Source organism: Bacillus marinisedimentorum (assembly GCF_001644195.2).
Lineage (GTDB): Bacteria > Bacillota > Bacilli > Bacillales > Bacillaceae_O > Bacillus_BL > Bacillus_BL marinisedimentorum.
In genome coordinates, this window is sequence record NZ_LWBL02000023.1 from 1 (window position 1) to 56,471 (window position 56,471).

General features: G+C 44.7%; 64 protein-coding genes (1 of these 64 running past the window's edge). 14 read left to right on the plus strand and 50 right to left on the minus strand.

The window, feature by feature from the left end; translation table 11 throughout:
• Positions 1–25 precede the first annotated feature (25 nt).
• The 17 genes from A4U59_RS06545 to A4U59_RS06625 form a co-directional block, all read right to left on the minus strand.
• On the minus strand, positions 26–400 hold the full coding sequence (locus tag A4U59_RS06545) for a rhodanese-like domain-containing protein (protein WP_070120374.1): 375 nt from the start codon (positions 398–400) through the stop codon (positions 26–28).
• A gap of 23 nt (positions 401–423) precedes the next feature.
• Positions 424–996, minus strand: coding sequence for a class I SAM-dependent methyltransferase (locus A4U59_RS06550; RefSeq protein ID WP_070120375.1), 573 nt, complete (start codon positions 994–996; stop codon positions 424–426).
• Positions 954–1,364 (minus strand): rhodanese-like domain-containing protein, encoded by a 411-nt coding sequence (locus A4U59_RS06555; RefSeq protein WP_070120376.1) that lies wholly within the window; start codon positions 1,362–1,364, stop codon positions 954–956. The genes A4U59_RS06550 and A4U59_RS06555 overlap by 43 nt, the downstream gene beginning before the upstream one ends.
• 179 nt (positions 1,365–1,543) lie before the next feature.
• Positions 1,544–1,771, minus strand: a complete 228-nt coding sequence (locus tag A4U59_RS06560; protein WP_070120456.1) for a sulfurtransferase TusA family protein — start codon at positions 1,769–1,771, stop codon at positions 1,544–1,546.
• Between the two features lie 167 nt (positions 1,772–1,938).
• Positions 1,939–2,334, minus strand: coding sequence for a DsrE/DsrF/DrsH-like family protein (locus A4U59_RS06565; protein WP_070120377.1), 396 nt, complete (start codon positions 2,332–2,334; stop codon positions 1,939–1,941).
• A gap of 59 nt (positions 2,335–2,393) precedes the next feature.
• Positions 2,394–2,963, minus strand: a complete 570-nt coding sequence (locus tag A4U59_RS06570; RefSeq protein WP_070120378.1) for a sulfurtransferase TusA family protein — start codon at positions 2,961–2,963, stop codon at positions 2,394–2,396.
• A gap of 117 nt (positions 2,964–3,080) precedes the next feature.
• Positions 3,081–3,647 (minus strand): NAD(P)/FAD-dependent oxidoreductase, encoded by a 567-nt coding sequence (locus A4U59_RS06575; protein ID WP_070120379.1) that lies wholly within the window; start codon positions 3,645–3,647, stop codon positions 3,081–3,083.
• A gap of 97 nt (positions 3,648–3,744) precedes the next feature.
• The gene (locus tag A4U59_RS06580; RefSeq protein WP_070120380.1) at positions 3,745–3,972 is read right to left on the minus strand and encodes a sulfurtransferase TusA family protein; all 228 of its coding nucleotides are present in this window, start codon (positions 3,970–3,972) and stop codon (positions 3,745–3,747) included.
• Positions 3,973–4,009: 37 nt separating this feature from the next.
• On the minus strand, positions 4,010–5,146 hold the full coding sequence (locus tag A4U59_RS06585) for an MBL fold metallo-hydrolase (protein ID WP_070120381.1): 1,137 nt from the start codon (positions 5,144–5,146) through the stop codon (positions 4,010–4,012).
• Positions 5,147–5,239: 93 nt separating this feature from the next.
• Complete coding sequence (locus A4U59_RS06590) at positions 5,240–5,545, minus strand: rhodanese-like domain-containing protein (protein WP_070120382.1); 306 nt, start codon at positions 5,543–5,545, stop codon at positions 5,240–5,242.
• Between the two features lie 391 nt (positions 5,546–5,936).
• Positions 5,937–6,116: an aspartyl-phosphate phosphatase Spo0E family protein gene (locus A4U59_RS06595; RefSeq protein ID WP_070120383.1), complete on the minus strand. Its 180-nt coding sequence runs from the start codon at positions 6,114–6,116 to the stop codon at positions 5,937–5,939.
• A 70-nt stretch (positions 6,117–6,186) separates the two neighbouring features.
• Positions 6,187–7,299, minus strand: coding sequence for an o-succinylbenzoate synthase (gene menC, locus A4U59_RS06600; protein ID WP_070120384.1), 1,113 nt, complete (start codon positions 7,297–7,299; stop codon positions 6,187–6,189).
• Positions 7,296–8,771, minus strand: coding sequence for an o-succinylbenzoate--CoA ligase (locus tag A4U59_RS06605; RefSeq protein ID WP_070120385.1), 1,476 nt, complete (start codon positions 8,769–8,771; stop codon positions 7,296–7,298). Before A4U59_RS06605 ends, menC begins: the two co-directional genes overlap by 4 nt.
• Positions 8,772–8,894: 123 nt before the next feature.
• A complete protein-coding gene (menB, locus tag A4U59_RS06610) occupies positions 8,895–9,716 on the minus strand; it encodes a 1,4-dihydroxy-2-naphthoyl-CoA synthase (RefSeq protein ID WP_070120386.1) in 822 nt (273 codons plus the stop codon).
• 17 nt (positions 9,717–9,733) lie between these two features.
• Positions 9,734–10,570: a 2-succinyl-6-hydroxy-2,4-cyclohexadiene-1-carboxylate synthase gene (gene menH, locus A4U59_RS06615; RefSeq protein ID WP_245680511.1), complete on the minus strand. Its 837-nt coding sequence runs from the start codon at positions 10,568–10,570 to the stop codon at positions 9,734–9,736.
• Entirely contained in the window at positions 10,563–12,308 is a 1,746-nt protein-coding gene (gene menD / locus A4U59_RS06620) for a 2-succinyl-5-enolpyruvyl-6-hydroxy-3-cyclohexene-1-carboxylic-acid synthase (protein ID WP_070120387.1), read from the minus strand. Before menD ends, menH begins: the two co-directional genes overlap by 8 nt.
• Positions 12,292–13,713: an isochorismate synthase gene (locus tag A4U59_RS06625; protein ID WP_070120458.1), complete on the minus strand. Its 1,422-nt coding sequence runs from the start codon at positions 13,711–13,713 to the stop codon at positions 12,292–12,294. The genes menD and A4U59_RS06625 overlap by 17 nt, the downstream gene beginning before the upstream one ends.
• Positions 13,714–14,095: 382 nt before the next feature.
• Here A4U59_RS06625 and A4U59_RS06630 point away from each other — a divergent pair, with 382 nt between their 5' ends.
• The 4 genes from A4U59_RS06630 to A4U59_RS22560 all read left to right on the plus strand — a co-directional run bounded on the left by A4U59_RS06630 (position 14,096) and on the right by A4U59_RS22560 (position 18,411).
• On the plus strand, positions 14,096–15,031 hold the full coding sequence (locus tag A4U59_RS06630; protein ID WP_070120388.1) for a 1,4-dihydroxy-2-naphthoate polyprenyltransferase: 936 nt from the start codon (positions 14,096–14,098) through the stop codon (positions 15,029–15,031).
• Between the two features lie 171 nt (positions 15,032–15,202).
• Positions 15,203–15,580, plus strand: a complete 378-nt coding sequence (locus A4U59_RS06635) for a hotdog fold thioesterase (RefSeq protein ID WP_070120389.1) — start codon at positions 15,203–15,205, stop codon at positions 15,578–15,580.
• Positions 15,581–15,715: 135 nt separating this feature from the next.
• A complete protein-coding gene (locus A4U59_RS06640) occupies positions 15,716–16,444 on the plus strand; it encodes a TraR/DksA C4-type zinc finger protein (protein WP_070120390.1) in 729 nt (242 codons plus the stop codon).
• A 1,367-nt stretch (positions 16,445–17,811) separates the two neighbouring features.
• Positions 17,812–18,411, plus strand: a complete 600-nt coding sequence (locus A4U59_RS22560; RefSeq protein WP_425388884.1) for a methyl-accepting chemotaxis protein — start codon at positions 17,812–17,814, stop codon at positions 18,409–18,411.
• 77 nt (positions 18,412–18,488) lie between these two features.
• On the opposite strand, the gene A4U59_RS06650 is transcribed toward A4U59_RS22560, so the two are convergent.
• The 4 genes from A4U59_RS06650 to A4U59_RS06665 form a co-directional block, all read right to left on the minus strand.
• On the minus strand, positions 18,489–19,193 hold the full coding sequence (locus tag A4U59_RS06650) for a pirin family protein (protein WP_070120392.1): 705 nt from the start codon (positions 19,191–19,193) through the stop codon (positions 18,489–18,491).
• A gap of 51 nt (positions 19,194–19,244) precedes the next feature.
• Positions 19,245–19,697 (minus strand): MarR family winged helix-turn-helix transcriptional regulator, encoded by a 453-nt coding sequence (locus A4U59_RS06655; RefSeq protein WP_425388880.1) that lies wholly within the window; start codon positions 19,695–19,697, stop codon positions 19,245–19,247.
• A 146-nt stretch (positions 19,698–19,843) separates the two neighbouring features.
• Entirely contained in the window at positions 19,844–20,500 is a 657-nt protein-coding gene (locus A4U59_RS06660; protein ID WP_070120394.1) for an FMN-dependent NADH-azoreductase, read from the minus strand.
• Positions 20,501–20,732: 232 nt separating this feature from the next.
• Positions 20,733–21,230, minus strand: coding sequence for a TraR/DksA family transcriptional regulator (locus tag A4U59_RS06665; protein WP_070120395.1), 498 nt, complete (start codon positions 21,228–21,230; stop codon positions 20,733–20,735).
• Positions 21,231–21,368: 138 nt separating this feature from the next.
• Here A4U59_RS06665 and A4U59_RS06670 point away from each other — a divergent pair, with 138 nt between their 5' ends.
• On the plus strand, positions 21,369–21,830 hold the full coding sequence (locus A4U59_RS06670; RefSeq protein ID WP_070120396.1) for a TspO/MBR family protein: 462 nt from the start codon (positions 21,369–21,371) through the stop codon (positions 21,828–21,830).
• Between the two features lie 427 nt (positions 21,831–22,257).
• Here A4U59_RS06670 and A4U59_RS06675 read toward each other — a convergent pair whose 3' ends face one another.
• Positions 22,258–22,884 (minus strand): peroxiredoxin family protein, encoded by a 627-nt coding sequence (locus A4U59_RS06675; protein ID WP_083270699.1) that lies wholly within the window; start codon positions 22,882–22,884, stop codon positions 22,258–22,260.
• A 223-nt stretch (positions 22,885–23,107) separates the two neighbouring features.
• Here A4U59_RS06675 and A4U59_RS06680 point away from each other — a divergent pair, with 223 nt between their 5' ends.
• Positions 23,108–23,425, plus strand: a complete 318-nt coding sequence (locus tag A4U59_RS06680; protein ID WP_211274909.1) for a hypothetical protein — start codon at positions 23,108–23,110, stop codon at positions 23,423–23,425.
• A 94-nt stretch (positions 23,426–23,519) separates the two neighbouring features.
• Here the strand turns inward: A4U59_RS06680 and A4U59_RS06685 are convergent, their stop codons facing one another.
• Positions 23,520–23,984 carry an OsmC family protein gene (locus tag A4U59_RS06685; RefSeq protein WP_070120397.1) on the minus strand — a complete coding sequence of 155 codons (465 nt, stop codon included), beginning with the start codon at positions 23,982–23,984 and terminating at the stop codon, positions 23,520–23,522.
• Between the two features lie 202 nt (positions 23,985–24,186).
• On the opposite strand from A4U59_RS06685, the gene A4U59_RS06690 reads away from it, so the two are divergent.
• Positions 24,187–24,990, plus strand: a complete 804-nt coding sequence (locus A4U59_RS06690) for a TIGR00266 family protein (protein WP_070120398.1) — start codon at positions 24,187–24,189, stop codon at positions 24,988–24,990.
• A gap of 203 nt (positions 24,991–25,193) precedes the next feature.
• On the opposite strand, the gene A4U59_RS06695 is transcribed toward A4U59_RS06690, so the two are convergent.
• The 3 genes from A4U59_RS06695 to A4U59_RS06705 form a co-directional block, all read right to left on the minus strand.
• Positions 25,194–25,628, minus strand: a complete 435-nt coding sequence (locus A4U59_RS06695; RefSeq protein ID WP_070120399.1) for a universal stress protein — start codon at positions 25,626–25,628, stop codon at positions 25,194–25,196.
• 249 nt (positions 25,629–25,877) lie between these two features.
• Positions 25,878–26,219, minus strand: a complete 342-nt coding sequence (locus tag A4U59_RS06700) for a hypothetical protein (protein ID WP_070120400.1) — start codon at positions 26,217–26,219, stop codon at positions 25,878–25,880.
• Positions 26,220–26,310: 91 nt separating this feature from the next.
• Positions 26,311–27,375, minus strand: a complete 1,065-nt coding sequence (locus tag A4U59_RS06705; RefSeq protein WP_070120401.1) for an AI-2E family transporter — start codon at positions 27,373–27,375, stop codon at positions 26,311–26,313.
• A 187-nt stretch (positions 27,376–27,562) separates the two neighbouring features.
• Between A4U59_RS06705 and A4U59_RS06710 the strand changes: the two genes are divergently transcribed.
• On the plus strand, positions 27,563–27,931 hold the full coding sequence (locus tag A4U59_RS06710) for a response regulator (RefSeq protein WP_083270700.1): 369 nt from the start codon (positions 27,563–27,565) through the stop codon (positions 27,929–27,931).
• Positions 27,924–28,286, plus strand: coding sequence for a cyclic di-GMP-binding domain-containing protein, MshE-related (locus A4U59_RS06715; protein ID WP_070120403.1), 363 nt, complete (start codon positions 27,924–27,926; stop codon positions 28,284–28,286). The genes A4U59_RS06710 and A4U59_RS06715 overlap by 8 nt, the downstream gene beginning before the upstream one ends.
• On the opposite strand, the gene A4U59_RS06720 is transcribed toward A4U59_RS06715, so the two are convergent.
• The 16 genes from A4U59_RS06720 to hutU form a co-directional block, all read right to left on the minus strand.
• Entirely contained in the window at positions 28,283–28,966 is a 684-nt protein-coding gene (locus tag A4U59_RS06720) for a Tad domain-containing protein (RefSeq protein WP_070120404.1), read from the minus strand. The two genes, A4U59_RS06715 and A4U59_RS06720, sit on opposite strands and share 4 nt — an antisense overlap.
• A complete protein-coding gene (locus tag A4U59_RS06725; protein WP_169823919.1) occupies positions 28,963–29,355 on the minus strand; it encodes a TadE/TadG family type IV pilus assembly protein in 393 nt (130 codons plus the stop codon). Before A4U59_RS06725 ends, A4U59_RS06720 begins: the two co-directional genes overlap by 4 nt.
• Positions 29,342–30,082 carry a hypothetical protein gene (locus A4U59_RS06730; RefSeq protein WP_070120406.1) on the minus strand — a complete coding sequence of 247 codons (741 nt, stop codon included), beginning with the start codon at positions 30,080–30,082 and terminating at the stop codon, positions 29,342–29,344. Before A4U59_RS06730 ends, A4U59_RS06725 begins: the two co-directional genes overlap by 14 nt.
• 97 nt (positions 30,083–30,179) lie before the next feature.
• Positions 30,180–31,031, minus strand: coding sequence for a hypothetical protein (locus tag A4U59_RS06735; protein ID WP_070120407.1), 852 nt, complete (start codon positions 31,029–31,031; stop codon positions 30,180–30,182).
• A 157-nt stretch (positions 31,032–31,188) separates the two neighbouring features.
• On the minus strand, positions 31,189–32,286 hold the full coding sequence (locus tag A4U59_RS06740) for a hypothetical protein (protein ID WP_070120408.1): 1,098 nt from the start codon (positions 32,284–32,286) through the stop codon (positions 31,189–31,191).
• A 24-nt stretch (positions 32,287–32,310) separates the two neighbouring features.
• Positions 32,311–33,720 (minus strand): vWA domain-containing protein, encoded by a 1,410-nt coding sequence (locus A4U59_RS06745; protein WP_070120409.1) that lies wholly within the window; start codon positions 33,718–33,720, stop codon positions 32,311–32,313.
• A 280-nt stretch (positions 33,721–34,000) separates the two neighbouring features.
• Positions 34,001–34,204: a hypothetical protein gene (locus tag A4U59_RS06750; RefSeq protein ID WP_070120410.1), complete on the minus strand. Its 204-nt coding sequence runs from the start codon at positions 34,202–34,204 to the stop codon at positions 34,001–34,003.
• A gap of 130 nt (positions 34,205–34,334) precedes the next feature.
• Positions 34,335–35,270: a type II secretion system F family protein gene (locus tag A4U59_RS06755; protein WP_070120411.1), complete on the minus strand. Its 936-nt coding sequence runs from the start codon at positions 35,268–35,270 to the stop codon at positions 34,335–34,337.
• A 4-nt stretch (positions 35,271–35,274) separates the two neighbouring features.
• Complete coding sequence (locus A4U59_RS06760) at positions 35,275–36,201, minus strand: type II secretion system F family protein (protein ID WP_070120412.1); 927 nt, start codon at positions 36,199–36,201, stop codon at positions 35,275–35,277.
• On the minus strand, positions 36,179–37,552 hold the full coding sequence (locus A4U59_RS06765) for a TadA family conjugal transfer-associated ATPase (RefSeq protein ID WP_425388883.1): 1,374 nt from the start codon (positions 37,550–37,552) through the stop codon (positions 36,179–36,181). The genes A4U59_RS06760 and A4U59_RS06765 overlap by 23 nt, the downstream gene beginning before the upstream one ends.
• Before the next feature lie 51 nt (positions 37,553–37,603).
• Positions 37,604–38,764 carry a CpaE/TadZ family protein gene (locus A4U59_RS06770; RefSeq protein ID WP_070120414.1) on the minus strand — a complete coding sequence of 387 codons (1,161 nt, stop codon included), beginning with the start codon at positions 38,762–38,764 and terminating at the stop codon, positions 37,604–37,606.
• A 19-nt stretch (positions 38,765–38,783) separates the two neighbouring features.
• Positions 38,784–39,542: an SAF domain-containing protein gene (locus A4U59_RS06775; RefSeq protein ID WP_070120415.1), complete on the minus strand. Its 759-nt coding sequence runs from the start codon at positions 39,540–39,542 to the stop codon at positions 38,784–38,786.
• Positions 39,543–40,549: 1,007 nt separating this feature from the next.
• Positions 40,550–42,055, minus strand: a complete 1,506-nt coding sequence (hutH, locus tag A4U59_RS06780) for a histidine ammonia-lyase (RefSeq protein ID WP_070120416.1) — start codon at positions 42,053–42,055, stop codon at positions 40,550–40,552.
• 159 nt (positions 42,056–42,214) lie between these two features.
• Positions 42,215–43,207, minus strand: coding sequence for a formimidoylglutamase (gene hutG / locus A4U59_RS06785; protein WP_070120417.1), 993 nt, complete (start codon positions 43,205–43,207; stop codon positions 42,215–42,217).
• Complete coding sequence (hutI, locus tag A4U59_RS06790) at positions 43,204–44,466, minus strand: imidazolonepropionase (RefSeq protein ID WP_070120418.1); 1,263 nt, start codon at positions 44,464–44,466, stop codon at positions 43,204–43,206. The genes hutG and hutI overlap by 4 nt, the downstream gene beginning before the upstream one ends.
• Before the next feature lie 83 nt (positions 44,467–44,549).
• Positions 44,550–46,214, minus strand: a complete 1,665-nt coding sequence (gene hutU, locus A4U59_RS06795) for a urocanate hydratase (protein ID WP_070120419.1) — start codon at positions 46,212–46,214, stop codon at positions 44,550–44,552.
• A 291-nt stretch (positions 46,215–46,505) separates the two neighbouring features.
• On the opposite strand from hutU, the gene A4U59_RS22355 reads away from it, so the two are divergent.
• The gene (locus tag A4U59_RS22355; RefSeq protein ID WP_281183454.1) at positions 46,506–46,640 is read left to right on the plus strand and encodes a hypothetical protein; all 135 of its coding nucleotides are present in this window, start codon (positions 46,506–46,508) and stop codon (positions 46,638–46,640) included.
• Between the two features lie 196 nt (positions 46,641–46,836).
• Here the strand turns inward: A4U59_RS22355 and A4U59_RS21285 are convergent, their stop codons facing one another.
• Entirely contained in the window at positions 46,837–46,983 is a 147-nt protein-coding gene (locus A4U59_RS21285; protein ID WP_157888141.1) for a hypothetical protein, read from the minus strand.
• A gap of 362 nt (positions 46,984–47,345) precedes the next feature.
• Here A4U59_RS21285 and A4U59_RS06800 point away from each other — a divergent pair, with 362 nt between their 5' ends.
• Positions 47,346–48,578, plus strand: a complete 1,233-nt coding sequence (locus A4U59_RS06800; protein WP_070120420.1) for an aminopeptidase — start codon at positions 47,346–47,348, stop codon at positions 48,576–48,578.
• Between the two features lie 70 nt (positions 48,579–48,648).
• Here A4U59_RS06800 and A4U59_RS06805 read toward each other — a convergent pair whose 3' ends face one another.
• Complete coding sequence (locus tag A4U59_RS06805) at positions 48,649–49,770, minus strand: site-specific integrase (protein ID WP_070120421.1); 1,122 nt, start codon at positions 49,768–49,770, stop codon at positions 48,649–48,651.
• A gap of 340 nt (positions 49,771–50,110) precedes the next feature.
• Positions 50,111–50,236: a hypothetical protein gene (locus A4U59_RS22360; RefSeq protein WP_281183455.1), complete on the minus strand. Its 126-nt coding sequence runs from the start codon at positions 50,234–50,236 to the stop codon at positions 50,111–50,113.
• A 126-nt stretch (positions 50,237–50,362) separates the two neighbouring features.
• On the opposite strand from A4U59_RS22360, the gene A4U59_RS06810 reads away from it, so the two are divergent.
• The gene (locus tag A4U59_RS06810) at positions 50,363–51,472 is read left to right on the plus strand and encodes a DUF4236 domain-containing protein (RefSeq protein ID WP_070120422.1); all 1,110 of its coding nucleotides are present in this window, start codon (positions 50,363–50,365) and stop codon (positions 51,470–51,472) included.
• Positions 51,473–52,600 carry a thermonuclease family protein gene (locus tag A4U59_RS06815; protein WP_070120423.1) on the plus strand — a complete coding sequence of 376 codons (1,128 nt, stop codon included), beginning with the start codon at positions 51,473–51,475 and terminating at the stop codon, positions 52,598–52,600.
• Positions 52,601–52,644: 44 nt separating this feature from the next.
• On the opposite strand, the gene A4U59_RS06820 is transcribed toward A4U59_RS06815, so the two are convergent.
• From A4U59_RS06820 to A4U59_RS06830, 3 genes are all read right to left on the minus strand, one after another.
• Positions 52,645–53,961 (minus strand): homing endonuclease associated repeat-containing protein, encoded by a 1,317-nt coding sequence (locus A4U59_RS06820; protein WP_070120424.1) that lies wholly within the window; start codon positions 53,959–53,961, stop codon positions 52,645–52,647.
• The gene (locus A4U59_RS06825; RefSeq protein WP_070120425.1) at positions 53,951–54,226 is read right to left on the minus strand and encodes a hypothetical protein; all 276 of its coding nucleotides are present in this window, start codon (positions 54,224–54,226) and stop codon (positions 53,951–53,953) included. Before A4U59_RS06825 ends, A4U59_RS06820 begins: the two co-directional genes overlap by 11 nt.
• 258 nt (positions 54,227–54,484) lie before the next feature.
• Positions 54,485–55,069, minus strand: a complete 585-nt coding sequence (locus A4U59_RS06830; RefSeq protein ID WP_070120426.1) for a hypothetical protein — start codon at positions 55,067–55,069, stop codon at positions 54,485–54,487.
• A 234-nt stretch (positions 55,070–55,303) separates the two neighbouring features.
• On the opposite strand from A4U59_RS06830, the gene A4U59_RS06835 reads away from it, so the two are divergent.
• The gene (locus A4U59_RS06835) at positions 55,304–55,900 is read left to right on the plus strand and encodes a restriction endonuclease (RefSeq protein WP_070120427.1); all 597 of its coding nucleotides are present in this window, start codon (positions 55,304–55,306) and stop codon (positions 55,898–55,900) included.
• A gap of 39 nt (positions 55,901–55,939) precedes the next feature.
• Here the strand turns inward: A4U59_RS06835 and A4U59_RS06840 are convergent, their stop codons facing one another.
• Positions 55,940–56,260, minus strand: coding sequence for a nucleoside triphosphate pyrophosphohydrolase (locus A4U59_RS06840; protein ID WP_070120428.1), 321 nt, complete (start codon positions 56,258–56,260; stop codon positions 55,940–55,942).
• Positions 56,257–56,471, minus strand: the final stretch of a protein-coding gene (locus A4U59_RS06845; RefSeq protein ID WP_070120429.1) for an HNH endonuclease. The gene runs 781 nt beyond the window's last position; 215 of the gene's 996 nt are visible here — the last part of the coding sequence; the start codon falls outside the window, past its right edge; it ends in the stop codon at positions 56,257–56,259. Before A4U59_RS06845 ends, A4U59_RS06840 begins: the two co-directional genes overlap by 4 nt.

The following is a 56,471-nucleotide window of genomic DNA, read 5'->3' on the forward strand; positions in this document are numbered from 1 at the left end:
AAAAACCCTTTGGGTTTTTCTCTTCTTAAAACTTAACGTCGCCAGTCCACTGGCTCATGCCGCCGTTCATGTTATGAATATTTGTAAATCCGTTTTCTGCCAGGATTTCACTTGCCTGGGCCGAACGGTTGCCGCTCCGGCAAACAACTACATACTTCCCTTCCTTGTCAAGCTCGCCAAGGCGCCCTTCAAGCTCCTGCAGCGGAATAAGCATGGCACCCGGGATGTGACCCTCTGCAAACTCCTGCGATGTCCTGACATCCAGAACCTGTACGTCTTCTTCCTGAATGAGGGCTTGCGCTTTTTCCGGACTCACATCCTGATATGTTGCTCCGCTTCCGCATGCCCCCAATACAGCCAATAACAGTAAAACCAGAATCCCCATTCCAGCTTTTTTCATAGTTCTTCTCTCCCCGAATAAGATTATTGCGGCGTTGCACCTACCACATAATTAGAAGGGTTAGGGAACGTCACTTTTTCAATTACATACCCATTCTCCGTTAAAATGTCTTTAAGCTCTTCCGAAGGAATGCGGTGATGCAGCGGAGGGCCTGCTTCTTCATCAAGGGCCTCCCATTCAACAGCAATCAGTTTTCCGCCGGGTTTTAAAATCCGATTGATTTCAGCAAGCGTACGGTTAAGATCGGGTACTTCATGCAGAACAAAGGAAATGACGACTTTATCAACAGATTGATCCTCAAGCTTGATATGATCCAAATCGCTTTCGATATAATGAATCTTATCAATGCCCTGGCTCTCTGCCCTTTCCTTCAGCATCTCAAGCATCATTGGCTCAATATCAAGGGCATATACATCCGACCCTGTTCTTTCAGCTAGCGGAAGTGTGAAGAACCCGTTGCCTGCACCCAAATCTGCTGTTTTATCACCCGCTCCGACGTGAAAATCATCAAAAATCTGCTGGGGCGGAAGCCTGTCATATCGTTCATTGCTGACTAGTTTATTTGCTTTTTCGGGGTTAAAGCGATGTCCTGCCACTGGCAACAACTCCTCTTTTTATCAGTTTTAGGCATCCCTTTAAAATGAACGCCGGCCACATTGAACTTGCGGAGGCGCAAAAACCGGGTTGCCATATTAGCAAGTATAAATGAATCAGCGATCAGCACAACCCGCTTATTCGGAATGTCACTGCTGTACCTTTTCAAGTAGGCAAGCGGAATATTCAAGCTTCCTTCGACCGGATCTGCTGATGACTCCTGGAAATCCCTCACATCAAGCAATACCATGTTTTCATCCCGGTTGCAGGATTCAAGCCCGTCCAGGCAAGGGGTCCCTTTGACCGGTATATAACGTTTATATAAAGCTGTACCTGCAAAAATGCCGAATACGGTAAGAAGAATCGACAATGATGTTCCCTCCAATAGAATATCCGGAGCCTCTAAAATATACTCCCGGATGTAATCAACGACTCTTATCCTACATGAGACAAAGATGAAATTCAATTACGATTCATGAACAATTCGCGAACACTTTTCAGGTGTTCCGTATATTCGGCATTTTTCCAGATGTCTCTTTATATGGGCTGTTACCCTTTTTTGATCCAGAAAGTCAGTATGCCGTCTTCATCTTTCATCTCAAGCATTTCATGTCCTGACGATTTTGACCAGGCCGTCAAATCATTTGTGGCCCCTTTGTCAGTTGCCTGAATCTCAAGAATATCACCTTGTTGAAGTTTATCCATGGCTTTTTTCGTCTTCACGATTGGCATTGGGCAGGCAAGGCCCTTTGCATCAACTATATTTACTGTTTCCATTGATTTATCTCCCTTTCCTTTTAGGCTCTGTTTATGCAGCAGGTTGATTTTCGCTCCCTCAATATCGTTACAAATCAACCTGAGTTCTACCACAGCCTTCATTTTAAAACTGGAAAGGACCGGAATATCCGGCCCCTTGAAGTAAAAAACTAGAACATATAGGTTAATTAGAATGTAAGTGTTACATCAGCACCCTGTGCAAAGTCGAGGAAAGTTACCGCTCCGCCGACATCAATTCCGTCAACAAAGTGTTCTTTTTCAAGGCTCATGACATCCATTGTCATTTGGCATGCAACAAACTTAACACCCATGTCCTTTGCCATTTCCACAAGATCTGGAATTGGAGGTACGTTTGCATTTTTGAAGCCTTCCTGGAAATGTTCTTTTCCTTCCGGCATCGGAAGCTGCTTATGGCCTTCTTTGTGTATCAAGTTCAGTCCTTCAAACGTGAAGAAGATTTGTACTTCTGCATCTGTTGCTGCTGCTGCTGTTGCGATGTTGAATACCTTGTAAGCGTCGAACATTCCACCGTTTGCTGCGATAATCGCGATTTTTTTACTCATTTGCAAATTCCCCCTATATAATATTAATTTGTTATTGCCGACTTCTTAAATATTGCCGTTTATTCTTCTTCCTCGGAAGGGCCATTCCACTCGCTCATACCCGGAACGACATTTACGACATTTTTAAACCCTTTTTCAGATAGAAGTTTTGATGCCATGTCACTGCGGTTGCCGGTGCGGCACACAACATAAAGGTCTGAATCCTTATCAAGCTCATCAATGCGGTTTTCCAGTTCACCCATCGGAATGGACTTCGCGCCCGGGATATGCTTGAATGCATACTCTGCAGATTCACGTACATCAAGAACCGTAATATCCTCATTATTGAGCTTGCTCTGCAGCCCTTCGTTATCGATCGTATGAGGATATGGCTCCGCTTCCTTAGCTTCTTCATCACTTGCTTTGCGGAGATAGTGCTTCAGCACGTCGCCTTCTTCGCGGGTGCCGATATATTCATGCCCTGTTCCTTTGGCCCAGCCCTGGATATCAGCCAGTGAACCCCTGTCGGTTGCCTGAAGTTCAAGGACCTGGCCAGGACCAATTTCGTTCATGCCTTTTTTCGCCTTTACAATCGGCAGCGGGCAAGACAACCCTTTTGCATCAATTGTAAAATCTGATTTGATCGCCATTTTTTATATCCCCCTTTGTTCCAATTTTAACTTCCCACTATTACCCCTACAGGTATAGTATTAAACTTATGATCCATTGTCAATAGCATACTGTGCGTTTGGGCGTTTCGAACTTATTTATACATCATGCCAGATAAACATTTTTCCTGTTTCCCTGGTCACAATATCGACACCAAGCTGGGCACCCTGTCCGGCTGCAATGACCGATTGGCTTGAGAGTCCTGTCAACAGCCCGGCAATATATAGGTTTTCCCGTGATGTCACGCCATCAAACCCGACGCCTTCCACCTGCTTAATTTTTCCACTTGGGACTTTTTCATTCACGATTAGTGAAAGTCCCAGGTTCTCAAGAAGATCTGTTTTAATGTTGGTTGCAACAATGACATATTTTGCTGACATCGTGCCGGTTTCTGTTTCAACACTGAAGCCGCCTTCCTGGGGCTCAATATTTTTCACCTCGTTCACCTGCACTTCAGCACCGAAGGATTCTGCCTGCTTCCGCATGTTTTCGAGTAATTGTTCGCCGGAGGTTTCTAGTACGCCTGGATAGTTCCGCAGCGTTCCGACCCTTTTGATCTGGGACGTCTCCGTATCGAGTACAACGGTGTCCAACTTCCCGTAAGCTGTATAAACAGCTGCAGACAGTCCGGAAATCCCGCCTCCGATAATCAGTACATCATGCACGGTAACTCCTCCTAAACTGTATCCGCATTTTCAGCCTGCTGCGGTTTCCCGCGGCATAGCGGAAACCGGGGACCCCGTGGATGCCCCGGTTCCTCCGTTACGCCTTTTTGATATAGAAATACAGGACGCCGTCTTTTTCAGTTTGCTCAATCAATTCGTGCCCTTTTGACTTGGACCAGGCAGTCAGGTCATTCACTGCACCTTTATCAGTTGCCTGAACTTCAAGGACTTGACCTGATTCAAGATCATCCATGCCTTTTTTTGTCTTTACAATCGGCATTGGGCATGCCAGGTTTTTTGCGTCAACTACTTTATTCGCTTCCATTATTGTTACCCCCTGATTTTGATTTATTATTAATAAATTATCCGTGAACGGCACAGCGGTTTGGACCAATTTCCATTTCGCGCTGTTTTTCACCGTCAGGATCAATTTTACCCATGTTTGTTTCCCGGATTTCTTTATACGCGTTTGGCTGCGGCGGGAGATTTTCAGTTACCAGCTTGCGGAATTCACCTTCGTCTTCCACTTGCAGCCCTGCATTCTTTTCATAAAGGTCGCCAAGGCGTGCCATTACTTCGCCGTTTTCACCAAGTTCTGTGTGGTGTGCAAAGTGTGCCGGCAGCACCATCAATTCATCTGACAGGTTTTTATAACGGCTGTAAAGGGTGTCACGCAGGTCGCCGACCCAATCTTCCGCCAGACCGGCAAGGTCAGGACGCCCGATGGACTCAACAAACAGAATGTCCCCTGTCAGCAAGTACTTGTCGTCTATGATGAAAGAAGTGCTTCCAATTGTATGGCCGGGTGAGTAAAGCGGTTGGACGCTGATTGTGGATGAACCGACTTTCAACTCACGGCCTTCTTCAAGCGGCTCATAGTCAAATGTAACTTCCTCCGCATCTTTCGGCGGCAGCCAGTAAGTCGCACCCGTTTCTTCACCGAGCTTGCGCCCGCCGGAAATATGATCGGCGTGCAAGTGCGTGTCAAGGACGTTGGTCAGTTTAAGGTCTTTCTCTTTCAGAAATTCAAGGTAGTTGTCGACTGTGCGGGCAGAATCAATAATGACCGCTTCTCCATCTGATGCAACCAGATAGGACAGGCACCCTTTACCTATGCGAACAAATTGATATAACTCACCGTTGCCTTTAAGGTCGGCAACTTTCACCGGATGGAGATATTCGCTCCAGCTTTTCATGCCGCCTTCAAGGTAGCTCACATTTTCAAATCCTTCTTCAACGAGCTGCTCTGCAACGAATTTGGAAGAACCTTCTTTCGCGCAGACAACCAGGATATCTTTATCCTTCGGAAGGTCATCTTTTATCGGATCCAGGCCTTCGAGCAGTTCGAAGTATGCCTTATTGATGACATCGATTCTTTCACCCTCAATTTTCCAGTCGTTGAATTCACTCTCATTCCGGACATCCAGAATGAATAACTCTTCTTTGTTAATTACTTTTTCAGTCAATTCTTTAGCTGTCATCATTTTCAATTCAGCCATGATTTCGACCTCCTAAGCTCTATTTGGAATAATTTCCATAACCTCTCCCTGGATAATCAAGCTTTTATGCTTGCACTCTACATTCGTAAACTGTTACTTTACCTTCCCTGTCCAGTTCATCATGCCGCCAACCATATTGATGCAAGTGAAGCCCTGGCTGTTCAAGTATTCAGTTGCCATGCCGCTCCGGTTGCCTGAACGGCAAACCATGATATATTCCTTGCCTTTTTCCAGCTCATTTGCACGCTCCTGGATTTCACCGAGCGGGATGTGCTTTGCACCCGGAATCATTCCTTCTGCCACTTCTTCATGTTCACGGACGTCAATAACGTTCATTTTTTCGCCCTTTTCGAGTTTTTCTTTCACTTCATCTGGTGTCATAACCGTTTTGACTGACATTTGTAAATTTCCCCTTTCACATTTAATTATTTCAGGTCTTTATTTTAGTCTTCCACATCAACTGTTTTTATTGCAAAACATTGGTATAAAATATTTACTACCATTACCCCTATGGGTATATTACAAAATGAATATAAAAATGTCAACAGATGTTCACATTTTTTTGTCTGTTTTTTGAAAACAGTTCCTCATCTATTTACAATATGCTTCTTAAATGTACCGTGTTTATCCCTTACCGTCCAGAATTATGCTTTTAACTGAGCTTTATGCACTCCTTTTTAAATGCTGCGATGTGAATCAAGTCTGTTTCTTCCTTCTTTATTCTTTTCCGCGAATGGATAAAAAGAAAACGTCTTTCCATAGGAAAAACGCTTCTTTATCACGTAATGGCTCATTTACCGTATGTTTGAAACTCGATGATTTTTTGATCAAGTTCTCTGCTGATAGCCAAAAACTCAGGGCTGCTGAACATACTGTCATTCATATTGCCCATAATTTTATACATTTGCAGGCGTAATCTCTCGATTTCTTTCAAAAGTTCGTCTTTCCCGGTAACAGTTGATTCAATCAACGTGTAAGTCCTCCCTGATGAAATACTTGAGCGGGCCCCTTCGGAAACCGGCCTGTTGTTTCGCAGCCCTTTATACTCCCGCCCGTAATACCTTTCGTTCTAATCGAAGCGTTTTGAGGTGTCGTTCGTCTATTATATATCCGATACCGCTATCTGCAGGCACATCAATCCAACCGTCGCTCACCTTCACTTCGGGTAAAGTGATATCTTTGTGCCAATATCGTGATGAAGCGGAAATATCGCCGGGTACAGTGAAACCCGGCAATGCAGCAAGTGCAATATTGAACGCACGTGATACTCCGGTTTCAAGCATTCCTCCTACCCAAAGGGGTACTTCCTTATCAAGACATAACTGATGAATATCGAGCGCTTCCTGAAGGCCGCCGACCCTTCCGATTTTTACATTTATGATTCGGCAGCTATCCAGCGCAAGCGCCTGTCTAGCGTCTTCAAACGAAGCGATGCTTTCATCGAGGCATACCGGGGTTTGAAGATGCTTTTGCAAAAGGGCATGGCCGGCAAAATCACCCTGACCGAGCGGCTGTTCGATCATCAGCAAATTGTATTTATCAAGATTTTTCAATTGTTCGACATGATCCAGCGTATAGGCGGAATTGGCATCTGCCATTAAGGGAAGATCCGGAAAATGGTTTCGGATTTCGCTTATGACCCGCTCGTCGGACTCAGGATAGATCTTTATTTTGATCCGCTGATATCCATCATTTAAAAAATGCTCTATTTCAGATTTCATCTTTTCGGGTGTATTTATTCCAACCACAGCCCCTGCCGGTATTTGTTTACGCGTGGCTCCGATGAAATCAGCAAGCGACACTTCAGCATTTTTGGCGGCCAGGTCCCAGACAGACATCTCAACGGCAGCCTTGGCCATCGGATTCCTTCGCACCTCCCTGAACCTCGCTTTCAGTTCGGACGGGTGGGAAATCTGTTTTCGAAATACGATAGGAATAAGGAAATCTTCCATTATATGCAGGCATGTCCTGGTCGTTTCTTCCGTATACCACGGGGAAGAAAACGCAACACACTCCCCCCAGCCAGAAACACCTTTGTCGTCTATCGCCTCCACAATAATGCTCTGGCGGAGTTCAACCGTACCAAAACTAGTAGTGAACGGCTTTTTCAGTTTATTTTCAATGACATGCAAAACAAACCGGTCAATGATCATTGGTAACCACGTCCGTTCTCTTCCAAATCCTTCAGTCGATGGCGCTGGAGTTTGCGAGCCGCATTCCGGGGGAGTTGTTCTGTGAACGATATTTTCCTTGGCACTTTGTAACCGGCAAGCCGCGTTTTGCAGTATGCCTGAAGCGCCTGTTCCGTAGTATCCCTGGACAGCACAATAGCTGCCGCCGGGACGCTTCCCCACTTTTCATCATCAATTCCGTAAACACCCGCTTCCTTCACAGCAGGATGACTTAATAGTATATCTTCTATCTCGGCAGGGTAAATGTTTTCTCCGCCTGATATGATCAAATCACTGCGCCTGTCGATGACATATAGAAACCCCTCTTCGTCAAGCTTGCCCAAATCACCGGTCATAAACCAGCCTGCTTGTCTATCTGCTTCCTTTTTATAATATCCTTTTGATACGTTCGGCCCCTTTACAGCAATTTCACCGATTTCACCCGGGCCTGCTGGATGGGACCCCGAAAAGATGGCAAGTTCAGCAGGAAACAGTGGCTTGCCGGCTGAGCCGAGCTTCTCGAGCGCATACTCCGGAGAGAGGGTGGCAATTTGTGACGCCGTTTCGGTCATCCCGTATGTCTGAAATACAGGTATCCGTTTATCCCTGCTTTTTTCAAGCAAAGATTTCGGGGCCGGTCCGCCGCCAAGAAGCACGCACCGCAAATGCTCCGGATATCTGTCTTTCCCAAGTTCCTCAAGTACCTGTGCGAGCATTACGCTAACGACCGAAATCATCGTCACGCGGTCCTGTATTAGGGAGCAGTGTACTTTTTGGGGATCAAACTGGTCATGAATAACGACGCTCATTCCGTAAATGACGCTTTTCATCAATATTGAAAGCCCGCTTACATGAAAAAAGGGCAGGCAGGCAAGCCATCGGTCATCTTGCTGAATACCAAGATTCAAAGCGGAAGAAACAGCACTCCACCAGTGGTTGCCGTTTGTCAGGAGTACTCCCTTCGGCTTCCCTGTAGTCCCGCTCGTATAGATGATGGAATGCAGGCTGTTTAAATCAAATTCCGTCAAAATATCAGGCTCAGGCATGTTGGGCTGAGGCAGCGTATCGAGCTGCACAGCACGGATGCCTGCAGACTCAGATGCTTCTTTCGCCTGGTCCGACCGGGCATCGCTGAAAACAAGCAGCGCCGCTTCCGCATCCTTCATTTGCCAGGCGCACTCGGCCGGAGTCAGCCGCGTATTCAGCAAAACCATTACGGCCCCAAGGCTTTGCAGTCCATATATCGCAGCAGCTGAATCTATAGAGTTATCAATCAAGAGTGCACAGCGGCTCCCCTGTTCTATACCGTGAGATTGAAATGCAGCAGCATATTTGCGGGCCCGGTCTTTCAGTTCCCGGAAAGAAACCCTGTCATCCCCTTTAATCAAGGCAGTCCTTTCCGGTGATAGAAAAGCCCTCTTTTCAAGCCAGTTCGGCATCATTTCAGCATGCATGCCGTTGCCTCCTTCAATTTGTTGTATATCTTTGTCTGAAATCTTAACAAGTGCAGATATGGGTTGAAAGGTAATGAAAAAAATTAGCCTGCGAACTTGGTCGCAAGGCTAATTTTTGATAGCTTAAGGAAAACGAGGAAACTGCTTGAAGTCTGGCTTGCGCTTTTCCTTGAACGCATCACGGCCTTCTTTCGCCTCTTCGGTTGTATAGTAAAGCAGAGTTGCGTCTCCGCCAAGCTGCTGAAGGCCGGCAAGGCCATCCGTATCAGCATTGAAGGAAGCTTTCAGGAAGCGCAGGGCTGTCGGTGATTTCTCAAGCATTTCTTCACACCATTGCACCGTTTCTTCTTCAAGCTTTTCAAGAGGCACGACTGTGTTGACAAGACCCATATCCAGCGCTTCCTGTGCATTATACTGGCGGCACAGGTACCAGATTTCACGGGCTTTCTTATGGCCGACGATACGGGCGAGGTATCCTGCGCCATATCCAGCATCAAAGCTGCCGACCTTAGGACCGGTCTGGCCGAAAATTGCGTTATCAGCGGCGATTGTAAGGTCGCAGACGACGTGCAGCACGTGCCCGCCGCCAATCGCATAGCCGCTGACCATCGCGACGACCGGCTTTGGAATGACACGAATCAAGCGCTGCAAATCGAGAACATTCAAGCGCGGAATCTCGTCTTCGCCGACATACCCGCCATGGCCGCGGACTTTCTGGTCGCCGCCGGCACAGAATGCATCGTCTCCTGCTCCCGCCAGGACGATAACGCCAATATCTTTGTCATCGCGCGCAAATGCAAAAGCATCGATCAATTCCATCACCGTTTTTGGTCGGAATGAATTCCGCACCTCTGGACGGTTGATGGTGATTTTCGCAATCCCGTTATATGTCTCATACAGGATGTCTTCATAATTTCGTTCAGCTACCCATTCAAAACTGGACATATGTATAATCCTCCTTATCAATTCGACAGTTTTGACAGCATTTTCATGCAGTCAACTACTATTTTACCAAAAATCTGCGGTTGTTCCACATGGATTGCATGACCAGTTTCCTTGACCACACGTTTTTCCGCATTCCCAAGCCCTTTTTCCATCTCGTCAGCAATAGCAACAAACTTCGTATCCAGTTCCCCTGCGAGAAGGATAACCGGCACCTCAAGTTCTCCGAGCCGTTTCCACCACGAGGGCTGTGAACCGGTTCCGAATCCGCGCAAGCTGTTTGCCAGGCCATGCGGCCGCTGGTTCAGCCTTTGCCTTCTAATTTCTTCCCGACTGTCTTCCGGGAGCTTTCTTTGGCTGGCAAATAGCGGGATATTCTCCCAGTAATCAACAAACGCCTTGATTCCGACCTCATCAATCATTGAGGCAAGCTTTTCATCACGTGCTCTCCTGTCCGACCGTTCACTTTCGCTTTTCAGTCCTGGTGATGCACTTTCAAGTATAAGCCCTTTTACCTTCTCTTTGTATAAGAAAGAAAAAGTAAGCGCGAGTCTGCCTCCCATCGAATAGCCCAGTACATAGGCACGGTCGATGCCAAGGTAATCCAGTAGGCCTGCGAGATCCTTCGCAGTATTTTCTGCACCGTATCGATCCGGGTTTTCCGGCGCCTCCGTTTTGCCGTGGCCCGGCAAGTCGACGGCAATCGTCCGATATTGTTCGGCCAGCCGGTCAACGACAGGATTCCATGTAGAAATATCTCCTGTGAAACCATGAAGCAGCAAAAGAGGAGCGCCTTGCCCCTTCACTTCATAACTGTAACCAAGACCGTTTATCACAGCATGGGATCTGTTACTCACCTGACTCCACCACTTCCATTACAGCCCGCCAGACATCTTTATGCTGTTTTACATTATCCTTTCTATCGGTCGGAACTTCAATTATATTAAGGCCTTCAAAGGAAACGGCTTCGGATACCGCCGTCCGGAATCCTGACCAGGAATCAACTTTACAGTATTCCCCTTTATACAACTCTGCCGCATGCTTGAAATCAAGGCCATGCGGTGTGCCGAACAGGTCCTCAAAATGTTGTGAATGCTGCGCCTGGGGCAAGAAAGAAAAAATTCCCCCGCCATCGTTATTCACCACTACGATAGTTGCATTCAGCTTGTACAGTTTCGAAGCAAGAAGGCCGTTCATATCATGATAAAACGACAGGTCGCCGATCACCAGCACCATCGGCGCTTGTACCGAAGCTGCGCCAAGTGCACTTGAGACAATCCCGTCGATGCCGTTTGCCCCCCTGTTTGCCATTGTCCTTATCGATTGGCCGGTATTGAAGAAAAAAGAATCAAGGTCCCTTACAGGCATACTGTTGCCGACAAACAGCAAAGAACCTTCAGGCATCAGTTCCTGTAGTTCACGGAATAACTGGCCTTCAAAAATTTTTTCGTTCAGGGCGGAAGCTTTTAATACACTGACCGTCTCAGCATTCCAGTTCAGCCATTGTCTCGCCCAATCAGTCTCATCCCGCTGCGGAAGCACTTCCTTAAGCGAATCGCAAAACTGCCCCGCATTGGAATGGATCATATCAGAAGCAAGCAGCGTCGGCTCCCGCCAGCCCCCGTCTTCATCAATGATGATTTGCCGTGTTTCCGGGTGAGTCTTCAAATAAAGGAGAAACGGCTTGGATACAGGCATGGCGCCGAATCGAATAATAATATCCGGCTTCGCCTTTTTCTTTATTTTTTCACTCCGTAAAAAAGCATCATACCCATCAATTATCCATTTCTTATTATGTTCACCTGACCTCAGCTGCGAAAGCGGGTCGGCCAATACAGGATACTGCAGCTTATCGGCAAGGCCGGCAACCGCATCTTCGAATCCCTGATCTTCATTGGGGCCGCAAACAATGAGTCCGTTCTCAATTCCCGCCAGTTCTGCACCCAGCTTTCGAAGCAGCGCTTGATCTGCCGTTTTAATTCCTGGTGAGATGACGATATATGCATCACGATTCATTCTGCCGCCCTCCCACAAATGATCAATTGTGAAATCGGGTATGAGCGGTTCCCGATAAGGAAAATTCATATGTACGACCCCGGCCGGCCCCTGCTTTGCCGTTGCTGCAGCGCGGCCGGCAAAACTGCGGGCATAACGGAGCATTGCGTCCGATTCTTCCGGCAGCGCCATTTCAGCAAACCATTTTGCATATTTACCATACAGATTAAGCTGGTCGATGGCCTGAGGCGCACCCACATCGCGGAGCTCATGGGGCCTGTCTGTCGTCAGCACCAGTAAAGGGACCCTTGATAAATACGCTTCCACAACTGCCGGCATATAGTTCGCCGCCGCCGTGCCTGACGTACAGACAAGCGCCACCGGCCGGGCAGATGCCTTCGCTTTTCCCAGCGCAAAAAAACCGGCTGAACGCTCGTCTATTTCAAGCCAGACGTTCATGCCGGGATGATGCGCCATTGTCATTGCCATAGGGGTGGAACGTGATCCAGGACTGATCACGGCATCCACAACTCCGCTATTTACCAGTTCATCGACAAATGCCGCTGTATATCTGGTAAGGGCATTATTCGCTGTTGTCATGTAGTGTCCCTCCTAGTGCAGAGAGCATTGGCTTAAATTTCATCTTGGTCTCTACATATTCACATTCCGGATCGGAATCACCGACAATCCCGCAGCCGGCGAACAGGGATGCTTCGTCTCCCTGCAAGAGACCTGACCTTATGCCGACGGCAAATTCACCATTACCGCGTACGTCCATCCAGCCGATCGGTGCGGCATACCAGCCTCGGTCCATGATTTCTTCTGTGCGGATTTTTTCCATTGCCTGCTCCTGGGGAAACCCGCCGAGAGCAGGGGTCGGATGCAGCTTTTCGACCATTGACAACAATGTTGCATCGGATTTCGCTTTCCCTTTTACTGGTGTATATAAGTGCTGGATATCCCTTACTTTATAGAGGGCAGGGCTGTCCGGAACTTCTACATGGTCGCAGCCCGCTTCCATCGCCTGTTTGATCATCTTAACAACAAGGGCATGTTCATGGAGATTCTTTTCATCCTGCAGAAGTTCTTTACCCAGCTGTTCATCTTCCCGGTGTGTTGAACCGCGGGCGATCGTCCCTGCCAGGCAGGTTGAAAGGACTTCTGTACCGCTTCGTTTTATAAGCCGTTCCGGAGTGGCGCCAACGAAGCAGTCAGTTCCGCTTTCAAAGGCAAAAATATAGCTTTGCGGCTGCTGTTCAAGCAGGCGGCCGAGCACTGCATCAGGTGAAAAAGACCCGCTCCCGTACAGGCGCAGTTCCCTCGCCGTCACCACTTTTTCGATGACGCCTTCACGCACTTCCTCAGCAAGCTTCGCAACTGAATCTTTCCAGTGATCCGGAGCAATTTCCTCCGTATATACATGAGCCGGGAAAGAAACAGGATATTCTGCAGTCAGGCTGCTGAAAAGGGACTCCTGGTCCCCGATCGCCTTTTCATACAGACTGTCAGCATCGGCTGTATGGTCCACCATAATATTTATCGTCAAATAAAAATTGCCTTTAACAATAGTGAGCAGAAAGGTGGGAACGGTCAATTTCGTATGTTCAAACGCATTCCACAACTTTGTAACCGGCTTTAACGGATCAAATGAGAAACCGCCTATCATAAGCGGGCCAGTGCCCTCTGCAGCAGTATCTCCATCATAGACTGCTGTTTCGATCAGCTGTTTCCATTGTTTTTCTGCGTCTTTAAATCGATATGCCGGAGAAGGCCGGACAATATGGGATTCTCCCGCTCCAACGAGAGCAAGCTCTCTGGAAGGATCTGACCAGAATGAACGTTCACCAGGAAAAACTGAATGGCCGGCCGCAAAAAAAGCAAGGGGATTTATCGGCTGTTCCGCTTCAAGACTATAACTGACGAGAACAGGCTTCCGCAGCCTCTTAGCCTTCTCGGAACCGAAAGTAATTTTGCGGTGCAGTGCTTCGTGCTGAATCGTAATCATATTCGTTCCCCCCCTGAATTTGCCCGGCAGCGAAGACTTTCCGTTTGCTTCCATCGGCACAATTTATTTAGTCTCTTTAAGTTAGTTGAAAATGATCTTGACACCTCTATTAAGATACACCTCAATCCCTTTTACTGTCAATATTCGTACGGTTTCGACAGAACGACAGTATGCCCGTTCCGAATATTGCCGAGTTCCTGTTATGTAAGTTCAACTATCCAAAATTAAACAAATAACTATATGTTACTTCCTTATTATAATACCATTCCCAGGTATCATCGTGGTAAAACGCTTCCAAAATTTTAAAAAAGATTGACACATTGGCAGGGGTTTTCTAAACTTAATTGTGAATGATTGACGAATTTTGTAAGGAGAGAAGTATATGCAGCCTACTGTAGAAAACACCCATGAAAAGGCTATAGCACCAAAAAAGGGCTGGAGGGTGTGGTGGAACCTGCTTCGTCCCCATACGCTGACAGCATCCTTCGTGCCCGTTTTTCTCGGCACTGCGATCGCTGTACAGTATGGCCCCATAGATTTCGCGCTGTTTTTTGCAATGTTTCTTGCCAGCGTTTTAATTCAGTCCGCGACAAATATGTTCAATGAGTACTACGACTTCAAGCGCGGCCTGGATAACCATGAATCGGTGGGAATCGGCGGAGCAATCGTCCGTGAAGGCGTCTCGGCATCAACCGTCCTGAGCCTGGCGCTTGCCTTTTTCGCAGGAGCAATCGCACTGGGGGTATACATTTGCATGGAAACAACCTGGTGGCTTGCTGTAATCGGGCTTGTGTCAATGTCAGTCGGATACTTTTATACAGGCGGACCTTATCCGATTGCATACACGCCGTTCGGTGAACTGGCATCAGGCATCTTTATGGGGTATGGAATCATTTTAATTTCTTTTTATGTTCAAACCGGCACCGTTACCGGTGAAAGCATTCTTATTTCCACACCAATCGCAATCCTGGTTGGAGCCATTTTAATGGCGAATAACATCCGCGACCATGACGGCGATAAAGAAAACGGCCGCAAAACACTCGCCATCCTGCTAGGCCAGCAGCAGGCAGTCCGTTTTTTGGCGGGCATGTTCATTGTTTCTTATGCATGGATTGCAATCCTTGCAGCAGCTGGTGTACTTACACCATGGGCATTGCTCATATTCATCAGTACAGCCAAGGCACGGGAAGCCGTAAAAGGCTTCAAGAACAAAAAGAAACCGGCTGAAATGATGCCAGGAATGAAAGCGACCGCTCAGACTAATACATTTTTCGGCTTTTTGCTGACACTTGGAATCCTTTTCAGCTACATGGCGTAACAACACGGTTGGATTTACCAGCCGTGTTTTTTTATTAGATGGTAAGGGCCCCTGATGCGGTATGGATAAACACCCGAGTGCGGGCGAAACCGCTACAAAGCGATTGAAAGCCCTTGCTTGCCTATGCAAAATGCAAACACAATACTTCAACTAAAACTGGGGGAATCAAACATGGATTATCAAAACACGATGCTTGAGGTTCTTGGTATCGAAAATGTGGAACTGACAAAAGATAAAGTTGTCATGACAATGCCTGTTGGCCCTAAAACCCATCAGCCGCTCGGGCTGCTTCACGGCGGAGCTTCCGTAGCCCTCGCAGAATCAGCGGCAAGTATCGGAACCTACTTGAATATTGACCCTGACACCCAGGCAGCTGTAGGCATTGAAATTAACGCCAATCATATCCGCAGTAAAAAAAGCGGAATTGTGACAGCAATTGCGGTCCCTCTCCACAGAGGGCGCAGAACAATGGTGTGGGATATCAAAATTACAGATGAAGAAGGAAACTTGATCTCCGTTTCCAGGTGCACAACCGCCATTGTCGGGTAAAGGTGATCTGCCGGATTCTCAGCACGCATTTCCTTTAAGAGGAATTTTCCCACCCCTTCCGCTATTCTCCAGCATGGTTTTGTCATGCAGGTCAATACTACGTATATGAATCATCAGAAAGGGATGTGGTAGCTGATGCTCACAGACAAACAGCTTCAAGGACTGCGCAGCCAGTTGACCGCGCTTAAGAACGATGCTGAGTCACTGCTGCGGGACAGTGACCATTATGGCCTGGATCAGGAAGCAAACAAATGGTCAGTCGGAGAACTTGCCAACTATGACAATCATCCGGGCGACATCGGAACCGAACTGTATGAACGGGAAAAGGACATCGCTTTAAACGACCTGACTGAAAAGCAGCTGGAAGAAGCGGAAAATGCCCTGCAGCGCATGGAAGACGGAACATACGGCGTTTGTACGGTTTGCGGAAAAGAAATTCCATTTGAACGGCTGCATGCGATTCCGACCGCCAGCCGGTGCAAGGAACATGCTGATGACCAAACAGTTGCCAGGCAGCGTCCGATTGAAGAGGGAGCCCTTGGCACACCGTTCTACTCTTATACGAACGAATCAGCTGATGACGGCAACTATTTCGATGCCGAAGACTCCTTTCAGCGAGTTGGGATGTACGGAACAAGTGAAACACCGTCCGATTTTGGCGACCCGAACATGGCCGACTACAATCAAATGTACATCGGCAGCGAAGATACAGTCGGTTTCACCGAATCACTCGAGAATTTCATTTCTACCGATATTACCGGCAGCGAAGTCAACATCGTACCCACAAAGCTGCATGAAAAATATGAAGATATTTTGGATGCTGAAGAGCAGGAAATATACAACAGGGTATATGATAACGAGTAAGTGAACCCCCTGGTGACACTAATGTGTGTTGCGGGGGTTTTTCGTATGGTGAAAACGATCCAGCCCGTACGGTTGTGGGAGGAAACTGGAATGAATTCGGCATGCCGGGTTCAAAAAAAGAACGAAATTGGCTGGATAATGCGCTGAAACCGTATGGAATTATCCGAAAACATGCTCACCAAAAGATAAATCGCCCAAAATGAGTGCAACTAAAACGCTTTTCTGGGCAGCGGCGGAAGAGATGTATTGAATTCATCAAAATATCTTTTAAAAAAACTGAATTTATCATTCAGAAAAACCACAATTTTTTTTAAAAAAACCGATGTTTTTCTTTTTGCGTAATGCTTTTAAGAGAAATCTCCATTTTTTATCAGTAAACACAAAAAAACAGTTAATCTTTCACGGAAAGAGTACGATATAAGTAATAAAGACTCAGTTTTTTCTGATAACAAAAGGGGAGCCTGCTTATGGAAAACAATATCGGTTTAAAGGAGTTAATGATTCAGGACCTTGAAAGGAAAAACAAGCTTGTCCTGATCGCCACCATCATTTCCGTTACACTTGCTCTGTTAGTTGATATCGCGCTAGGTCGACCGCTGGCTACGATTCTCACGATCGGTGTCGGTGGAGCGGTGTTTATCGGACTGCTCGCTTTTTTCATTAAAGTGAAAAAATTTCCGAAGATGATTCCATACCTAACAATTGCAGGGCTAGCGATCATCATTTTTGCTATCATGTACAGTTCCGGATCGGTCCTTATGTTCATCCTCCCGTATTATTTGCTTGTCAATGCGGCGGTTTATAATAAAAAGCCGGTTATATGGATGGGAATCGCATTGAGTGCAGCCCAGACCGCCGCTTTTTATCTATTTTTCGGGGAAGGACTCGGCCTTCAAGGAAAAGAAGCCGGCATTGTCTTCCTGTTATTTGCTGTCGTAACGACCGCATTTCTTTTCCAATTCCAGGTAGGAAGCCGCCTGGCATATGATATGGAAAGGTGGCAGAACCAGACGCAGGACTTGCTGGCCCAAATGCAAAACCAGCGGCAGGTACTTGAGCAGAATTCCGAAGTTATCGGCGGGAACATTGATCAAGTCCGCACCCAGAGTGAGGAACAGCAACATTCATTAAATGAAATGAATATCGCCGTCCAGGAAGTTTCATCTGGCATGCAGTCGCAAAATGAACATGCTACGGATATCACCAGGACAGCTGAAGAACTGAATAATATTGTCCAGTCGCTTGTGTCCGCTTCGGCCGCTCTTCAAGAACAGGCTTCTGATACAAACGCCGTTTCTGAAGAAGGCAGGCAGCACGGCGAGAAGATGCTGACAAAGATTCATGACTTCAAGCAGTCGATCAACAACATGTCATCAACGATGAATATGCTCGCCGAGAAAATTTCCGAATCCACTGGTTTTGTGAATGATATTCAGCAAATTGCTTCCCAAACGAACCTGCTTGCGTTGAACGCATCCATTGAAGCAGCCCGGGCCGGGGAAAGCGGCCGGGGTTTTGCGGTTGTTGCCGATGAAATCCGGAAGCTCTCCGAACTGACAGCGAATACGGCCAACCGCATCTCTGAAAACCTGTTTGCTGTTAACGATGTTACAAAAGAAACGCAAGCGATCATGACCCGCAATGCCGATCAAATGGAAGATAATGTGGAGACGGCAGAAGGCATGAAACAATCCTTCATCACAATTAATCATTCGGTGGAGAACCTGAAGACAAACGCCGGCCAGTTCGCAAACATTACAGACCGTATCCGCTCAACATCAAAATCGATTGATACAGCGATTGTTGAATTTGCTGCAGTTCTTGAACAATCTACCGCTTCTCTTGAGGAAATTTCAGCCACTCTGGATAACTACAGCACCCAGAACAAAGAACTTGTTTCTTTTATACAAAACACAGATGATGCTGTCGATCACTTGCTTTCATTATATAAAGATGAAATGTCATAAAAATGAACTTGCCGCCGGCAGTCAGCATATTCAAAGAGAAAAGCGCCCATTTCACCGGGCGCTTTTTTCTCTTCCTATTAAGGCAGGTCAATCAGGATAATGCGGGCTCCTTCATCGGAACTGATGACAAGGTCCGTCTCATCGGTTATTCTTGCTGAATCCCTTGTTTTCATTTCATATTCGTTAACAGCCGCTTCCCCGTTTATGATGAACAAGTATGTCCGCCGGTCCGCTTCCTGTAGGAAGCTTAACTCTTTTGCCGGCTGTATATCAGACATATAGATGGTCAGATCCTGATGGATGGCGGCGACTTCACCGGGCTTCGCATACTTTTTGGAAACGATTGGAACGAGCTGTTCAGACAACGCTTCTGTATTGAATGCCGAAGTTTCATACTCAGGTTTCAGCCCATTCTCTTCCGGCATAAACCATAATTGCAGGAAGTTCACCGGTTCCTCAGATGAAGGATTGACTTCCGAATGGATGACCCCTGTTCCGGCACTCATCCGCTGAACCTCTCCAAATGACGTGACAGCAGTCTCACCTGTACTGTCTTCATGCTTCAAATGCCCTTCTAGTACAATCGAAACGATTTCCATTTCTTTATGCGGGTGTGAACCAAAACCTCGCTGCGGCTGGACGACATCATCGTTAAAGACTCGGAGCGGGCCGAATTGAGTATTATTCGGATCAAAATATTCAGCAAAGGAAAAGCTGAAGTTGCTTGTCAGCCAGCCGTGCTGGGCAGTATATCTTGATTTTTCCGGATAAATCGTAATCATTCTTTATCACGCCTCTTTCTTCCATTCAAAATACGAATTCCGTTTCCGCTGTTACTGACTGTGTTCATTTTCCAGCTGCAGACCGAGTTTCTTCAAATTACTGATCGTAGCATCTTTCTCTTCAAGTGACAAAGCCTCTGTCAATTCTGCGATACGTTTGCGATGGGCAGGAAAGATTTCGTCCATCAACTTTCTCCCTTTGTCCGTAATAGTTCCATATGTGATCCGGCGGTCATTTGTACAGGGCTTCCTGGTGAGATATCCTTTGCTTTCAAGTTTATCCGTGACATACGTAATGCTTCCGCTTGTTATGAGAATTTTACTACCGATTTTCTGCAGCGGCTGCGGGCCTTTATGATATAAAAGTTCAAGCACCGCAAACTCAGTCGGGTTCAGCCCGTGACTGCGGATATCCTGCATCACTTTTTCCTCCAGCGTCCGGTATGCCTTCGAAAGCACGATAAATAATTTTAACGCCTGTTCTTCTTTATTGCTGCTGCTCATCATGCCACATCCTTTTGGCTGAATCGTAATCTATTAAAAATGGAGGGTCAGGCAGGATTAACATATGCTGGCCTGCTTTTAAGGCTGTCCGCAGTGAACCTTATTATCCGGAGCCCGCAAAAATCTGTCAAAAGGCCTTTCCTCCTTTAAGAACGAACAGCGTGTTTCACAAAACGCGCGGCTGCATCTTCAGCATTTTGTACGGATTCTTTCAAGATTTCTTCCGCTTTGCCGGGATCGGCAGCCATTCCCTCCACATGGATTGTTTCTGCATCTTCCACACCGATGAAATTCAATGCAGCCTGTAAATGACCGCTGGCAAAGTCCAATGACTGAGCGGGGCCTTCTGAGTACACACCGCCCGATGCCTGGATATGAAGGGCTTTCTTGTTTTTCATGAGGCCGACAGGACCTTCTTCTGTATATTTGAACGTTTTGCCAGCAATCATAATATTGTCAAGATAAGCTTTGAACATTGGCGGGAATCCGAGATTCCACATCGGTGTGACAAATACATAACTGTCAGCTTCGATAAACTGGTTGACAAGCTCTTCCATCCTACTCAGTTTGTTTTGCTGGCCGGCACTCAATTCCTCAAAAGATTTCCCTTTTGAGAGGCTTTCCCAGGCGCCAAGCACTTCTTCATCGATAAGGGGGATGTCATCCCTGTAAACATCCAGATGGATGACTTTACCTTCAGGATTCATATTTTCATATGTTTGAAGAAAAGCTTTTCCGGTACTGAGCCCGAAAGAAGACTCGGTCTCTTTAGGATTAGCTGTAATGTAGAGTAATGTTGACATGGTGAATTCCTCCGTTTTTATCTTTAATTTAAATATCTTTAATTCAAGATATCTATTTGTGGTTAAGGGTACATCGATAAAATCAGATTGTCAATTAGATTGGCTTAATTGATTTCATCAATTTTCTTTTACCCAAAACCCTTTTACAATAAACGCCCGCCGAAAAAAGTATCGTATCAGCTTGAAGCCGAATAAGCAGCAAGGATACGCGGATCAAAAAAACAGGGCAGAGTCAGTCTCTGCCCCAGGAGGGATCATGCTCTTCTTTGATTCTGTCGATTGTTCTCATCGGGCTGTCTTCATACTTCTCTTCTTCCTCACTGGCAAGCTGCACTTTTTCATCAGGCTCCGGTTTTATACCTTTATCGTATTTTTGCTGGGCTTTCAGCGTCCTTTTTGCATATGGAAGAGCTTCAAGGCGTTCGGAGGATATTTTTTCCCCCGTGTCGACACAGATGCCGTATGTGCCGTCATCTATCCGCTGCAAAGCTTCTTCGATATCCCGGAGTATGTCCTCGTCATTATTCTCCAGTGTTATTTCCCTTTCCTTTTCATATAATTCCGTGCCTGCGTCGGCCATATGATTGTCTACACCTGCATTGAAATCACCAGAAGCATCTGTTATCGATTGGTTCGCATAATATTCATGCTCCAACCGTGTTTCAGTTTCTTTTTTCATATCCAGTAAACGGTTTTTGAAGTGCTCCGTTTGTTCTTTTGACAATGGCATAATGGCTCCTCCTCTTTTTGCTGTTTCCAATATTGTTCCCATGTTGTACTGGAACTGAAACATCCCGCTTAAACCAGTATCCGTTCTGTTGCATACCTGAATGTTTATAAGGGAAGAGGAAACAAAAGGGGATAACAGATGAAAAAATCGACATTCGTTGTTTTCATTGCAACTTTTGTGCTGTTTACTTTATCGGGATTTCTGTTTCCCATTGACCGGGATTGGTACAATTCTTTGGATAAACCCCCATTGACGCAAGGAGGCAGCGTCATCGGCATAGTCTGGTTCATTCTCTACCTTTTAATTGCCGCTTCCGTTTCTCTCATTTATGAGCGGTATGAATTCAGCAGGGGGAACAGTCTGATCATCTCCGTCTTCACCATGAATTACCTCTTTAATCAGGCTTTCAGCTATTTGCAGTTCAACCTTCACAGTCTTGGCGGAGCAGCGCTTGATACTATCCTCGTAGCTGTAACCTCTTTTGCGCTGATGTTGCTTGCCAAAGAATTTTCCAAAACCGCCTCCTGGCTGCTCGTCCCCTATGTTCTCTGGTCGGTTTTTGCATCATATCTGGCCGTGGGGCTTTATGTGTTGAATTAATTGGCTTAATTATAATTAAGACTGTGCTAAATGCGGCTGTTGATTTCCGTCGAGAGGTACTTGTTTCAACGGAGTGGGCTGAACCTCTTTGCGCTTACGCTCCAGCGGTATCTCACCTATCCAGCCAGAGTCTCGCGTACACACGCATCAATCGAACGCGTTCAAATTCAACAATGTTCTACACATAGCCAAAACATGGGAACCTGTTTTCCGTACTTATATTCAGAGAAATATCAACATTTTAGGCACTGAACCCCGTTTTCCGTGCCTATAAATAAGAGATAGGCAACATTACAGGCACTGAACCACAATTCAGTGCCTGTAATCTGCTGATTGCACAACATATAGACATGGAATCCCATTTTCCATGCCCATATTCAGAGAACTATTTAAAAGTATTCGGCAGCTTCTTCTAAACTAAAAGCAATCAATCCATTTCCTTTATATTGTTCTCAATCGTTTCCCTGCTCATCTGGCCAATGATTTTCTGGTGGATGATTCCTTCGCTGTCAATGAAATAGCTTGTCGGAATGGATATGGCCTGGTAAGTGCGGCCGACTTCATTGCGAATATCCATTAAAATCGGAAACGTCAGACCGAATTCCTCGACAAACGGCTGAACTGTATTGTTTTCCCGTTCGGCACTCGTTAAATTGACCCCAAGCACGACAAAGCCATCATCTTTATACTTTTCATAAAGATCCTGGATATCAGGCATTTCCGCACGGCAAGGCGGACACCATGAAGCCCATAAATTAACAAGCACTTTTTGCCCCCGGTAATCAGAGAGCTTGACCGACTCTCCTTCAAGTGTCTGCAATTCAAAGTCAGGCGCCTTGTTTCCAACCGCAACCCCGACCACATCACCATCAGCTTCCTTTGACGGAGTTTCACCATTGCCGCTGTCCGTGGAGCCGGAATCATCCATTTTTCCCGAATTTGACTCAGGAAGTTCCACTGCTTCTTGTCCGCTGTTGCTATCTATAAATTGCCATACCGCGAAAGCGCCGAGCCCCGCGATGATGAGTATGGAAATGACACCCTTCCAATTCATTTGAAAACATCCCCCTTTTTCTGCTGCTATGTTTCTACTTGATAGTGTAACCGGTATCCCTTTTTTTCAACACCCCGGATGGAAAAAATTCATATAAACTTTATTTCATCAGTTTGAAACCAGCCTCTGGCTGAAAATCCGCTCATGCCTATATTCCAGCCTTCCGTACTTCTGCATATGTATGGAGTGTAGGCATTTCACACACAAAAAAGGAGGTATTTGTTTGTACCCACATATGAATGACACCCTTCCATTCCACCCTATGCGCGACGATGAACAGATAGAATCACCGGTGTATCCTCATGATCCGCAGCAACGGTTTTTGGGAGGCTTTACCGGAGGACTTGCAGGCGGATTGTTAGGCGGGCTGCTTACACCACCTTATTACGGAGGTTACGGCCCTTTTTACGGTGGCGGTTTTTACGGCGGGTACCCAGGAGGTTATCCGGGAGGATATCCGGGAGGATTTTATCCTTATGGCGGCTACGGTGGAGGGTATGGGCCCGGCGGTTATGGAAAATATAAATACGGACCATGGTAACAAAAACGAAGCAAGAGGCCGATCACTCCCACTAAAATAAAAAATGGACCGGATAAAGGTATCCGGTCCATCAGTATATTCTGTTCTTCATCTTTTAAACACTTACCGATTGTTCTTTTTCAACCAAGACACCTGCCGATACGAGTGAAACTGGGTTTGCTATCGTATCACCTACCGGGCACGTTTTTTCAATAAAAGATGCAAATTCCTGTGCTTTTTCAGCTGTTATGTCTGCATTGATGACCATTTTATAGCGTATTTCCTGGAAACCGGGGCGGACGTCACTTTTACACATGAATCCGTCAACATCCAGGTCCCCCTCAAGTTCAACCCGGAAATCTTTCAAATCAATATCAAAGGTTGGGGCATAGACTCTTGCAACAATCGCCTGGCAGGCACCCAGTGCGGATAATAACAATTCAACAGGATTCATTCCCTTATCAGTACCGCCAAGGGATTCAGGCTCATCAATCAACACTTTGAAATCGCGAGCAGCTGTTTCCACCATCAAGCCTTCCGGTAAGTTTTTGGCACCTGCTTTAAACGTGACAATAGCCATTTCATTTCCCTCCATTATTTTTAATTAACGTGGAGCGGATCATGTTGAATTGCGGCACAAGAACTTTGTTAACTATTTCACATAACCATTATACTATAATCTGATCATTCTGTAAAAAAATATCCTGTTTTAATCTTTCCGTCCTATTCCAATATATAGAATGATATAGTAAAAGTGTAGGAAATATGAAGGAGGGATTAACATGAACGCTCACGAAATAGAGTACAAGCTACATGGGGATGATATGCAGTTTGTGGAGATTGAATTGGACCCTGGGGAAAGCACCATCGCTGAAGCGGGAAGCATGATGATGATGGAAGAAGGCATCCGGATGGAAACCATTTTTGGAGACGGTTCGGCAAACAGCAGCGGATCAGGTCTGTTTGGAAAGCTCCTTGGTGCAGGAAAGCGGGTTCTCACTGGTGAAAGTTTATTTATGACCGTATTCACCAATGGAGGCTCCGGTAAAAAGCATGTCTCATTTGCGGCGCCTTTTCCCGGCAGCATCATTCCGATGGATTTGAGTGAGCTTGGGGGGAAGATCGTATGCCAGAAGGATTCATTCCTCGCTGCTGCAAAAGGAGTCTCAATCGGCATTGATTTCAAACGTAAGCTGGGAGCCGGTTTCTTTGGCGGAGAGGGTTTCATTATGCAGAAACTTGAAGGAGACGGGCTTGCTTTTGTCCATGCCGGCGGTACTATACACAAAGTAGAACTCGGTGTCGGTGAGAGGCTGAAAGTCGATACCGGCTGTCTTGTCGCCATGACAAAAGATGTCCATTATGATATCGAATTTGTCGGCGGTGTCAAAACCGCACTGTTCGGAGGGGAAGGCCTTTTCTTTGCCACACTCCAGGGACCGGGAACAGTCTGGGTTCAATCCCTGCCTTTCAGCCGCCTGGCAGACAGGATATTCGCAAGTGCTCCCCAGAGCGGAGGAAACAACAAAGGAGAAGGAAGCATCCTCGGCGGACTCGGCGACCTTCTTGATGGAGACAATAGATAACGGCAGGCCGCTGCCCTCCCAAAAATATATGCATCGCTGTAAAGACAACTCGCCAATTGGCGGGTTTTGAGGCTAAGACAGAGCCGCAGCTGCCTTTATCTTAAAATTGGCCTGCTGTGCGGAAATGCATCCTTGCTGACAATTCATGCTTTTTTACGGCAAAAAGAAAAACAGGCAGCCGGATAATCCGGCGCCTGTTTCTTTTATTTGATGACAAATACCGGGCAATGGGCCCGCTGGACCACATAGTGACTGACACTGCCCAGGAACATTTCTTTAAGTCCGCTGAAACCGCGGTTGCCGATTATGATTAAATCGCTGTCATGCTCCTTTGCAAAGTCAACAAGTCTTTTTCCCGGCACTCCTTCGAGAATGTGGGTGCTGGTCTTATTCGGAAGCTCAGCCAACTTCTCTTCAACAGATCCCATTGAATTTTTAATATCTTCCTTCATTTCATTGATGGTGGTTTCATTATACATTCCGTAACTTCCCATCGAAACGGGTGGATTGAATACCGTCACTACATCAACCTCAACCTGTTCATCCTCCTGAGCCGCTTTCAAGGCAAAATCCAGCGCCTTTCCGGCAAGTTCCGATCCGTCATACGCAACCAGTATCCGCGAATAGACATTTAACATTTCAGACCCTCCTATACCGATTAATTTGAATTCTTAAACTTTCAACTGCCAGCTTTTCCGACTGTGAGAAAAATTAGAAGCCAATTCTGAGGATCTGGGTTGTTCATGTACATTTCTAATTCTTCATTATATTATCCTTCTACAATGATTCAATTACTCCTGCTGATGCTTTGGTCCAGATCGATAATTTTTGTGAATTCTGCCGTTTGGATTGCATTAAGTTTGCACCCGTGACAGAATTTCGTCTCCTCAGTGATCAAGCTGGCTGTCACCAAGAATGCCCATGGATTCAATTTTCTTTTGAGTTTCGATCGTGCCGAGAAGATATATCTTATGATAGATTTCCCGGACAGTATTCCCATATTCATTACGGTCTTCGTCACCGGCATCTTCAGCTAATGGATGCATGAGAGCATCCGGATGGAGAAAATATTCATGTGTATCCCCTTTTGCTCCGGCTTCATTCAGCTGATCCCGCAGCGCATTCACTTCCTGAGGTGTGGCGTATAACTCGAAATACTGCTGGTCTTCATCAAAAGGAAGTTTCTGGATGTCACCTGTCCGCAATGCGATAAAATATGTTTCTTTCATTTGAAAATTCACTCCTCTCGGTTGTTTCATACCCAACTGCATTATTCTCTAATCAAGTCGAAGCTGCCGGCCTGGATCGGCAGACCCATTTTCAGTCTGCATGGCGGAGCTTATAAAAGCGCCGGAAGTTCACAACGATTTCTTTTGCTGAAGCATAAAAAGGTACAGCCAGCAAAATGCCGAAGAATCCAAACACGGATCCAGCAGCCATAATGACGAGAATAACCGTTACTGGATGAAGGCTCAACTTTTTTCCCATCACTTGTGGAGTGATGAGATTTCCTTCAAGCTGCTGGACGACTATGAATACAATGACAACCTTAAGCAGCATCATAGGACTTGACATTAAAGCAACAACCACTGCCGGTATGATCCCAATAAAAGGCCCCAGAAAAGGAACAATATCCATCACCATAGCAAAAATAGCCAGCAGAAGCCCGTACTTAAGCCCGATAATCCAAAAGCCAATAAACGTCAATACACCAACGATCATTGCGACTATTACCTGACCGACAATATAAGTCGATAACGTCTCATCTAAATCATGAAGGATTTCCCTTCCTTCTTCATGATGCTTTTTGGGAATGAAATTCAACACGTGCGGCGCGAGTTTATAGTCGTCTCTCAATAAATAAAAGAGAATGAACGGAATGACGATCATTACCGTCGCCACACTGGCGGCCATTGACACAATTCCCATAATATTATTCCCGATTCCTCTTGCAAGTTCTGCAAAATAACTGATCGCTTTATTTTTCACTTCTTCATAGGATACGAGACCAAAGTTATTCTCCTGTACAACGTCCTCTGTTTTTTTATCGACCTTTTCCAGATCCTGAGGCACGGAGTTCGCCAGATCGTTAAACTGTTTGGCAATACTGTCTCCCGCAAAATATACGATTCCGCTGAGCAGACCGATTAACAGAACATAGAGAACAATAATGGCGAGGACTTTGGGCATCCACTTATCCATAATCCGGACGATCGGCCGAAAAAGGTAATAAAATAAGCCTGAGAACACCAAAGGAAGGAAGATGGTGAACAAAATAGCTTGAATCGGCGTCATCAAGTAATCCACTTTTCCGAGAAAAAATAAAATCAATAACACAAGCAATACGGCAGTGCCGTACTTAAAGAACTTATTATCATAACTCATACGCGGACCCCTTTTTGATCTTCTTTACAGTTCGTTTACCCGTATTGCGGCGAATTAACACTATTCCTTATGTATCAAAAGTACAGGCAGACAAAAAGGAGATTGGTATGCGGCGGCGAATACTTTCAAATGGTGAATTTTGTCGGCGAAAGGAGAGGTTTTGTTGAATATTAGCGGAATAACAATAATGGTTTGTGATGATTCACTTTTAATCCGAAAGAAGTTGACCGGTCTCCTCAATTCCATCGGGGCCGAATCGGTCATAGAAGCTGAGAATGGACTAGAGGCCGTCCAAAAAGCGCAAAACAGTGAAATTGATTTGATTTTTATGGATATTGTCATGCCTGAAATGGATGGAGTAGAAGCTGTCCGCCATATAAAGGCCGGCTTACCCGATGCATACATCGTCATGGTTTCATCGGTCGGCACACAGAAAAACTTAATGAAGGCTTTAAAAGCAGGCGCTTCAGACTTTATTCAGAAGCCCTTCCAGGAGGACAGCATCAGGCAAATCATCGCCCATTTCCAGAAAGAAAGGGGTGTACATAATGTTTAGTCAGTCTTTCGGCCATTTTTTGCTGAACCGGCATTACCTGACAAAGGAACAGCTTCAAACAGCTCTCGATAAAATGGATGAAACCCGTGTGAAGCTGGGAGTGCTTGCCATGGACAGCAGTTACATGACCCCCGGCCAGGTTTCAGAAATCCATGAGAAACAGACAGCCGTCGATAAGCGGTTTGGTGAGCTTGCTGTTGAGGCAAGCTATCTGACAGAGGAACAGCTTGAAGAGCTGCTGGCACGGCAGAAGAATCAAAACCTGCAGCTGGGGCAGGTCATTCTTGACCATAACTGGATGAAGGAAAAAGGCAGCTTACCGGAAGCTGCCTTTACTTCGTTATTTATCTGTTAAGGAATCTGAATAGTCTTTGTGCTCCATCCGTCAATTTCTTTCAAAAAAGCCGCTTCCGGCCCTTTTCCAGTCTGGAAGAGGTTCTTTTTCATTCCAGTAAATAGACGGTTGATCTTAAGGGCTTCGAATTCAGAAGAGGTTTCCACTTCAACACGGTAATCAGGCGAAAATAAAATCACGCTGGTTACATCAGAGCCTCCGCCATTACTGCTGATTATACCGCTTACAGCAGAACGGACTTCATCAATGCCTCTCCACTGTAAAACAGATACAATTTCGTGGTTCAACTTATTTTTGCCCGGCCCGGATTGAAGCTCAGCACTCAATACTTCATCGATTGCCCGAATTCTCGCTTCATTAAAAGATATATTGGGTTCAGAACGCTGCAGGTGATCTGCACGATCGCCGATTTTTTCTTCCACAGTTTTCCCTGTCAGCACCCTTTCAGCCTGGCCGGGAATGGATCGGTCGTAATTCCTTGTCCCTTCCATTGCGAGTTCATAAATGACTGCTGTCGCTGCAAAACTGGCCTGTTCGGCGGCATTGGATGCTTGCTGTTTCACTGCAAAAACTTTCGTGAAATTAAGGACAATAAGGAACATAATAACCATGATAAAAAGAGAAGAAATGAAAAAAATCGTTATATTTCCTTTTTCATCCTGTATACGCAACCGGTTCATTTAATCAGCCTGCCGCTTACGGACTGTGTAAACGAGACTTTGGACAATCCTTTGACCATGTCATCAGGAATAAAAATGATGTCCATATTAACATCAGCCTCCGCTTTAAAAGTGTTCCCACCAGGCTGAATCGTAATCGATCCGCCCATGCCGGCCCCGCCAGATCCCAGTATTGCTTCACCGGCGCTAACAGCCTCCGATTCAATTCCAGTCACCGAATAAACTTTCGCAGCTTCATTGACAGCCGAACGGGCTACAACAACCGAGTAACCGGTAATCAGCAGCTGCCAGAAAATCAAAAATACTAAAATGATAAAAGGTGTAAGCGCAAGAAATTCTATTGCCGCAGAGCCTTCTTCACTCCGTAACCTTTTTTTATGATTTCGCACGGACACCATAGTTTCCCACCGCCTTTTTCAGCCAGCTTCCAGCGAATGTTTCTTCCTTTTCCCAATGATGGACTTGGAGTGTAAGCAGAATGACAAAAAACGGGAAAAATAAAAGATTCAGGAGCATCTCACTTAACACCACTGCAAGATAACTATCCGTGATCCTCGTAATCCCTATCATGCCAGCTGTCCCAATGACCAATTCAGTTAAACTTAGCAATACAATCAAAAGCAAAAGCGGGAAGAACTTCCTTATCCCCAGTTGCAGCCCCGGCTTCATACTTCTGAATACCGGCTGCCCGCGTAAAACAGCTATGTATGGTGTAAGGAAAAACAATACAATCAAAATAATGCCGGGTATCACAAAAACCGCAAATCCCGCCAACACCATCATGGTGAACAGCAGCGCAAATATATACACAGGAAAGCCATACGTGAAAAAAGCCAGAAAAGCAGGCTTTAGCAGCTGTTCTTCCTCACGTAGTTCCGCACCGGCAAATCGGATAAAGGGGACCTGTCCAACTATAAGAAATAAAAACATTAAAAATGAATTGAGCAAATCACCCGCGGCAGGCAAACCCGTTCGCGCGGCCTCCAAATAGGCAGCATTTGCGATGACATTATGCAGAACCATCAACGGGAGCAAAAGAGACAGGGATAATATGAAAATGCTCCCGAAGTGGTTCGCATAAATACTGAACGCTGCCGCAATATTTCGCTTTAACATGCATTCCCACCCCTATGCAATTCTTTTACAGTAAACCTAAACGATTATTCTATTAAGACCATGCACCTAGATTACTTCCAGGCAAACTGCCATCCTCCTATGCTCCACGAAGAAACTTTTTCACAGACATCTCAGCCTCATACTCCATTTTTCGATCTGACATTTCTCTCATTTCTTTTACCCCTTCCTCTCCAGAAGAAAAGGTGACCGGATTGCCATGGATGTCCAATTCAAAAGTGGCCAGAGATTTTTTTAAGTCGCTCAAGATATCCGGGCGGATATTATCTTTTAATAGCCTTATCAACTTATTGTATGAATCCTGTTTTGTTTTTCTGAATTGATCCTTATGCTGTTCGAAAAAGTTAATCAAGTTTTCGATGGCATCGACTTTTTTTATAATATTGGTCCCTCTCCGATACAAAATCTCGCTAAACTCTCCACTCAACTCCAGCATGGAGCGGGTATCTTTTTCTGTTAACAGTGATTTTTGATTAATAGCAGCATCAAGTTCTTTCATTTCATCCCACAATCGGTTAAGCTCGGTTTTGCTGCTGACCATCATGTTTTTCAGTTCATAATACGCTCCATAGTCCTGCTTGATTGACTGAGCTTCACCATCCATATCCTTAAGTAAAACTTCTATTTCCCTTACAGCCTCTTCAAACATCCATACATCATGATCTTTATATCTTAGGAATTGTTCCCCATTCCGCATAATGCTGTTATAGGAAAGAACCTGTTTACTCACTTCTTTTGCAACATGTACGGGAGGCAGCTCTCCATCTTTTTTAACCGTTAAGACAGCATTCGGTTTTTTAAAGCGGAAATAGAGAACAAAGCAGTAATCGACCCCTTCGTGACGGTAACTATAAGGAAACAGTTCATACGTTTCCAATAGCTTTTTATGCTTCTGTATTTGCTTTTTCACTTCCGCTGTTTCTAATGCCATGCTATCCATCATCCTTTTTAATATTTTCCTGATAGGTTTTTCGAATGACTCAAGTTCTCCATCCCGATGATGTCGCAGTTTTTGAAGGTATTTGCCGTGAGTTTGTGATGTTTATCCTTCTTGCCGTTTGTTATTCTTCAGGATGTGATGACACTACTCAATTGCTGAATAGAGACTTTAATCCATCAGTAATACCTTTCTTAATAGTTGTCGCAGCCCTTACGGTAGAATTCCAGATTTTTTTAGCATCCGCTGCAATTTTCTTCCGGTTACGATACAATTTAACCGCTCCAGTCCCCGCTGCCAGAACACCGCCCAATACGATTGCTCCTGCTGCGATTGGCTGGGCTGCCGGGATAGCCATTCCTATTGTTCCCGCGTCAATGAGGAAGCTTCCCAAACTATTCAAGCCGTTTAGTGTCTCGCCTTTGCTAAAGTTATCTATCGTATCTGCTGCTGAGAACACTGCTCCAATTGAGGCTGCAGCAATATTAAACCTGCTGACTGTTTTGAAAACACCATTAGCGTTATTAATTGCACTGAAGCTATTCTCCACATTAGCAAGTGTTTGATGGGAACCAAAATTATAGGAAGTAGGGTTGAGAAAGTACGCCAATTCCTTGTACCGGCCATACCCCTCTTTATAATCCATAACAACCGAATAACCGTCCGGTATTGCCTTAATGCTTTCATTATTGGCACCAATCAGCTTGAAGGTTGACATCAAGTAACGGGACTGCAGGTTGGGATCACGGAAAAACTGGCGCATGTCCCCCAGTTGGTCACCGTGATTGATCGTTGACTTCACGATGCCGTTGTAAAGGAAGTCATTAAACTCTTTTGCTGACGGCATACCCGGTTCCCAGTATTCTTTATCTGGGGATCCAGGGTTCTGAACTTCAGCGTTTGGCGGCATTACCTCACCAGGCGGCTGCAGCGGAAGAAAACCGTATCCCGGATTTACAGGAGTTATTCCGGGATTGTGCCGGTCATGCTCTCCCGGCTGTATGTCCCATTGTTCAGTTATCCAGGGTTCTGTGTTCCGTGGTCCTGTTTCCCAGGATTCGCTCTTCCACGATTCGTTTTCCCACGATTCTGCCTTCCAGGATTCGCTTTCCCATGATTCCGAATTCCAGGCTGGAATATTCCAAGCACCTGATGCGGCATAGGCTGCAAGCGGAAACAAATTCAGGAATAGCAGATAAAAGGCTGCAGCACCGGCTAGGAACGATACGAGCCCTTTTTTTTTGAACATCGATTTCCTCCCTAATTCAATAGTTTATTGTCCATTCATACGTTCGTTATATGTTTTTTCAAGTTCTTTAGTCACTTCTTCGAAATCGGCGGTTGCCATTTGGTTAAGATCATCAAAAAGGTTGTCCCGGGTTTTTGATACAAATTCATAATGGCTGTCAATCAGCTCCATTATGTCATCATCCTGATCCTCTGACAGTTTGCCTTCAGATTTGAGGTAGAGAATCGCCTTTCTCTCATTTTCAACTTCCTTGAGCATTTTATCTTTCCACTCAATGTGAAAGTTCATGATTTCCTGCTTTCTTTCGGAGTGGTCGATATTTATTTGGCGTTTTGAAGAGTAAAGCCATTCGAACCAGCGCTTGGCCATTTCGGCCGAACGGTCGAATTCTTTCTGAAGCTCATCCTGGCTCTGTACGGATGCATAGGTTCCGCCTGCTGCCCTGGCAACTTCCTTCAGCTGCCTGTTGCCTTCGCTATCCACATCGAAACCGATTATATTGACCAGCGGAGTTATTTCAGATTGTTTCAGGTTTTTACCCGCTGATACAGGGTTGCCGTCACAGGTTTCCACACCATCGCTCACAAGATAAATGATATTTGTGTTTTCCGTACCCTTTTTCATGCTCAGGTCCTCTTGAGCTTTAGCAAGGGATTCGGCAATCGGTGTCCAGCCAGTCGGTTTGAATTTTTCCAGCGCTTTATTCAACTGGTCCACATCATATGGCTGCAATTCGTAAACCAGCTCATTGCTGTTGCAGGATACTCCTTTGTCCTTATCGGCATTGCTGCCTTTATGGCCATATACTCTCAATGCGACATTCGCTTGTTCAGGAAGAGAAGCTGTGAATTCACGGATGGCTTCTTTTGCCAGTTCCATTTTCGTTTTGCTGCCGATTTTCCCGGCCATGCTTCCGCTCGCATCAAGGATAATCTCAACGTTATAGTGTTCTTTGAATTGATACCTTGGATCTTCCATATCCGGGCTCCCAAATTTGCTGGCTTTCCATTGTTGAGCCAGTTCCATTGGATCAGGATATTCAGGCACGAACAAGGAGACGATGTGCGCGGCGTATTCCATCTTTTCTTCTTTTGAAGCATTCTCGCTCAACACTGGAAATTGCTCTAATTTCTTTTTTGCATCTGTGCTTTCCAGGCTGTCAACATTGTGGAACTCCCCGATTGGATATGCGAGCAGTTCGCCCAGGGAACCAGGAAACGGAGGGGCGGCTTCATTAAACGTTTCGGCTTCTTCACCGGAATCTGCTGCACTCCCTGCAGTTTCTGTTTCTTTTTCTGCTTTTTCCGGTTTTTGCTCCGAACTTTGCTTTTGTTCCGTATTAGCACTTTCCACTTCTGTCTGTTTATTGCTGCATGCTGAAATGATCAGCAGCATGATCACGAGTAAAATGGATATTGTTTTGAATCGTTTCACGGAACCCCTCCCTTGTTGCCGTTTAGTGCAGTGAGTCTGTTTTGATATTGGGTAGGCCTTTTCCGGCACTCTTAGCTCGATGCGTGACCGGTTCGGTGTTGGGTATGCCTTTTCGGGCGCGCGTAATGTAAATGCATGTGTCACCATTTAGTAATCGTGTAGTTTCTGATTTTTTTCTGTCCCTATGCCTGGCCGGGAAAATCCATACTTGCCAGTCAACCGGAAAATCACAGGCCTTGCCTGATAGTGCTTTGATCGGACGTCAGCACATGTTCTTCCTTTATCCGATATTGCCTATCAGTTCTGTCAGTTTATCCACAATGGCCTGTCCAACTGAACTATCCCCCTGGAATACAGTGGTGATGGCAGCCATCAGTACCAAAATAATTCCGCCGATCGCAACCCATTCCAGTGTCTGTGAACCCTTTTCATTATCAATAACCCCTTTTCCTTTTGTATACATGCTAGTCATGAAATGTTTCATCGTTCTTTTCCTCCTTTTAAGTAAATGGTATTAAGTATTGAACAAAGACTTGCCAATCAGTTGATTTTTCATCCTGATTTTCTGCCTTGCCAACACCTCCTTTAAGGATTCGGCTGGAATGACTGTTGCCTCATTTGAAAATATCAAGCACTGCATTGTCTCCATACAGGAGATTCAAAATAACCAGGCCGGCAATCATGATCATTGCGGTCGGTGTTACAATCAAAGTGGTGATCAGTGTAACCTTCGGTGAGGCTTTGGCCGCTTTTTCCTTCACTTTTTCGAATCGGATCCGCCGCATATCCTCCGCCTGGATTTTGAATGTGGTGGATATCGGCACACCTAGTTTTTGACCTTGAATGAGCGCTTTGATAAAAGCCAGGAATTCAGGACTATCATTCCGGGCAAGCAGGGAACGATATGCGGCTTCCCGCTCAATCCCAAGATCGACTTCGTATAAAAACCTTGTGAATTCCTCCTGCAGAGGCCCATGAAAATGCTGAAGGATTCCGCGCAGCGCCTGATCAAGGCCGACTCCAGCCTGCAGGCTTACACTTACCGTATCTAAAAAATCCGGCAAGTCATACGCAAGTTCATCCTGTCTGGCTTTCGCCGCGATCCGCAAAGAAAAAATAGTTCCGAAGTAACCTGCGAGCGGCAGCACGAATAACCCGAATTGAGCGAGCGGCAGCCCCAGTACGAGCCCGAGGACACCGGTCCCAAAGCCGGCGACCGTCAGCGCCATTTTTGTCCCCTGGAACTGGGAAACGGTTAAATCATATGGATTCCCCGCTTTATACAGCAGTTTTTCAATTTCATCATCTTCACTGAAGAAGTTAATTCTTCTGCCCAAACCGGCATAGTCGTCTGCATGCTCTGAAAATTTTCTGATCATCCAGGCCAAAAGGGTCCGCTTTCCCCGGCCCTTTTTCAAGTCACTGGCGGCCACCTCATAGATGTGGGCGGCCACTTTACGGCGTTCCTGTTTATAAACATACAAATGCCTCAAGCCAAGAAGAAAAAACAGCAAGAATAAAATGACTGATAGAATCATTGCCGCATCCAACTTATCACACCCTTATATTCGTGACCTTGCGGACGAGCACAAACGTCAGCAGGGTTCCGATGATGAATAATATGCTGATAATCATCCCCGGAATGCTCCACAGGGGTTCCAGAAAATCATCCATAATCATATTCATGGTCAAAATGAGAAATACCGGCATGAACGGCAATATCCCGGCGATATGGCGCTGTTCAGCTGTCATGGTCTTAATTGTCTGCCTCAATACTTTCCGATCTTCAAGTGTCTCTGCCATTTCATCCAGCACCGCATATAAGTTGCCGCCCATTTGTTTTTGAATCAAAAGCGTGGCGATGAACAGCTTGAATTCCCTTGTCGGAACGCGCTGCTGCATTTCGGCCAGCCCTTCTTCAAGGCTTACGCCAAGCTTCAAGTTATGGGAAAGCCGGGAAAACTCGCCTTTGGCCGGTTGTGACACCTCGGCTGCAACGACATCCATACCCTGCGGAATCGTCAAACCGGCCCTGACACTTCCCGCCAGTGTGCGGCAAACTTCCGATAGCTGGTCATTCAATCGTTCCCGGTATTTATTCCGCCTTAATAAAAAGAGTAAATAATACGTCAAAACCGGTGCTGCAATCCCTGCAAACCAGTTCAGCGGGGATGGAATCCCAAACAACATATACGAAAAAACAGCAATGGCAAGCCCTTCGAAAAATAGAATGGCATAAAACTCAGAAGGCGTGAGCGGAACATTCGCCCGGTGCAATTTCTCTTCAAGGCCTCTGGCATAATCAGTCGGGTCAAATTTCTCTCCCCAAACCGAGATGAAGCTTGTACGCTCCCCGCTCCGGTCAAACCATTTGCCGACCTTCTGTTTCCACGCTTTTTTCTCCATCCGGTATCCAAGCAGGCTGTAAAAGCCCCAGAGCCCGAAAAGGACTGCAATACTATACAATACGGCGCCCGCCATGAACGTTCACCCCGTTTCCATCCGATTTGAAAACCTCCGGATCCACTGTAATTCCGAATGTCTTCAGCCTGCCGAGACATTCGGGGATGATGCCTGTCGGCGTGAAATATCCTTCAACATCGCCATTTTCGGAAACACCTGTGCGTTTGAATGCGAATATTTCATTCATTTTTATACGTCCTTTTTCATCTGTCAGTACTTCCGATATTGATACAATTTTTCGGCTGCCGTCAGACAGGCGCGCTCCCTGGACAATGAAATCGAGAGCACCGACAATATACTCCCTTACAATATGAGTCGGGAGCTCCATTTCCGCCATGACCACCATCCCTTCCACCCGGCGAAGGGCGTCATCCGGTGTATTGGCGTGAATTGTCGTAATTGAACCTTCATGTCCGGTGTTCATCGCCTGGAGCATGTCAAACGCTTCCGCTCCCCGCACTTCACCGACGATAATGCGGTCGGGCCTCATCCGCAGCGCATTTTTAACGAGCTGGCGGATGGTCACTTCCCCGCTTCCCTCGACATTGGCAGGCCGGGCCTCCATACCCGCGACATTCGGCCGGGCCAGCCTCAGCTCGGCTGAATCTTCAATCGTCACAATCCGCTCTCCCTGCGGTATGGCAGCTCCCAGGACATTGAGCAAAGTGGTTTTCCCGCTTCCTGTACCTCCAGAAATCAAAATATTGAGTTTCGCCTGGACAATGGCATTGAGAAAAAGAGCCATCCTTTCATCCAGTGTCCGGTATTCAAGCAAATCGTCCATTTGGAACGGCTCCTCGCGAAATTTCCGTATTGAGACGAGCGTTCCTTTCAGGCTGATCGGCGGTATGACTGCGTTGAGCCGGCTTCCATCCGGCAATCTGGCATCGACCATCGGTGAGCTTTCATCAATACGCCGGCCGAGCGGTGCGACAATCCGGTCAATCACATGCCGAATATGGTTTTCATCCCTGAAGGCGACAGTAGCCGGCTGCAGCTTGCCCTGTTTTTCGATATAAACTTCTGATGGCCCGTTGATCAGAATCTCTGTAATGTCCCCGTCCTGCAGCAAGGGCTCAAGCGGCCCATAGCCGACCGATTCATTGATGAGCCGTTTAAGAAGGCTGTCCTTATCCTGGCGCGGAATGACAACCCGTTCTTCCGACATGAATTGGCTGACTAGCTGTTCGATTCTGAGCTTTTTTTCACCTTCTGCCAGACTGGTCAGGGCTTCAAGGTTGGTTTCGCGCAGCAGCCTCGCCTTGTAATGAGCCGCAAGTTCATCAAGATAAGGGTTGCTGACAGCAGCTTCTGCATGTGTATTGCTGTTTTTATGAGGTCGTGCCTTCTTTTTTTCAAATAGCGCCAACATGATCCCTCCTATACGATTAAAAAACCGGCAGAATCGAAGTTCGCAGGTCTACTTAAGCTTGCCCAGCACCCATTTTCGAACATCTTTTGAAAAAGCGGACAGCTTTTTTTCGTTTTGGGACTTCCGCAGAGGTTCACCCTGGTTCACGGCAGTCTGAACCCCTTTGAAATCTCTCCTTATTTTCGCCTCAAGTGGATAGTCAATCGTGTTCTTTATGTCATTTGCATTAATTTCGTTTTCCCTGCTTATACCGTTGACGATGAGGCTCATCCTCCCCTTAACATTAATCCCCAGCCTGGAAAACAGTTTTTCCGCCTGTTTTAAAATCTGGATTGAAGGTGTATCCGGGGTCATGACATAGTAAATCGCATCTGCTTCCTCAAGTGCCGTATATGTAACTTCATCCATCACGGTCGGCAGGTCGACAATGACGAAATCGTAGCTTCTCCGTGCTGTACGGAGAAGACGTTCAACGAATTCATCCGTAAGGGTTTCGGCTGTTTCAGCATCCCGCGGACTGAGGAGGACTTCGAGCTGAGAAAACTTTTCCTTTTGTGCAACGTTGCGAATATGGCTCTCATTCAGCTCATCAATGACCGGCTGCAGATCGGCGATTGACCTGTTCGATTCGATTGATAAAAAAGTCTCCGTTCCCCCAAACTGTAAGTTCAAATCCATAAGCAGCACCTGAGCGGTGGATTCCAGTTTCATAGTCTGGGAAAACACACTGGAGATAATGGAACGGCCGCTGCCGCCTTTCCCGCTGTAAAATGCAAGAATCTGGCCGCGCCCGCGCCTGAAATTTTGTACTGACACTGCTGTTTCCTTTTCTTGAAGCTTCCGTTCTTCAGCCGATTTAACGATTCCATCCAATCTGCCAGACAGGAGCGACGCTTCATCAGGCATAACGAAGAAATCGGCAGCCCCTGCTCTTGTCACGTTCCGAAGCAGCTGGAAATCCTGTTCATCTGTTATGTAAATGATTGTTGCCAGCGGTTGGATTGACTGCATGAGCTGAATCAAATCAGAATCATCCTCTGCCCCGCCTCTTAAAAAAATCAGATCCGGTGATATACGGTCCAATTCTTTCCGGACGTCGGAGGAAGCAAGCCTTTCCGCTTCATAGCGGCTCAGTATCTCAAGCCTCCACTGTGCGTTTTTATCTTCTTGTTCATCTATAATGAGAATTTTGATTTCTTCAGTTTCCACGAACAGTCTCCCTCCATTTCTAGTCCTGTTTGGATGGCTCTGTTTCAGCTTTATCCGTTTCTTCTTGCTCATGAGGTGGCTTATCATTTGTTTGTGATTTCGGTTCGCCGGCATTTTCAGGCTGTTTTTCCTGATTCTGAGCTGGCTCAGACACTTCCTGTTGTTCTTCTTTTCCTACATTCGCTTTTAAAACCCTGATACTGTCAGCATAATTTTGCATATGAATCAGATCCGGTGCCTCGCCGGAAGGGATCTCGACCGCCACCCCAGTAAGGGAACTCCCCTTTTTCGATACACCGGCAACCGGCACATCGTTCATAAACAGCTCGGTAACAGGATTATCTTCAAACGTATGGGAAACGATAATATCAATCCGGTCAAGGGATTCCAGCTCCTGGTCAAAGTGGATCCGTTCGGATTGGGGAATAAAAACTAGCCTGTGATCGGCTTCTCTCACATTCGACACCGGTTTGACGATATTTTTGGTCACCAGATCCCCTTTTGTGAGCGGAACAACAAATACTTTATCCTGTAAGTCCCCGGCTTCAAGAATGTGTGATTCAGTCACAAACCGGTTAGGAATTTCGACCGTTTCCAATTGTTCAGGTTCAATAACAGTTCTAGAAGGAATATCTTCTGCTGCAACAAAAACCTTTGTCATTCCACCCAATTCAGTATTTAAGTCTTTCACTTTCTGTAAGAACAGAAGGCCTGCTGCTGCTGCCAGCAAGAATGATAGCGTAAGAAAAATGATGGCTTTTCTTTTGGATTCGAGCATTTCCTGGTTCAACTCCTGCCTGGTAAACTAAAAAGAGACTGCTCCTATGGTCATAGTCATGGTGCAATCTCTTTTTAATGTCAATGGTAATATATTAAATTTTTGTGTCTCTTTTATCATATTTCATTTTAACCATTGGTCAATCCTGCCATTTTTACCATGTTAATGATATTATTCTTTTCATTCCTGTGTTTGTGTCTATAGTCCTGGTATTTTTTTCTCCCTTTTTCTTCCCTTTCTCATTATAGGCCCTGATACCGTAATCCGTATCGAACAACCTTTCTGTTTCTTATTTATTAAGTCTTTTGAACCCGTAAGGTAACTCAGGAAGCCGAACGGACCATGAATTCCACAAAAAAACAAATGTATATTTGGGTAAAAATACTCATTTTTATGTTTAGCCGTGTGAACTCTATAAAGCAATATAAAAATCATATATTTCAGCAAACAAGTTTTTAGATTCGACTATTTGCTAAAACCCTGTTTTTACCGCGGAAGATAAATTGTCAGTAAGGGAGCAAATAACTTATAAAAATATGGATCAGTGCAGCTATGCCTCTGTCTTCGCCTGTTGGCTTGCCTATAGGCTGGTTTTCTTTATTAATTGGCTTTTTACTTTGGCTGTGTTAAAGCTCAATGTTGATTTTTTACACTAGTTGATTGTAGTGGAAGGTGCGAGACTCCAGCGGGATTAGCGGGACAGGTGAGACCCCGCAGGAGCGGAGCGACGAGGAGGCTCACCGCCCGCCCCGCGGCAAAGAAGACACTGTGAGTGCGACCGAAGGGAAGCAGGAACAGATGTCGCCCTTGTGCCCTTGGGTGAAAGCGAGTACCTGCAACGGAAATCAACACTAGCGTTTAACAGAGCCTTTACTTTAAAAGATGTCTAGAAGGCAAAACAAACGGTCAGTGGCTTAAAAAGCTTCTGACCGTTTGTTTTGTGTGTGATTTAATTGTTGAAAAAATCTTACTGCGCCATAACAGGGTCCGTTACTTTAAAAGCGCCTCTATTTTATATTTAGGGAACTGAGCACCGGCTTTCCGATCCATTCGGCCAGCTTTTCTATATCAGCCGAAAATGAACGGTCTTGAACAATGGCGGGTACGAGGTTCCTGCCCGTTTCCCAGTAAGACCTGGTCAACGGCGACAGCCTCTCAGCACCTGAAAGCTCGGCGGCTTGCAGGGCACATAGCAGTTCGCATGCCAGTACCATCGAGGTGTTTGTGACAATTTGGCGGGCATGACGGGCACCGGTCGTCCCCATACTGACATGGTCTTCCTGATTGCCTGAAGACGGAATCGAATCAACACTTGCCGGGTGGGCAAGCGTTTTGTTTTCGGAAACGAGTGATGCAGCAGTGTATTGCACAATCATTGCACCCGACTGCAATCCAGGCTTTGAGCTTAAAAATGCCGGAAGATCACCGTTCAGTTGCGGGTTGACGAGCCTTTCCAGCCGCCGTTCGGAGATATTCGCCAGTTCTGCAGCTGCAATTTTAAGAAAATCCATTGCAAGGGCAATCGGCTGTCCATGAAAATTCCCTCCGGATATCACTTTGTCCCCGCCCTCAAAAATAAGCGGGTTATCAGTCGCAGCATTCATTTCAATCTCCAGTTTTTCTTTTATATAATGAAGAGCCTGCCTGCTCGCTCCATGCACCTGGGGAATGCAGCGGAGCGAGTATGCATCCTGGACGCGCAGTTCTCCCTGTTTTGTCGTCAGTCCACTGCCATGGAGGAGCTTCCTCATACGTTCTGCTACTTCCGTTTGTTCCGCATATCCTCTTGCCTCATGTAAATCGGCATCATACGCATCAATAATACCCCTCAGCGCCTGGAACGTAAGCGCAGAAATCCAATCAGCCGCATCAGCAAGCTGTTCAGTTTCCAGATATGCGAGAACACCGACGGCTGTCATGGCCTGTGTCCCATTTATAAGGGCGAGCCCTTCTTTCGCTTTAAGCACAAGGGGCTCTAGCCCTTCCATTTGGTGGACGGACTTAGCCGTAATCCGGTCTCCATGGTAAAACACTTCCCCTTCACCAATTAAGGAAAGGGCCAGGTGGGCAAGCGGAGCAAGATCCCCGCTAGCCCCGAGCGAACCCTGAGAAGGAATGACCGGATGGATTCCGCGATTGGCAAATTCAATGAGCCGCTCGATCACTTTCGGCCTGACACCCGAAACCCCTTTCAGAAGGGCATTGGCGCGAAGAATCAGCATCGCCCGTGAAATTTCCTCTCCAAAAGGCTTACCAACTCCGCAGGCATGTGACCGGACCAGATTTAGCTGAAGTGATTCCACATCTTCTTTATCGATCAAGTAATCGCTGAATTTCCCAAAGCCTGTTGTTATGCCATATACCACTCTTCCTTCTCTGACAATCTTTTCGACCGCTTTTCGGCTCGCTGCTGCCTGCTTTAAACTTTTGGGATCAGCTGCCACTTTTTCTTTTTGAAAAATGATTTTATTCATATCGGAGAGTGCAAGTGACTTGCCGTTTAAAACTACCATCGGTTCACCTCTTTGCTACTGCATTAATGAGATAAAGAAAAAAGAAAGGAGGGGATGAATCGCTGTTGCTTGATTCATTCCCCTCCTTTGCTGGATGCTGTTCTGACAGACTCATTCCATTTTATTATACGACCGGACAAAAGATCATTTACCTACTCTTCACGTTCCTGCCTTCTGGCTGTCCTGTACACCAAGCTGCCCTGCCGCCAATTTGCCCGTTAGGAAATTCAGGACAACATGAGCGGCAATTCTGCTCGTCATATTGCGGAAATCCTGGGTCGGATCGATTTCCACAATGTCCATGCCCTGGACAAGCGGGTCTTCAGCCAGCCGCCGCACACCTTCCAAAAGCGTGCGGCTGTCCATGCCGCCGGGGCCAAGTGCAGGACAACCAGGTGCCTGTGACTGATCCAGCACATCCATATCGACTGACACATATACCGCATCGACACGGTCTTCCAGCCTGTTCAAACTTTCTTTTATAATGTCTTCAAGAGCACGGTTGCGGATATCTTTCATTGTATAGACCGTGACGCCTTCTTCCATTCCGTACCGGGAATAATGCTTGCTGTTTGAAAAGTTACGTATTCCAATTTGTATCAGGTTCTCCCCTGTAAGCACTCCGGACTCCAGCAGGCCGCGAAACGGTGTTCCATTTGACGGCCCGCCATCTTCAAGATTTCTCAGGTCGTGATGGGCATCAAACTGGATGACTCCCACGTTTCCTTTTGCCTTTGCAAATCCTTTGATGCTCGGGCAGCTCACCGAATGATCACCCCCGAAAAGGATCGGCATGATGCCCGGGTTTTGATTAAAAAGTGCAGCCACTGTGGTCTCTATCCTTTGCTGCGATTCACGAATATCCGTAACATGCATCAGAATATCTCCGCAGTCATGAAGTTTTATGCCTTTTAAATCGATATCGTCTTCCACAGCATACGTTGTAAAGGATGACAGCATCTTGCGGATGGCTTCCGGTGCAAAAGACGCGCCCGAATGGCTGATAGACGGCTTTGACAGCGGTGCTCCAAGAATGATCGGACCATCAATTGGAGCGGCTTCACACCTGTTGACGAGATCTGCTGCTTTTGTAATGCCGCTGTCTACGAATCCAGCCTGCCCTGCCGGCCGTAAAAATGAAAGATCACTCATCTCCATCCCCCGCTTTCATATACTTTTTTCCCTTTTACGTATACAGAAGAGACATGATTAACTCCGTAATGATACGGGATATAGGCATAGTTACCGGCTTCCCAGATGACAAGGTCTGCATACCGTCCTTCTGAAATACTGCCAGCTGATTGCCCGCGTCCGATTGCGTAAGCCGCATTGACGGTCACCGCATTCCAAATTTCTTCCGGCGTCATTTTCAATTTCAGCATCGCAAGATTCATGATGAACTGAAGATTTTCGGTTGGCGAGCTGCCCGGATTGAAATCGGTCGATAAAGCAACCGCTGCGCCTGCCTTGAGCATTTCCCTCGCCCTGGCGTACGTTTCCTTTCCTAAATAAAAGGTAGTTCCCGGCAAAAGAACAGCAATCGTATCGGATTCAGCAAGCATCCGGATTCCTTCATCTGATGCACCGACCAGGTGGTCCGCTGATGCTGCTCCAAGTCTTACTGCCGCCTCCGTTCCACCAAGCGGATCGATTTCATCCGCATGGATTTTCAGGCGAAATCCTGCTTCACGGGCGCGGCGCAGATAGTCTTCAGACTGCTCAACTGTAAAAACGCCGGTCTCGCAAAAAATATCCACAAACTCGGCAAGGTTTTCATTTTTGATAAGCGGAAGCAATCCGGCCATTTCATTCAGAAACGCCTCCGGATGCTGTTTGTATTCCGAAGGAAGGGCATGGGCGCCAAGAAAAGTTGAAACAACCGTTGACGGATGTGATTCTTGCAGCTTCCTCACAGCTCGCAGCTGTTTCAGTTCCGTTTCTTTTTCAAGTCCGTATCCGCTTTTTGCCTCGAGTGCCGTCACTCCATAAGACAGCATGCGATCGAGATGGAAACGGGCTTTTTCAACAAGCTCGCTTTCACTGGCTGATTTGGTAGCTTTTACTGTGGCTAAAATACCGCCGCCTTGCTTTAAAATCTCAAGATAGGGAACGCCCTGAAGCTTCAGCGCCATCTCGTTTTCCCTTGAACCGCCAAAAACAAGATGTGTATGAGGGTCAACAAGACCCGGGGAAACAAGTCTCCCTTTACAATCGATCGTTTCTGCCGCAGTGATTTCTCCGGCATCCGATTCCGGGCCTGCGAATTGCACTTTTCCATCCTTTACTGCAACAGCTGCATCTTCAACAGTCTTCAGTTTTTGCATCTCTTTTCCCTTCAATGGCCCGCAGCTGCCATCCGGCAGCAGAAGCTGGCCGATATTGAGAAAGAGAACATCTGCCTGTTGTGCCAAAAACTCCACTCCTTACTGTATATGTTTGCCGTCAAATGACCTTACTCTTAATAAGGCAGCATTTTATGAACATTTACTGGCAATCAATCATCCGTCAGCATCGGAAGCTGAATGCCATGTTTCCGGGCTGTTTGGACTGCACGTTCATATCCGGCATCAGCATGCCTGGCGACACCGAGGCCCGGATCGGAAGTAAGGACCCGTTCAAGCCGCTTGCCAGCCGCTTCGGTACCATCAGCCACAATAACCATTCCAGCATGGAGGGAATATCCCATTCCTACTCCGCCGCCATGATGGAAGGATACCCAGCTCGCTCCGTTGACACCGTTAATGAGGGCATTTAAAATCGGCCAGTCGGCGACTGCATCACTTCCGTCCCTCATTGCTTCGGTCTCCCTGTTTGGAGATGCGACTGAACCAGTATCAAGATGATCCCTGCCGATAACAACCGGGGCAGATAGCTCGCCGCTTGCCACCATTTCGTTTATGACTTTTCCAAACTTGGCCCGTTCACCGAAACCGAGCCAGCAAATCCGGGCCGGCAGCCCCTGGAATTTGACTTTCTGCCTGGCCATCTTAATCCAGTTGACAAGATGGCTGTTATCGGAAAATTCCTGAATGATCCGTTCATCAATTTTAAAAATGTCGTTCGGGTCTCCTGAAAGGGCTGCCCAGCGAAAGGGCCCTTTCCCTTCGCAAAATTGAGGCCTGATGAAAGCCGGAACAAATCCCGGGAAATCGAAAGCATCTTTTACACCTTCATCGAATGCGACCTGACGGATATTGTTGCCGTAATCGAATGTGACAGCCCCTTTTGTCTGTAGGTCAAGCATGGCTTTGACGTGAACCGCAATGCTTTCAAGCGCCTGTTTCAAATATTCTTCGGGATCGGTGTTTCTCAGTTTTTCCCCTTCCGCAAGGCTCAAGCCGCGCGGCAGATACCCCACGAGCGGATCATGCGCTGAGGTCTGGTCAGTCAATAAATCCGGGCATATTCCGCGCTTTACCAGTTCAGGCAGTACTTCTGCCGCATTTCCGAGCAGTCCGATCGACAGGGCCTTGCCTTCATGCTTAGCCTCACTGGCAAGTGTAAGTGCTTCGTCCAGCGATTCGGACATTACGTCACAGTATCCCGACTTAATCCTCCGCTCGATTCGCGACCGGTCCACTTCTACAGCGATGACGACACCATCGTTCATCGTGACAGCAAGCGGCTGGGCCCCTCCCATTCCGCCAAGCCCGGCAGTGACGGTAAGCGTATGGCGCAGTGAACCCCCGAAATGCTTTCGGGCAGCTTCCGCAAACGTTTCATACGTCCCCTGTAGAATCCCTTGCGAACCGATATAAATCCAGCTTCCTGCTGTCATCTGGCCGTACATCATCAGCCCTTTTTGTTCAAGCTCCCGAAAGTGTTCCCAGTTCGCCCAGGCCGGCACCAGGTTTGAGTTAGCAATCAATACACGTGGTGCATCTTCGTGGCTTTTAAAAACGGCAACCGGTTTTCCTGACTGAACGAGCAAAGTCTCATCATTTTCAAGTTCCTTCAGCGTATCGACAATTTTATGATAACTTTCCCAGTTCCTGGCGGCTTTTCCTTTACCGCCGTATACCACAAGGTCTTCAGGCCGTTCGGCAACTTCAGGGTCAAGATTATTCATCAGCATTCGCAAAGCCGCTTCCTGTACCCAGCCCTTTGTGTTCAGTTCCGATCCGCGCGGTGCCCGGATTGTATTCTGGATGCCAGCCATTCACGCCACCCTCTCGCATTTGATTTTTTCTGCCGCAATTTTCTAACGTCTCTACTTTATGGTAAACGCTTTCATAAAAACTTTCCACAGTTGCTTTTTAATTTTATCATCACACCGGAAAGTTCCTTGGATTTGTCATTCACTGTTCAAAATCCGGTTTCTGCACCTGGTTTTCAGGGCTGAAGATCAATTCAGTCTAAAGGCTGAAAAAAATTCAATCGCTGGCTCGTTATGAAATTTTTCAGATTCACCTATACTTGAAGTAACAAAACAAACAGGAGATGATATCTGATGTTGGTCGCCCTTTTTAAACCGTTTCTCAGGAAAAGGCATACTGTTTCCGAAAAGTACTCGAGTAACCTTGAATATCAGCGTGCAATCGAGGAATTGAAGGATCGCCGTGCCGGATGGCGGACATTCTTTTAGTGACCTGCTTCTTTTCATGGAGCAGGTGTTTTTCTGAAGAAACCCCTTTTTTGTAGTACTTGATGATCGATTCTCCGATGGACGGTTCCTAGATTAATCGACTGCCACTAAATGAAAGATTCAGGCGACTTATTTTACGAATTACCCGCATGTTTAACACTGGTTACGCATTTTTTCACGCCCTGGACATTCCTTTTCACGCATACCGGCACCACCGGATTACCTTATGTGCCTTTTCACGCGTAATCCGGTGCAAATCACGCCAAACGCTTAACATTTCACGCTCAATATCTCCCATTTCACGCCAGAACTGCTGTTTCACGCCACTAAGTCCGATATTCACGCTGGAACTCCTTGCTTTCGCGCCGAAGCCCCAGCGTTAAACCGCTAATCAAACAGATCCAACCTTCTCACACACATCACATCGGCAACCGCCATGCCTTTAGGAGGTGACAGATGCATAGTTACGCTGGTTTTCACCCGCTTTTTTGAAAATATTCCCGGCTGACAATTTCCTGCAACTGCAAGGTTACGGAAATGCCGCTGATTCTCTTGTCAAAAAAGGCTAATCAGAAAATTTCAAAGCACAAGGCACCATAACTAAAAAGCCCTGCTTGTATAACTTGCACACCTGTAAGGTACTGGGCTTCACAAGGCAATACTGCTACAATGGGAATATAAATATAGCGAAAAAGGGGTTTGGTTATGAGCAGCTTTGAACAGAATCTAGAAAAATACGCAGAACTCGTCGTCCGTGCCGGCGTCAATATCCAGGAAGGGCAGACACTTGTCATCAATGCGCCGATTTCTGCAGCGGAGTTTGTCAGGAAAGCAGCAAAAAAGGGGTATGAAGCTGGAGCGAAACACGTACATATCGAATGGAATGATGAAGAGACAACCCGCATCAAGTATGACTATGCACCGGACGAAGCTTTTCACGAGTTTCCGATGTGGAAGGCGAGAGGCATGGAAGAGATGGCAAAAAACGGTGCAGCTTTTTTAAGCATCACGTCATCCAATCCCGACTTGCTTAAAGGGGTAGACCCTGAACGGATTTCCAACTTCAATAAAGCAGCGGGCAAGGCAATGAACAAATACCGCCAGTATATCCAGTCTGATAAAATCAGCTGGTGCGTCATTGCCTCCCCTTCAAAAGAGTGGGCTGCAAAAGTATTTCCAGGTATTCCTGCAGAAGAACAGCAGCAAAAGCTGTGGGACGCGATTTTCAAAGCGACCCGGGCAGACCTTCAGGATCCAGTTGCAGCCTGGAGAGAGCACAATGCATCACTGAACGAAAAAGTTGAGTATTTAAACGGAAAGAAGTATAAAAAGCTTCATTACAAAGCGCCAGGAACAGATCTTTCCATTGAACTCCCTCCAAGTCATATATGGGTCGGCGGCGGCAGCGAAAATGAAAAAGGCGATGCATTCATCGCAAACATGCCGACGGAAGAAGTCTTCACCACACCTCTTAAAAAGGGTGTCAATGGAACGGTTTCGAGCACAAAACCGCTGAATTACGGAGGCAATCTCATCGAAAATTTTTCATTCCGATTTGAAAACGGCCAAATTGTAGAAGTGAAAGCGGAAAAAGGCGAAGAGACGCTGAATCATCTGGTCGGAACAGACGAAGGCTCGCATTATCTTGGGGAAGTCGCCCTTGTGCCTGATGATTCTCCGATTTCCAATTCTGGAATTTTGTTTTATAATACGCTGTTTGACGAAAATGCTTCAAACCATCTGGCAATCGGCAATGCGTATGCGTTTTGTATAGAAGGCGGCAAAACGATGTCTCAGGATGAACTGGCAGACAACGGCCTGAACGAAAGCCTCACCCACGTGGATTTCATGATCGGCTCCGCAGAAATGGATATCGACGGCGAGCTGGCAGACGGCACGCGCGAACCAATATTCCGGAACGGCAACTGGGCGTTTTAAAAGAACCATTGATATTACTAGCTATTGACGGCTCTTAAAATAACAATGGTCACATAACGGTCACGTAATTCTACAAATCAAACAATTTATCCAACTTATCAGCCACGTCTTGTTGCATACTAGGCAAGACGTGGCTATATAAATTCAATGTAATTTGTATGTTTGAGTGACCTAACCGCTCAGAAATAACTTTAGGATTAACATTTTGTTGGATTAACATAGTAGCATGAGTATGCCTTAAATCATGAAAACGAATAACTGGTAAACCCGCTTTAGCAGACAGTTCCTTAAACCTTTTTGAAAAAGAAGGTGGATCGACAGGATTTCCGTACTTTGTACAAACCACCAAATCGTTATCATTATATGAAGAACCAATTTTTAGGCGTTCTTGGTTTCTCTCCACCTTTTCTTTTTTCAATTGGAGTAAAAGATGTCTAGATATATGGATTGACCTCACACCACTACTTGTTTTTGCACCTGATTTAAATACCTTTCCGTCTGGTTCAAGTATCTGATTGATATAAATGATATTTTCCTCGAAGTTAATATCTCTCCACCTTAAACCAAGTATCTCACCTTTTCTCATCCCCGTATTAATAGCTAAAAGATAAGCGATATAGTAGCGATAGTTAAAGGTATACTGTAAAAATTTCTGTGTTTCTTCAATAGTCCATACACCTAAGTTAGGTTTTACTTCTCTAGGCATGTCTATATTTGTTACTGGATTATGCTGGATTAAACCTAATCTTTTTGCCTTTGCAAACCCTAACTTCAAAAGGGAAACAACCTTTCTAATCGAGTTTACGTGAAGGTCTGTTTGTGTTACTAATTCATTTACGTATTTTTGAAGCAGTGAGGAGTTTATACTACACAACTCCAAACCACCCAAAAGTGGTTGAATATGGTGCTTATAAAGCGAAGTATGAGTTTTGTAAGTATGTCTTGAAACTTGTGATAACCGCTCCTTCAACCATTCCTCAAAAAACTCATTCACCGTTAGTTTCGTTGGTTCAATAAATGTACCGTTATTTAACTCATTAAGAAGAGATGCTAATGCATTCTCAGCTTCCCTTTTTGTATGAAACCCCCTTTTTCTTTTTTGTTTCCGTCTACCAGTTTTAGGGTCTTTACCAACATCAACAATAAAATCCCATTTTCCTGTAGCTTTATTCTTTTTTATACTTCCTTTCACAACTAAGAACCTCCTGTGTATCCCTTAGCTTGTAAAAGGTTTCCATTATAATTATAACATCTTAAATACTTTTCATATGTTATTCTTACTTGATTATCCTCTTGAAGAAAACAGAATTATGCTGATTATACTTAAACAAAATAACCAGGATAGGATAATTGGATAATTCAAGTGTTGTCCGTTAGAGTAGCTACAATTGACTATAGAAACTAATTTTCCATTTCAAAAAGAGTATCATAGATCGTTCAACATAAAATTTAACACTTATTCTCTTTTTAAAAGCTTTAGAGGTATCCTCCTTTTCTTTTCTTGAAATAGAACTAATAAGAAAGCATTTAACTTAATGCTTTTTCTTTTTGTGGTCATTAAGTGTTTTAGATGCTTTCTTTTTTTGCCCTTTTGTTGATTTAGGATTAGATAAGGTTTTTCCGGCTTTACCTAATCTCCCACCTGAATGTTTTGTCATAACAATCCCTCCTTAATTTAGTATGAGTCTTAAGAATTTCCATAAATTATTATTATTTACCAGTTATTTCTATGATAATATAAAAGTAAATAATTTACATAGATAATTTCTAAAAGAGGTGATTGGATGGGACTTGGATTCCGCAAAAGCATCAACTTAGGTGGCGGTGTCAAAGTTAACGTTGGTAAACGTGGGGTTGGTGTCAGTGCCGGAACTAAAGGAGCAAGAGTAAGCGTAGGCTCAAGAGGCGCACGGGGAAGAGTATCAGTTCCTGGAACTGGAATCTATTATGACCAGAAGTTGGGTGCTTCTAAAAAGTCATCAAGACGGTCTAGTAGCGGAGGAAGCTATCAAAGTTACAAGACAGTGGAACAACAAAGGCAAAAAGAATTAGAGCAGGCTAAGGAACTTGAAAAAGTCAAAAAACAACTAGAAGTATTCGAAGAAAAAATAGAATATTTCACTTCTATTCACAAGGATTGCACCGAAACTTTTGACTGGGTGACTATTGTTAAGACCCCACCTTTTGAATACGGAAAATCAGGACCAAATGAAGAAGAAGCAATCAAATACTTGGAAAGTTATAAACCCACTTTCCGAGATAAATTCTTTAAACGTATTGAAGCAAGAAGGAAACTTTTAGAGCATGAAGTAATATTGGCAAAAGAAGAAGATGATAAAATGTATACCAATTGGCAAGACCTTAAAACGCTTGGAGAAGATGTCTTATCTGGAAAGCCAGAAAGTTTTCAAAAGGTTATTGATGACCTTGCTCCATTTGATGATATCAAAGATTTAGGAAGTGAATTTGATTTTAAGTTTATTGGCGATCAAGCAGTCTTCAACCTATATGTTCATTCGGAAGATGTTATTCCTGCTGAAGAACTCTCCTTAACCAAAACAGGCAAACTATCTAGAAAGAAAATGACTAAAACTAAGTTCTATGAACTTTATCAAGATTATGTTTCTAGCTGTGTGTTAAGAATAGCGAGAGAGTTGTTTGCACTGCTTCCATTAAAAAATGTGTATATAAATGCGATTGGAGAGCAATTTGACTCTTCTGTTGGTTCAGAGGTTGAAGGTGTAGTACTATCTGTTTTAATAGATAGAGAAACCCTAAACACACTTGATTTTGACCGAATAGATTGTTCAGATTCGCTTGAGAATTTTCAACACAATATGAAGTTCAGAAAAACCAAGGGCTTTGCATTTGTTGATAAAATGGAGGTGGGATAATTGCTGCAGTTGCTCCTTGGTCTATTGTTAGTCATATTGGCTATTGCTTTATTAATGTTTGTTATACAAAATTTCATTGGATTTATTGGGATCGGTATTGTTATATGGGCAATTTATGAATGGTCAGTAAATCGAAAACTAGGCGCAAAATCCAAAAAACCGCTCGCCCTTATTTTATCTGGTGCGCTAGTTGCATTATTATGGTTTGGTTTAAGTACTCCTACTGAAACTGTAGATAAAGCAGAAGAAAAAGTTGCAGGTGAATCAATAGAAAAGGTTAACACAGAAAGTAAGGAAGAAAATAAGAAGGATGAAACCGAAAAAAATTCTACTGAAGATATCAACACTGAAAAACAAGAAGAACCAAAGTCTGAGAAAGAAAAAAATACACCAGATAAAACGGATAGCAAAAATGATGAAGTAGAAAGTAAGGAAGAGGATAGCAATCTTGTTCCAGCGACCGTAACACGCATAATTGACGGAGATACTATTGAGGTTTCAATGAATGGAGAACGAGAAGAAGTAAGGTTATTACTGGTTGATACACCTGAAACAAAACATCCAAATAAGCCTGTTGAACCCTTCGGTCCTGAAGCAAGTGCTTATGCTGAAGAAGTTCTTTTGGGTAAGGATGTAAAGCTTCAAATCGGAATTGAAGAGCGGGATAAGTACAACCGTTTATTAGCTTACATATGGGTAGGAGATAAAACCTTCCAAGAAATGCTTTTGGGAAATGGGCTAGCTACAACTGCGTACCTTTATAACGATTTAACATTGCTAGATCAGTTCCATGCTGCTCAGGATAAGGCAAGAAATAAAGGTATCGGTGTTTGGTCTATAGATGGATATGCACATGTAGACCATGACCATGGATACCATTATGAAGAACCAAAAAAGGAAGTGGCAAAGAAGCCAGAATCAAAACCTGTACCGAAACAAGAGCCAGCTCCTCAACCTACATCTTCTGGCTACAGCGGTCCATTCGATCCTACCGGTCCTGACAGGGACTGTGGAGACTTTAACACTCAAGCTGAAGCACAAGCCTTTATGGAAGCTTCAGGTCCTAGTGACCCTCACAGACTAGACGGTAATGATAATGACGGAATTGCATGTGAGAGTCTACCTTAATGAAAAAGCACCGAACTAATCGGTGCTTTTTTTACTTACTGCTTTTATTTTCTAAATATGTCTTCCAACTTTTTTGTTTTTAAGTAATTCGGGAAAATGATAATAAATTGTGAAAAGTTTTGGTTTTTGTACATTAACCTTATCTTCTTTTTTGCTTTTTTTGTATATTTTGCTACCCATCCAACCTTAATATTGGTATCCCATAAACCAAAATACTCCACATAATAATTCTTTTTATTAATTGTAACCACCCAATCAAACTTCAATTTTGATGTTGACGGTAAATGAGGAAATACCTCTTTGTAATATGGTCCTTTTCCAAATGAAAAGTTATTCTCAATTAACCAGTCAGCAATATTTTTTTCTATTACAGAATCCCATTTTTCACCGTTTCTATCTATGAGGTGTTTGTTTTCCATTAAATAAGATTCACGATAATTCGGTCCATACATATTCCTCAAATGATATTCTTTCATATAAATTTTTTCACATTTTTCACACCATCTATGTATGTGAGCAATACTCTCATGGTTCATACGAAATTCAGCGATAGTCTTCCATGTCTCACATTTTCCGCAATATTTTAATCCTTCTCCCAGCATTTCGGAGACTAATTTTCTGGTAAGCACTCCCTTTTTCCTTGACTGTACTTCCTGAAATTCCTTGTAACAAGTGATACACATCGTCCTAAAGGAGTTACGTGTTATAAAGAAGTTGCTTCTATTTTCTTTCAATATTTTATGGCATCTTTTACACTCTCGATAACCTGGAGAAACCTGATATTTATATAACTTATTCTTTCTGTTTAAATTCAAGTTTTTTGTTGCATACGCTCTTATTGTCTCCCATTTTCTTGGATGTAGTATCCTACAAATTTCTTCTTCATCTTCATAATAAAAATTATTTCTCAAATATTCTTTTTCCCATTTTTTCCATTTTCTCTTTTTTGATTGTCTTAATAAACCTAATTCCTTCCTCCTGTATGATACAGCATTCTTAGTCCTGCCCAACTTTTTTGCTAATTCTTTATCACTCAAACTGTTACAATGCTTAATAATCAGCGAGTCTTCCTCTTCCTTCCAAAATAAATTATTTGGAGTAAGTCCTGCTTCAATTAAAACCTCATTCCAATTTTCAAAGTGATTCCTATATTGACTGGAAGAGGGATAACCCTCTTTCTTTTTCATTTCATCTCTTTTTGGTACTCTCCCACCATGTTCCTCTACCCAACGTAAAAGTTCATTAATTAGAAAATCCTTTTTCATTTTTATCCCCTCTATACTAAGTTTTTTATTATTAACAAATACTGAAATAAATACAAAAAAAGGTGCATGGCTTCTGCCACGCACCTTACCAAGCATTATTCCTTTGTTTCAACTTCTCAATTGCTAACTGAACTTTATCCAAATCACTCAATCCATTTGGCTCATTAGGAGTTGTATGGATATGTGCTACCCTTCTATAGTTTATTCCCGTCTCATATCCCATAAGAACGTATATCGCACGCTTCCTATCTCCATTTTCTTGCCAATCTACGTCACCATAAACAACCCGATAATAAGCACCAGTACTGTGCTGGGGTGCTGGAATATCAGTAAAGTCAATCGCTTCTTGATGGATTGCCACAATAAACCCCTCCAATATAGCTAGTTTACAACATAAAAAACTCACACGATATTCCTAAATATAAGTTAATTACCCACATAATCGTAATTAGAAAATAGCAGATTATTTTAAATTAAACATTGGTATGATTTTAAGATTGCTTGATTATCAATTCCATTTATCTTTTTCAACTAACGCACCACTAGATAACAATTAGAAATGACTGTTATTATAACCCAATCCCTTTATTCGTGACTTACACCTGTAAAAATTTCGGATTCACACTTCATATTTTAGGTCTAAAAACCTTTGATAAGCTGCCTCATCTTGAAACATTTTGAAATATTCAATATCCCTTTGGGCATTCAGTATTTGGTATTGTTTAGCCCTGTCTGAATTGTCAGGAATTTGGGATGATATCAACCCATTAATCAATTCTGTTAATGGTTCACCGATCGCTTTCTTGAAATTAAACCCTAATAGTTGAAGAATATTGAACGTTTCTTTTGAAAGTAAAGGCTTAAACGCTTCAAGATTTTGCAAATTCTCCTCGGGATTTTCTTGATCGCTATTTTTAATTAATCTTTCTAATAAAGGTAAAATATTAGTTGTAATATATTTAATATCTTCTTCAGAAATTTTCTCGGATACCAGTTGCTCATCATAGGTTTGAGCGATTGATATTAATTCGTTCTTCTCAGCAATTAGGTTATTAATGATTTCTTCTAGATTATTAATCGTTTCTTCTTTATTATTTTTTGCTTTAGATGTTCTTATTTTATCACCGATTGCTTGTGTACTGCTTTGAGCTAAATATTTTGCAAGAGAAACACTTGCTTTGAGTAATTCTTGATTATCCATCATGCAAGATTACCTCCTTTTTTCTCCACAACATAATCATTCGACAATAAAGAAGCCTCCCCTTCAACATATTTAATTCAACTTAAAATATTATAATGATTGCATAACTGCCCAACATCCAAATTGCTTTCATATAATTACACTTATCCGAATGTTTTTAAGAGAATTTATATCTGAGACAATAACTCAGGTATAAACGCTTCAATTGATGGAAATGTTGTATTTGAGGTGATAAATATGCTTGTCATAGAGGTTGTTCTTGGATTTTTGTTAGCTTATTTGTTCGTTAATTTCTACATGAATAAAAAGAAGGATGACTACCAAACACAACTACTGGCTCACCATATTAATAAAAGCGAGGAAATGAAAAGAACACTTGCTATGGGGCTTTATATGAGGTTTAAAAAAGAAGACGAAGAAGATAAACACTTATCATCTTCCTACATAAAACAAAATCCAATTATGTTTGAATCATTTGTTGCTGAGGTTATAGAAAGTGCAAAGGAAGGAAGTACTTGGGTTTCTCCACCGAATGGTGACTTTGGAGTGGATTTTGAACATGTGACTGATAACGGGCTTTATCTTGGACAAGTAAAATGTTACAAAGGCAATTTGCCTTTTGAACCAATAGCCCTTGTACACAGTAATATGGTCAAACGAGGGGCTACAGGAGGATATGTAGTTACTACAGGCTCTTTTACAAGTGCTGCAATGAATTATGCCGAGGACTTAAATATAGAGCTAATAGATGGAGTAAAGTTAGTGGAGTTATGGTTAACAGGGCTGGAAAATGCAGAGCAAGAAATTAAAGACATAATTCCAGAATATATATAAGCCGCCTTAATCGGCGGCTTATTTTTACCTTACTATTTGCTACTCTGTTACACTTTCTAACAGTATTCTTTTCTCAAATCCACCACGCTGACTTTTTTTATCTCTTCTTTTTTTCTCTACCTCTTCTAGACTAACTCCTCGCACTTCTAAAATTGTATAGAACACTTCCAAAATGTCCGCCATTTCATCTGTTTTCTCCTTATTGTTTGCATCTAAAAATTCCTGTACTTCTTCCAATAGTTTTTGCTCCAACATCTGATAGTAATCTTTTTGATCTAATACTTTAGATGATTGTATTTTACCTTGTTCTTCAATAATTTCAGGAATTTTATCTCTTACCAATTTGTTATAAATAATCATTTACTTATGCTCCTTACGAATGTCCTGTAAAATTTGTCAGTGGCAGGATTATAACCTCGTATACCTTCCCATGTAAATCCTAACACCTGTTTTGCATCTTGGTATACTTTATAGACATAATTTGCTCGTATTTTAGGAGTCTTACCTAATTGAGCAATTAGTTTCTTTTTAATTGGATGATTACTAGCAATAAAATGCTCATTTCTTAAGA

Excerpts from the sequence above, each read along its gene's own strand:
- A4U59_RS06545 (WP_070120374.1), bottom strand. The coding sequence starts at position 400 with ATGAAAAAAGCTGGAATGGGGATTCTGGTTTTACTGTTATTGGCTGTA.
- A4U59_RS06560 (WP_070120456.1), bottom strand. The coding sequence starts at position 1,771 with ATGGAAACAGTAAATATAGTTGATGCAAAGGGCCTTGCCTGCCCAATG.
- A4U59_RS06565 (WP_070120377.1), bottom strand. The coding sequence starts at position 2,334 with ATGAGTAAAAAAATCGCGATTATCGCAGCAAACGGTGGAATGTTCGAC.
- A4U59_RS06570 (WP_070120378.1), bottom strand. The coding sequence starts at position 2,963 with ATGGCGATCAAATCAGATTTTACAATTGATGCAAAAGGGTTGTCTTGC.
- A4U59_RS06580 (WP_070120380.1), bottom strand. The coding sequence starts at position 3,972 with ATGGAAGCGAATAAAGTAGTTGACGCAAAAAACCTGGCATGCCCAATG.
- A4U59_RS06585 (WP_070120381.1), bottom strand. The coding sequence starts at position 5,146 with ATGGCTGAATTGAAAATGATGACAGCTAAAGAATTGACTGAAAAAGTA.
- A4U59_RS06590 (WP_070120382.1), bottom strand. The coding sequence starts at position 5,545 with ATGTCAGTCAAAACGGTTATGACACCAGATGAAGTGAAAGAAAAACTC.
- menC (WP_070120384.1), bottom strand. The coding sequence starts at position 7,299 with ATGATCATTGACCGGTTTGTTTTGCATGTCATTGAAAATAAACTGAAA.
- A4U59_RS06605 (WP_070120385.1), bottom strand. The coding sequence starts at position 8,771 with ATGCATGCTGAAATGATGCCGAACTGGCTTGAAAAGAGGGCTTTTCTA.
- menB (WP_070120386.1), bottom strand. The coding sequence starts at position 9,716 with ATGTCCAGTTTTGAATGGGTAGCTGAACGAAATTATGAAGACATCCTG.
- menD (WP_070120387.1), bottom strand. The coding sequence starts at position 12,308 with ATGACAACAGCGAATAATGCCCTTACCAGATATACAGCGGCATTTGTC.
- A4U59_RS06625 (WP_070120458.1), bottom strand. The coding sequence starts at position 13,713 with ATGATTACGATTCAGCACGAAGCACTGCACCGCAAAATTACTTTCGGT.
- A4U59_RS06630 (WP_070120388.1), top strand. The coding sequence starts at position 14,096 with ATGCAGCCTACTGTAGAAAACACCCATGAAAAGGCTATAGCACCAAAA.
- A4U59_RS06635 (WP_070120389.1), top strand. The coding sequence starts at position 15,203 with ATGGATTATCAAAACACGATGCTTGAGGTTCTTGGTATCGAAAATGTG.
- A4U59_RS06640 (WP_070120390.1), top strand. The coding sequence starts at position 15,716 with ATGCTCACAGACAAACAGCTTCAAGGACTGCGCAGCCAGTTGACCGCG.
- A4U59_RS22560 (WP_425388884.1), top strand. The coding sequence starts at position 17,812 with ATGTCATCAACGATGAATATGCTCGCCGAGAAAATTTCCGAATCCACT.
- A4U59_RS06650 (WP_070120392.1), bottom strand. The coding sequence starts at position 19,193 with ATGATTACGATTTATCCGGAAAAATCAAGATATACTGCCCAGCACGGC.
- A4U59_RS06655 (WP_425388880.1), bottom strand. The coding sequence starts at position 19,697 with ATGAGCAGCAGCAATAAAGAAGAACAGGCGTTAAAATTATTTATCGTG.
- A4U59_RS06660 (WP_070120394.1), bottom strand. The coding sequence starts at position 20,500 with ATGTCAACATTACTCTACATTACAGCTAATCCTAAAGAGACCGAGTCT.
- A4U59_RS06665 (WP_070120395.1), bottom strand. The coding sequence starts at position 21,230 with ATGCCATTGTCAAAAGAACAAACGGAGCACTTCAAAAACCGTTTACTG.
- A4U59_RS06670 (WP_070120396.1), top strand. The coding sequence starts at position 21,369 with ATGAAAAAATCGACATTCGTTGTTTTCATTGCAACTTTTGTGCTGTTT.
- A4U59_RS06675 (WP_083270699.1), bottom strand. The coding sequence starts at position 22,884 with ATGAATTGGAAGGGTGTCATTTCCATACTCATCATCGCGGGGCTCGGC.
- A4U59_RS06685 (WP_070120397.1), bottom strand. The coding sequence starts at position 23,984 with ATGGCTATTGTCACGTTTAAAGCAGGTGCCAAAAACTTACCGGAAGGC.
- A4U59_RS06690 (WP_070120398.1), top strand. The coding sequence starts at position 24,187 with ATGAACGCTCACGAAATAGAGTACAAGCTACATGGGGATGATATGCAG.
- A4U59_RS06695 (WP_070120399.1), bottom strand. The coding sequence starts at position 25,628 with ATGTTAAATGTCTATTCGCGGATACTGGTTGCGTATGACGGATCGGAA.
- A4U59_RS06700 (WP_070120400.1), bottom strand. The coding sequence starts at position 26,219 with ATGAAAGAAACATATTTTATCGCATTGCGGACAGGTGACATCCAGAAA.
- A4U59_RS06705 (WP_070120401.1), bottom strand. The coding sequence starts at position 27,375 with ATGAGTTATGATAATAAGTTCTTTAAGTACGGCACTGCCGTATTGCTT.
- A4U59_RS06710 (WP_083270700.1), top strand. The coding sequence starts at position 27,563 with ATGGTTTGTGATGATTCACTTTTAATCCGAAAGAAGTTGACCGGTCTC.
- A4U59_RS06715 (WP_070120403.1), top strand. The coding sequence starts at position 27,924 with ATGTTTAGTCAGTCTTTCGGCCATTTTTTGCTGAACCGGCATTACCTG.
- A4U59_RS06720 (WP_070120404.1), bottom strand. The coding sequence starts at position 28,966 with ATGAACCGGTTGCGTATACAGGATGAAAAAGGAAATATAACGATTTTT.
- A4U59_RS06730 (WP_070120406.1), bottom strand. The coding sequence starts at position 30,082 with ATGTTAAAGCGAAATATTGCGGCAGCGTTCAGTATTTATGCGAACCAC.
- A4U59_RS06735 (WP_070120407.1), bottom strand. The coding sequence starts at position 31,031 with ATGGCATTAGAAACAGCGGAAGTGAAAAAGCAAATACAGAAGCATAAA.
- A4U59_RS06740 (WP_070120408.1), bottom strand. The coding sequence starts at position 32,286 with ATGTTCAAAAAAAAAGGGCTCGTATCGTTCCTAGCCGGTGCTGCAGCC.
- A4U59_RS06750 (WP_070120410.1), bottom strand. The coding sequence starts at position 34,204 with ATGAAACATTTCATGACTAGCATGTATACAAAAGGAAAAGGGGTTATT.
- A4U59_RS06760 (WP_070120412.1), bottom strand. The coding sequence starts at position 36,201 with ATGGCGGGCGCCGTATTGTATAGTATTGCAGTCCTTTTCGGGCTCTGG.
- A4U59_RS06775 (WP_070120415.1), bottom strand. The coding sequence starts at position 39,542 with ATGCTCGAATCCAAAAGAAAAGCCATCATTTTTCTTACGCTATCATTC.
- hutH (WP_070120416.1), bottom strand. The coding sequence starts at position 42,055 with ATGGTAGTTTTAAACGGCAAGTCACTTGCACTCTCCGATATGAATAAA.
- hutG (WP_070120417.1), bottom strand. The coding sequence starts at position 43,207 with ATGAGTGATCTTTCATTTTTACGGCCGGCAGGGCAGGCTGGATTCGTA.
- hutU (WP_070120419.1), bottom strand. The coding sequence starts at position 46,214 with ATGGCTGGCATCCAGAATACAATCCGGGCACCGCGCGGATCGGAACTG.
- A4U59_RS22355 (WP_281183454.1), top strand. The coding sequence starts at position 46,506 with ATGTTGGTCGCCCTTTTTAAACCGTTTCTCAGGAAAAGGCATACTGTT.
- A4U59_RS06800 (WP_070120420.1), top strand. The coding sequence starts at position 47,346 with ATGAGCAGCTTTGAACAGAATCTAGAAAAATACGCAGAACTCGTCGTC.
- A4U59_RS22360 (WP_281183455.1), bottom strand. The coding sequence starts at position 50,236 with ATGACAAAACATTCAGGTGGGAGATTAGGTAAAGCCGGAAAAACCTTA.
- A4U59_RS06810 (WP_070120422.1), top strand. The coding sequence starts at position 50,363 with ATGGGACTTGGATTCCGCAAAAGCATCAACTTAGGTGGCGGTGTCAAA.
- A4U59_RS06820 (WP_070120424.1), bottom strand. The coding sequence starts at position 53,961 with ATGCTTGGTAAGGTGCGTGGCAGAAGCCATGCACCTTTTTTTGTATTT.
- A4U59_RS06830 (WP_070120426.1), bottom strand. The coding sequence starts at position 55,069 with ATGATGGATAATCAAGAATTACTCAAAGCAAGTGTTTCTCTTGCAAAA.
- A4U59_RS06835 (WP_070120427.1), top strand. The coding sequence starts at position 55,304 with ATGCTTGTCATAGAGGTTGTTCTTGGATTTTTGTTAGCTTATTTGTTC.
- A4U59_RS06840 (WP_070120428.1), bottom strand. The coding sequence starts at position 56,260 with ATGATTATTTATAACAAATTGGTAAGAGATAAAATTCCTGAAATTATT.